Here is a 57,321-nt window from a genome sequence, read left to right on the forward strand (position 1 = left end):
AAAAGGTTCATCGCGGATTACCGGGATGACCGAGCTGTAAACGCAAGAGAGCAGTAAGGAAGAGTTATTGTGTTTGTGCGACCAAACCCACTAACCAACCCACTGCTCTCATGTCAAATCATAGACTCAGCCTCCCATTCTGGGAAGGCTTTCTCGTTTCCTCTCTGGATGTCGTCGGCAATCAGTTGCAAGTAAGGCTGGCAGCTGATCCTGCGTACGCGCTGATTTGTTCCCACTGCGGAGCCAGTGCATCGTGCATCCATGAAACCACATGGCGTACGGTGCGTGATTTGCCGATGGCGGGATTGCCTGTGTTTCTCACTATTGCAGTCAATAGATTGCGCTGCGCGACCTGCTGCCGCTGTTGCACCCAGCGAATCAGCTGGCTGGATCGCCATGCTCGGGTGTCACGCCGTTTGGCGGAGTTCGTCGCTCAATGGAGTGAGAAGCTGCCAATCGCCCATGTTTGCCAACTTACCGGCCTTCACTGGGGCACGGTTCATCAAATTCATCGCCAAGACCTGGAACGTAGGGTGGCGGCATTGCCGCCACCCCAGCCAACCAGGCTGGTCATGGATGAATTTGCCCTGTTTAAAGGCCATCGCTACGCCACGGTCGTACTAGATGCTGACACTCGACGCGTCATCTGGGTCTGTGAAGGGCGTAGTCGAGAGGCCATTCGACCGTTTTTTGCGTGGTTAGGTCCCGAGCGCTGCCGGCGTATCCGTGCCGTGGCCATGGATATGAACACCGCCTTCGATCTGGAAGTGAAATGCCATTGCCGCCAGGCCAAAGTCGTCTACGACCTGTTCCATGTCATCGCCAAATATGGTCGCGAGGTCATTGATCGAGTACGGGTCGATGAGGCAAATCGGCTGCGCGACGACAAAGCGGGCCGTCAGTACGTGAAGCGAGCGCGGTGGCTGCTGCTGCGCAATCCAGGCAACGTACCGCCAGATCAAGCTCCCAAGTTGGCCGAACTTCTCGAGGCAAACCAAGCTCTAATGACCGTCTACGTAATGAAGGCAAGCTTGAAAGAACTCTGGCAGCCTACCAATCCCTGGTGCTGGCGCGCCGCCTGGAGATCATGGCAGCACATGGCAAAAGCCAGTGCAATCGAACCTCTAAAGCGCTTTGCCAGACGTCTTGCTTTGTACTGGAAAGGCATTCTGGCCCGGATGCACTGGCCAATGCATACCGGACAGCTTGAAGGGATTAACAATCGGATCAAGGTAATGAAGCGGATGGCTTATGGGTATCGCGACTCCGAATTCTTCTTCTTGAAGATCAAAGCCGCGTTTCCCGGTAATCCGTGAAGAACCNGAAACACGTTACCACTGGTTCAAACAATCGGATCAAGGTAATGAAGCGGATGGCTTATGGGTATCGCGACTCCGAATTCTTCTTCTTGAAGATCAAAGCCGCGTTTCCCGGTAATCCGTGAAGAACCATAAAAAAGGCCCGTTGATCAACGGGCCTTTTTTACGCCTTAGCCTTTCGGCAGTCCGCCCAGCAGGGCGGCAATTTTCTGTTTCGGCTTGGCAGGAGCGGCCGGCGCCGCAGCTGCCGCTGCGCCATTGCTGCGAGTCGGCTCATACGGTTTCAGGAACCATGGATCGACTTTCTCGCGGCGCGGGGACAGCGCCGGTCCGTCGCCGCGGCCTTCACGGCGCTCACCGCTGCGCGGCGCCGAGCGGTCGGCCTGGGTGCGGTCGCGGCGGCGGTCGCCGTGGCGCTCGTCGCTGCGGAAGCCGCCCGGCACGAAGCCTTCAAGCGTAGCGCGCGGGACGGTTTGCTTGATCAGCTTTTCGATGTCCACCAGCAGGCGTTCATCCTTGTCCGAGAAGATCGAAATCGCATCGCCGGAAGCGCCGGCGCGGCCGGTACGGCCGATGCGGTGCACGTAGTCTTCAGCGTTATACGGCAGGTCGAAGTTGATCACGCACGGCAGGTCCGAGATGTCCAGGCCGCGTGCCGCCACGTCGGTGGCGACCAGCACATCGATCTCGCCTTTCTTGAACGCGTCCAGCGCCTGCATGCGTTCCTGCTGCGTCTTGTCGCCATGGATGGCGGAGGCCTTCATGCCTTCTGCTGCCAGGCCGCGCGCCAGGCGGGACGCGCCGATCTTGGTGTTGGAGAACACGATCACCTGTTTCAGCTCGCGCTGGCGCAGGATGTGGGCGACGGCATCGCGTTTGTGGTCTTCATTTACCTTGTACACCACCTGGGTCACGCGTTCGGCGGTCGCGTTGGAACGCGCCACTTCGATCGTGATCGGGTCGGTCAGGAAGGTCGACGCCAGCTTCTTGATCTCCGGCGAGAAGGTGGCCGAGAACATCAGGTTCTGGCGCTTCTTCGGCAGCAGGTTGATGATGCGCTGCAGGTCGGGCAGGAAGCCCATGTCCAGCATGCGGTCGGCTTCGTCCATGACCAGCATCTGCACCTGGCCCAGCGAAATATTCTTCTGCTCCACGTGGTCCAGCAGGCGGCCCGGGGTGGCAATCACGATTTCCACCCCGCTGCGCAGCTTTTCAGTCTGCGGCTTCATGTCCATGCCGCCGAAGACGACGGTGGAACGCAGCGGGGTGTGCTTGCAATAGGCGGCCACGTTTTCCGCCACCTGCACCGCCAGTTCGCGGGTCGGCGTCAGCACCAGGGCGCGTACCGGGTGGCGCGCCGGGCTCATCGACGCACTCGCATGGGCCAGCAGCAGCTGGATGATCGGCAGCGAAAAACTGGCCGTTTTGCCGGTACCGGTCTGGGCGGCCCCCATCACGTCGCGGCCCTGCAGCAGGATCGGGATCGCTTGCGCCTGGATCGGCGTGGGGTGCACATAACCCTGGTCGGTCAGTGCTCGCAGGATTTCCGGCGCCAGGCCGAAATCGGCGAACTTTACTTGCTCAGGGGTGTTCTCAATGTCAGACATACAATTCTTTAGTTAACAGCGGCCAACCCCGCATGATACCCGAGAACTGTGGTAAAGCGCATGGAATGGCGCTCCAGAACGGAAATTATTGCCGAGTTGGAAGCTATAATGTCACTAAATGAATGCTACCTACGCTCGCGGCTGGCAAATGGGCCGCTTTATTTTGCTCATCATCCTGGCATGCAGCCTGTTGACTGCTGTCGCCCAGGCTGCCTCGCCGTCGCTGCGCTTTCGCAAGCTCGGGCCACTCGGCAATGACGAGCCGTCAATGTTATCCCTGCTGCAAGACAAACGCGGCTTCATGTGGATCGGCACCCAGTCGAACGGGCTGTACCGCTACGACGGTTACCGTGTGACCAAGTATCGCAGCAAGGCGGGCGACCCGCGCAAGCTGCCGCATGACCGCGTAGCGGCGCTGTTTGAAGACAGCCAGGGCCGGCTGTGGGCCGGCACCCAGAGCGGCCTGGCGCGTTTCAACCCGGAAAGCAACGATTTCACCACCTTCGTGCCGGCCAATGTGCCCAACAACGGCCGCATCATCCGCGCCATCGTGTCCGATGGAAAAGACGGCATGTGGTTGGCGACCTGGGGCGGGCTGCAGCACTTTGAACCTGGCAGCGGCAAGTTCAGCATCCATATGCACGATCCGGCCCGCCCGGGCAGCCTGGGCGGCAACGACCTGAATGCGCTGGCGGTCGATGTCCAGGGCGGCGTCTGGGCCGCCACCTGGCCCGGCGGCCTGGACTACCTGCCAGCCGGCGCCAGTGAATTCGAACATCGCCGCGTGGACAAGGGCCAGGACCCGAACGCCCGCGCCAACATCGTGCGCGCCCTGCGCTTCGACCAGCATGGCGTGCTGTGGATCGGCACCGAAGGCGGGGTCTGGCGCTGGGACAGCAGCCAGCCATGGGACACGCGCGCAAGCGTGGCCGTGCCCGACAGCCGCGTCACCAGCTTCTATTTCGACCGCGACGATACCTTGTGGGCCACCACCCTGTCGGCCGGCTTGCTGCGCTGGGACGCGACGGCGCAACGCTTCGACCAGTACAGCCACAACAGCGACGACCCGTATTCGCTGCCGGGCGATAACCTGCGCGCCATGCTGCAAGACCGCGGCGGCATGCTGTGGATCGCCTCCTTCACCGATGGCATTGCCCTGGTCAACCTGAGCAGCAGCGGCTTCACGCGCCACCTGCCGTATCGCCTGGACGGGCGCCACGGCCGCGCCAACAACGCCTTGCTCAGCCTGGAGAGCGGGCCGAACGGCACGGTCTGGATTGGCGGCAACCTTGGCGCCGGCCTGTTCGATCCCGCCAAGGGCGAAGTGCTGCGGCGCTACCAGGCCGATGGCCGGCCCGGTTCGATGAACAGCAATATCGTGTACAGCCTGTACCAGCAGCCCGGCGGTCCGCTGTGGATCGGCACGGCCAACGGCCTGAACCGGCTCGATACGCTCGATGGCAAGTTCCAGCTGGTCCGCTTCGGCAATACCGCCAGCGATTTCATCAACTCCATCGCGCCCGGCAAGGACGGCGTGCTGTGGCTCGGCACCGGCAACAGCCTGGTGCGCTACGACACGCTGCACGACCGCTCCCTGCTGTTTTATCACGACCCGCAAAATCCGGACAGCCGCAGCGTGGGCGGCACCAGCGTGGTGCTGGAAGACAGCAAGGGCCGCGTGTGGATGGGCTCCGAATTCAATGGCGGCGGGCTCGACCTCCTGGACCCGGCCACCGGCAAGTTCCGCCACCTGCGCGCCGGCGGGCCGGAAGGCATGATCGACGATAACGTCACCTCGCTGCACGAAGACGCCGCCGGCCGGCTGTGGATCGGCACCTCGCGCGGCCTGGTGCAACTGGAAGAAACGGCAGGCGGCGGCTTGCGCCTGCGCTCACATGCCGCCGCCGTGCAGCACCTGAAGACGCTGTCCATCCAGTCCGACGCCAAGGGCAAGATCTGGGTCAGCACGCTGGCCGGCCTGTTCCGCCTGAATCCCGGCAACGGCTCGGCCCAGCTTTACACCGTCGCCGACGGCATGACCGACGGCTTCACCACCAACGCCTCGGCGCCCGGCCCGGATGGCAGGCTGTACTTCGGCGGCGTGCACGGCATGACCGGCATCGAGCCGGAGCAGGTGCGCAGCGACTCGGTGCCGCCGCAGGTGGCCATCACCGACATCAAGCTGTTCAGCCATTCGCTCAGCGAAGGCCGCTTCCGCGACCAGGCCCGGCTGGAAGGCCCGCTGACGGCGCCCACCGGCCTGGTGCTGTCCTCGCAAGCCACCGCCTTCACCATCGAGTTCGCAGCCCTGCACTTCACCGAACCGTCGCAGAACCGCTACGCCTACCAGCTGGAAGGTTTCGACCCTGACTGGCAGGAAACCGACGCCGAGCGCCGCGTCGCCACCTACACCAACCTCGATCCCGGCCGCTATGTATTCCGGGTCCGCGCCGCCAACCACCACGGCAGCTGGAGCGAGCAGCCCGCCACGCTGCACGTGACGATCACGCCGCCGTTCTGGCAAACCACCTGGTTCCGCCTGGCTGCGGCTGCCCTGATCGTGGGCGGGCTGTGGAGCCTGTACCACTGGCGCATCCGCCGCCTGACGCGCCTGCAAGCAGTGCTCGAGCAGCAGGTTGCCGCCCGCACCGTTGAACTGGAAGACTCCAACCGCAAGCTCGAGGCTCTGAGCCAGACCGACGGCCTGACCGGCGTCGGCAACCGGCGCGGCTTCGACCTGGCGCTGGAGGCGGAATGGCGGCGCGCCCAGCGCACCGGCCAGCCACTGGCGCTGTCGATGCTGGATGTGGACTACTTCAAGAAATACAATGACCGCTATGGCCACCTGGCCGGCGACGCCACGCTGCGCGCGGTGGCGCGCGTGATCACCGAACACGGCCGGCGCAGTTCCGACCTGGTGGCGCGCTACGGCGGCGAAGAATTTGCGCTGCTGTCGGTGGCCACGCCGGGCGCCGACGCGATCGGCGTGGCACAGACCATCTGCACCGAACTGGCGCGCCTGCAATTGCCGCACGACGCCTCCCCGCTCGGCCATGTCACCATCAGTATCGGCGTGGCGGTACTGGTGCCGACCGAAAACAGCCGCCCCGAGCAACTGGTACGGCTGGCGGACGAAGCGCTGTACCGCGCCAAGCAGCGCGGCCGCAACCAGGCCCTGCTGGCAATGGAAGAATAATGGACGTGGCCCCGCAAGACGACCCCAAGCCGCAAGCGCCGGCCGAGCCCGGCCCCGGCGAGTGCTGCCACAGCGGCTGCACCTGGTGCGTGCTCGACCTCTACTACGACGACCTCGAGCGCTACCGCAGCGCCCTCGCCGCCTGGGAAGCTCGCAGAAAGAAAGTCGGGGTCAGGTCCGGCAATCGGACAAAAAAAGCATGAACGTATAGGTTTTGGCGGATTGCCAGATCAGAGCCCGACTTGCATGTTCGTGTTCTAACAGAAGGCGGGGCCGGAGCCAGCTAGCATCGGTGGCATGGAACAGCAGAGCCAATCATGGCTGGACAAGCTCGGCCCGGGCCTGGTCGCGGGGGCCGCCGACGATGATCCCAGCGGCATCGCCACCTATTCCCAGGCTGGAGCCCAGTTCGGCTTCGGCATGCTGTGGCTTGGCTTGTTCACCTATCCGCTGATGGTCGGCATCCAGGAAACCAGCGCCCGCATCGGCCGTACCAGCGGGCGCGGGCTGGCGTCCAATATGCGCCGCTGCTTCCCGGCCTGGCTGTTGTACGGCATGGTCAGCCTGCTGTTGTTTGCCAACACCATCAATATCGCGGCCGACCTGGCTGCCATGGGCGATGCGCTGCACCTGGTGGCCGGCGGCAAGGCGCAGTGGCACGCGCTGGCCTTCGGCCTGCTGTCGGTGCTGCTGCAAGTCTTCATTCCCTACCAGCGCTACGCGCGCATGCTGAAGTGGCTGACGCTGGCGCTGCTGGCCTATGCCGCGACAGTGCTGGTGCTCGACGTGCCTTGGGGCGAGGTTGCCAAGCGCACCTTTTCGCCGCACATGGAATGGAACAAGGCGTACCTGACCACGATGGTGGCGGTATTCGGCACCACCATCAGCCCCTACCTGTTTTTCTGGCAGGCCGCGCAGGAAGTGGAGGAACTGCAGGCCGACCCGCAGGCCGAGCCGCTCAAGCGCGCGCCGCGCCAGGTGCGCCCGCAACTGCGCCGCATCAAGCTCGATACGGCCATCGGCATGGGCTTTTCCAACCTGGTGGCATGGTCGATCATGCTGACCACCGCGGTCACGCTGCATGCGCACGGCATCTTCCACGTCGGTTCGTCGGCGCAGGCCGCGGCGGCGCTGCGGCCGATTGCAGGCGAACTGGCGTTTGCGCTGTTCGGCCTGGGCATCATCGGCACCGGCTTGCTGGCGATCCCGGTGCTGGCAGGTTCGGCTGCCTACGCCATGGCCGGCGCCTTCAACTGGCGCAGCAGCCTGGAACTGCAACCGAAGGCCGCGCGCAAGTTCTACGCCATCATCGTCGCCGCCACGCTGGCCGGCGTCGGCATCGGCTTCCTGCCGATGGACCCGATGCGGGCGCTGTTCTGGAGCGCAGTCGTCAACGGCGTGGTCGCGGTGCCGGTGATGATGGTGACCATGCTGCTGTCGACGCGGCGCGGGGTGATGGGCGAGGTCGTCCTGTCGCGCCGCCTGCGCGTGCTGGGCTGGTCCTGTACCACAGTCATGGCCTTGGCAGTTTTGGCCATGTTCGCCAGCATGGTAAGCTAGCGCGCATGAACAAACGACACTTCCTGCTGGCCCTTGCCGCCGCCATCGCCCTGCCTGCCCTGCCTGCGCTGGCCGGCGAACCCCGCCCATTCCCGCCCAGCGCCAAGCGCGGCAAGATGGCCTTCGGTTATGCGCCCGACATCGCCATCGACGGCAAGCCGCGCCAGCTCTCGCCTGCCGCGCGCATCTTCAGCGAAGAAAACCTGACCCTGGTGCCGAGCGCACTGGCCGAGGCGACCCTGATCGTCAACTACACCGAAGACATGAACGGCAATATCGACCGGGTCTGGATCCTGACGCAGGAAGAAGCGCGCCTGCCGGCAGCCACCAAGCGCTGAGCAATGCTGCGGCGCCGCCTTGCCTTCGCCCTGCTGCTTGCAGCCTCGGCGCAGGCCGGCGCCGGCACCCTCGTCAAGGCCTATAACAGCTATCGCGGACCGCCTTACATCGACGGCAAAGGCGGGCTGGCGCCCGCGCTGGTACGCTACCTGAACCACAAGCTGGACGGCCGCTACACGCTGCAGCTGGTGTCGCTCCAGCGCCGCCAGCTTAACCAGTTGATGGAGGCGGCCGGCGGCTTCGATGGCGTGGCCCTGTTCCTGTCGCCAGCCTTCATCGGCGACGTGCCGCGCAAGCGCTTCCACTGGAGCCCGGCCTTCCTGGACGACAGCAATGCCATCGTGTCGCGCATCGACAATCCGGTGCGCTACGAAGGCCCCGCTTCGCTGGTCGGCCTGCGCTTTGCCGGCATTGCCGGCAACCGTTATCCCGGCATCGACGAATACGTCGGCAAGAGCCTGGCGCGCAGCAACGCGGCCGATGCCATGAGCAACCTGCGCAAGCTGGTAGCGGGCCAGGCGGATTTCACCGTGATGCCGCTCAGTTCATTCCGTTACCTGCGACGCCAGATGGACCGGGAAAAACTGCCCCTTGGCCAGTTGCATGTGGGCGACAAGCCCTTCAGCCAGTTTGGCCGCCACTTCGTCCTGGCGCGCGATGCCGGCGAGCTGGCAATAGAGCTGGACAGGATTGCGGCCGCCATGCCCTGCGACCGCGAGTGGCGCCGCATCGCGCTGCGCTATCACTTTACCGTCGCCGACGCCGCCGTTTGCCGCTGAAACGTCCCGCCGCGCGAAACGCCAACAGCACCACCAGGCTGATGCCGCACAAGGCCTGTATGGCAGGCTTGTGCGCGGAATCGTCGACTGCTTCGAATTTGCTGCCCAACAGGACATTATTGGCCAAGGCCGGATCGACATCCAGCATCATGCTGCCAAGGTTGGCCCGCAGGCTGCCGGCATTGCCGGGCGGGCTGAAGGGAAATTCCGGCGGCTCGGCCAAGCCGTCCTGGAACGTGGCGGCGCCGTCTTCGGCGGCGCTCAACTCGAACGGGTCGGGACCGGCATTGCCTGCACCAGGTGCATCGGAGCTGGACAGGAGTGCAGCGCAAGCCCCCTGGCTCATGGACAGCAGCAAGGCGCAAGCGCCCAGCCCCAGCTTCCCCATATATTTCCTCTAGTTAATTTTTCTTAACCAGACAGTAAGCAATAATCACGCCAAGAAATATAAGTTGCTGATTTTAAATGCAGCACTTTTTCAGCTGTAAGGAATTCCGACAGTTTTACGCCAGCACCCGCTCAGATGTAATAGAGCGCTGCCGCGGCGCCGATAATCAGGCCGAACTTGGTGATCTTGTAGACGGTCTTGTTCCAGGCCTTGAAAGCGCGGCGGTATTTGCCGGCGTAGAAGGAAACGCGGAACAGCTTCGACACCAGGCCGACCTGGTCGCCCTGTTCGTTGGGCGAGGCGGCGGCGGTCATCATGGTGCGGCCCAGGAAGCGGTTGACCGCCTGTGCCCAGCGATAACGCATTGGACGCTCCACGTCGCAGAACAGGATGATGCGGCCGCTCTCGGAACCGTTGATCGCCCAGTGGATATAGGTTTCATCGAAAATCACGCCCTGGCCATCGCGCCAGCTATGGCGCTCGCCATCGACGTCGATGAAGCAGCGGTCATCGTTCGGCGTGGCCAGGCCCAGGTGGTAGCGCAGCGACCCGGCGAACGGGTCGCGGTGCGGATTGAGCTTGCCGCCAGGCGGCAGTTCGGCAAACATGGCAGCCTTCACCGACGGGATCGAGGCCAGCAGGGCATAGGTCTGCGGGCACAGTTCCTGCGCCGATGGATGGCTGGCGTTGTACCACTTCAGGTAAAAGCGCTTCCAGCCATTCTTGAAGAAGGAATTGAAGCCGGCGTCGTCGTTCTTTTCCGAAGCCTTGATCTTCTGCAGGCGCAGCAGGTTTTCCGCTTCGGCGCGGATCACTTGCCAGTTGTCTTGCAGCGGCTTGAGTTCCTGGAAGGTGTCAACCGGCAGGTAAGGGGTCGACGGCACGCGCGAGAACCAGTGCATGAAGATATTGATCGGGGCCATGAACGACGAATGGTCGAACAGTTGGCGGCCGATCGGGAGCCGTACCTTGCCACGGAAGTGGATATGCAGGACGGACAGGATGTAAAAGCCGACAACAGCCCATTTCATTGCGAAACCTCGGAAAGATCCAAACCTGCGATTTTACCGCAGTCTGCAAAGTGAGTATTTGTGAATATCGCAACAATGTAAGCATGCTATCGTGGCGCGCATGACTTGTATTATTTGCTACGCCCCATTGAAGACCGGCCTCTCAGGCTGGCACCGGACCTGCCCCGGCTGCGCCTATGAAGGCGCAGCCCATTGCGTCGCACCTGCAAGCGGCGCTGAAGACATGCGCGAAGCGTCCCTGAATGCGCTGCGCCAGGACAACTGCCGCACCATCGTCGCCCTCACCCGCCAGTTTGCCGCGCCGCGCGCCAACACGCTGCTTGACGTGGGCAGCGCCCATGGCTGGTTCCTGGAAGCGGCATCCTGTGCTTTCGACGTGCTGGGCGTCGAGCCCGATGAAGTGCTGGCGCGGCAAGCGGCTGCGCGCGGGCTGCCGGTGCGCATCGGCTACTTCCCGCAGGCGCTGGCGGACGGGGAGCAATTCGACATCATCGTGCTGAACGAAGTGATCGAACATATCCCCGATATCCGTGCCGCGCTGCGCGACTGCCACCAGCGCCTGTCGCCGGACGGCACGCTGGTGTTGAACCTGCCAAGCAGCCGCGGGCTGTGCTACCGCTTGTCCAAGCTGTTCGCCCGCTTCGGCCTGCATGGTCCGTTCGACCGGCTGTGGCAGAAGGACATGCCGTCGCCGCATGCGCATTACTTTAATCCGTCCAACCTCACCAGGCTGGTGGAACGGGAAGGCTTCGCACTGCGCCACAGCACCGAGCTGGCCATCGTGAAAAAGGAAGGCATGTGGCGCTGGATGACCGTGTTCGGCCGACTCCACCCGTTCAAGGCCCCGCTGCGCTACCTGGCCATGCGCTGGGCGCTGTTGCCGCTGATGCGGCTGTTCCCCAGCGATATCATGGTCTGCATCTACCGCAAGCGTTAAGCGCTGGCCGTCATGCGCTGCGCCATAGCGCCAGCGCTTCCTGCGCCACCAGTTCCGGGCGCTCCTCAGGCCAGAATAGCTTGCTGCCTTCGAGGCGGCCTACGCCTTTGCTGTTGCCAAAGGCCTGCTCAAGATAGTCGGCGCCGCGCGGCAGGAAGATAGTGTCCGCCATGCCCCACAACACCCGCACCGGCGCGGTACTGGCTTGCAACGCCGGCTTGATGCCGTGCAGGGCATTGCGCTCGAGCGCCGCAATGTAGCCGTGCAGGCGCTGCGGATTGTCGACCAGGGGACGCAGGTAGGTTTCGAATACCTCGTCCGCCAGTGCGGCGGGACGGGCATAGCAGATGCCGCCCAGGCCCTCCGGCGCGCGCGCCTTGTCCTTGTCGGCCAACCAGGGTGCCAGCCATTCCTGCGCAAACCTGCCTTGCCTGGCCAGTTCGATCACGGGCAGCATGGCGGGCGGAGGGCAATCGATTTCGGTGTCGCAGTTGGCCAGCAGCAGGCTGCGCACGCGTTCCGGGTGCAGCACCAGGAACAGCTGCGCCACGGCGCCGCCGCTATCGCTGGCCACCACATCGACTTTATCGACGCCCAGTTTATCGAGCAGCTCGGCCAGCATGGCGACCTGGCCTTCCGGATCGAGCTTGGCTTGCGGCGCTGGTTCGCTGTGGCCAAGCCCGAGGAAGTCCGGCGCGATGCAGCGGCGATGCGGCGCCAGGCGCGCCACCGCGCCTCGCCATTGGAAGCTGTTCAACGGCAGGCCATGCAGGAACAGCGCTGCCTGCGGGCCGCGGCCACGTTCCACAACTGCAATGCGGCCAACGCTGGTGGCGACAAAACGCCGCGCCGCGTGCCAGCGCCGGGCATCGCGCGCAGCCCCGGCGCGCAGCGCTGCATCCCCCGCTGCCACGCCTTCGGCAGCACTGGCAAAGCCCCCCATGCCCGTCAAGGCGCTGAGTGCGGTAGCGGCAAAACCCAATTTCAAAAAGTCCCGGCGAATCATGCTCATTCCCTTCAAGACAGGTTTTCAATGGTATGCATGATCGGCCCGGGAGCGACGCGAAGCAATGACCTCGGAGGTCATGGAAGCGCAGCGCCAAACCTTGCTAATATCGCCACATGAACGCAATCCCCACCCCGACCGCCCATATCGGCGCCCTGCTGCGCGAATGGCGCTCCGCTCGCCGCCTGAGCCAGATGGACCTGGCACTGGATGCCGGCCTCTCCACGCGCCATCTGAGCTGCATCGAAACCGGCAAGGCCCAACCCGGCCGCGACGTCCTGGCGCGCATCGCCGACGCACTGGAAATGACACTGCGCGACCGCAACGCGCTGCTGGTGGCCGCCGGGTACGCGCCGCGCTACACGGAATCCGCGCTGGCCAATCCCGAACTGGCGCCAATGCGGCGCGCCATCGAAGCGATGCTGAAGCAGCAGGAGCCCTACCCCGCCTTCCTGATGAACCGGCACTGGGACATCGTGATGGCCAACGACGCCGCCATCCGCATGAACCGCTGGCTGCTGGATGGCCGCGACAGTCCGCACCGCAATATGCTGCGCCACGCATTCGACCCGCAGGACTTGCGCTCGGTCCTGGTGAACTGGGAGGAAATCGCCGGCACCCTGCTGGCCCACCTGCACAAGCTGGTTGCGACAGCACCCAACGACAGCAAGGCTCGCGCACTGCTGGACGAAGTGCTGGCCTACCCCGGCGTACCCGAGAAATGGCGCCAGCGCGACTTGCGCGCGGTGCCCGAGCCGCTGCTTGAAACGGTGTTCCAGCGCGACGGGCAGCGCCTGGCATTCTTTTCCACCATCACCACCTTCGGTACTCCGCGCGACGTTACGCTGGAAGAACTGCATATTGAATCGTGCTTCCCGGCAGATGAGGCCAGCGCCGTATTTTGCCGTTCACTTGAAAGGTCGATATGAACGACTACATCCTCCTCATGCATGACGATGCCATCGATCGAGCCGTCGCCGAAGACGGCGCCCGCTGGGAGCACTACCTGTCCGGTCTGCGCGCCTCGGGACAGTTCGATGGCGGCAGCGTCGTGCCGGCGCCTGCCCGCGTGAACGGCTACATCAGGGTCCGCGCAGAGAGCCTGGAAGCGGCGCAACGCTTCCTTGCCGGGAATCCAGATTACGATGCAGGCGGCACGGTCGAAGTGCGCGCGCTCCCGCGCTCGTAACGGGCAGGCGGCTTAGCCAGGCTTGCGCCTGCGCAGGCCCGCGATAGCCGCCAGGCCGATGCCGAACAGCGCGGGCGCTGCCGGTTCCGGGACTGCGGCCACCTTCAGGCCGCCCTCCCAACCCTCAAATTCCCGCCATGTTTCAGCGCCGGTCCCCGGATCGTTGCGGACGCGACTCCACTGGGTACCAAACCACGTCTCGGACAGCGGCTCGCGGTGCCACAAGGTCTCAGCCAAGGTGGCATCCATTGATGTCGCCCAATCCATTCCAGTGCCTTTGAAGAACAACTGGTAGCTGCTGCTGTAGAAGAGCGAAATCCGGTCCTTCCAGTTGTATTCATCCTTCTCGACGCTGAAGATGAAGTGGCCCGTGTAGCTGCCATCGGGTTCCACCTGAATATTGGCATACAGGACCTGGTCGGAAGGATCCGCAGTTCCAAAGCGGGCAAGGTAGCCGCTGTCGTAGGGCGTTTGGATGCCCGACTGGTCAAAGTCGAAAAAGCAGGTCGAGCCGTGTGCCGTGCCGACATAGCGGTGGCGGCAATCGCGCAGGGAAGTCAGGTTGGAGCGCAAGGTGCCGCCAAATGGCGTGAAGACCTGCGTGTCGTAACTGAGGACATCGTCTTTGACATTCCAGTGCTTGCCCGAATCGACGCTGAACGTGGTCGCAATGCCGGCATGCGCCAAGCCAGCCGAAGCCAGGAGGATGGCTGGCAAAACGAGGGACTTCATGCCTTCCTCCGGCGCAGGGCCGCAAGGCCAGCGAAGCCAATGCCAAACAGGGCCAGCACGCCAGGTTCCGGCACCGCCCTCACCGCCATTTGGCCGTTCCATCCTTCCGCCGTGATGGTCGCGTCGATGCCAGTCAGCGGATCAAAGCGGGTGTGTTCCAGGAAAGTGGTGTAGCGCAGGCTTTTCGTCTCACGTTGCCATAGCAAGTCCGCAAGGGCAGCGTTCAGCGTTGTGCCAAAATCCATGCCCGTGCCGTAAAAATTAAACTGGTAGTTGGTGTTAAAACCGGTAAACAAAGTGTCGTTGCCGTCTGGCTCCGAGACGTAAGAGCCGCTGAGGAACGTGAAATTGCCGTAGTACGAGCCGCTCTTCGATACTCTCAGTAGTGCCACCAGCGTTGGAGTACGGTTGAATCCAGCGAGTCCAAGGCGCTTCAGGTAAGCACTATCGTATGGCGAGCTGAACCCGGACAGGTCGCTATCGAAATAGCAGGTCGACATATGTACGGAAGTGTAAGTCTTGCGGCAGTTACGCAGGGGCTGCATATTCGAGCGGATGGTACAGCCAAAAGGCTCGAACACTTCCGCGTCATCGATATTGCCCTCGCCCTTTGAGGTCCAGTGGACTGCGGAAGTGACGTCAAAGCTGGCGACAACGCCCGCATGGGCCGGCGCGGCAAGCGCCAGCAGCAGGGCTGGTTAGTTGCACATAGCTTCGGCAAGGCCTTGTACGCCCGGCCGCAGCAGCAGGACGCTGCCCGGCCAGCCGTCGGTGACATTGCCGGGGTCGATCGACGTGACCAGCAGTGTGCGCAGGTCGGGGCCGCCGAAGCTGCACATTGACGGCTTGGCGAACGGCAGCGCGGTCTCGCGGTCCAGCACACCGGCCGGCGTGTAGCGCTGCAGCAGGCCGCCGTCGTTGGCGCAAGTCCAGTAGCAGCCGTCGGCATCGACGGCGGCGCCGTCGGGACGGCCTTTTTGCGCGCCCAGGTCGAGGAAGATGCGCTTGTTATGCGGCGTACCGCTGGCAATGTCGTAATCGAAGGCCCACACCATGCGCCGCTTCGGATGGGAATCAGACAGGTACATCACGTCCCCGCCTGGCGAGAAGGCGGTGCCGTTCTGGGTCAGCAAGCCGGATACGAAAGGCGCCGAAAGCCCTTCACCCGCGCTGTAACGATAAAGCCGGCCGACCGAACGCTCTGCCGACATATCCATGAACATGGTACCGGCCCAGAAGCGGCCCTGCCTGTCGCAGCGTCCATCATTGAAACGCATGCCCTCGCCCAGTTCCGGCCCGGGCGGCGCGGCCAGTCTTTGGGCAGATGCGCTGCCGTCTTCTTGCAGCGACAGGTGGAAAATGCCGGTCTCCATGCCGGCGATCAGGCCGCCGCGCGCGGCCGGCGAAACGCAGGCCGCCATTTCCGGAGCTTGCCAGAAGCGCGTGGCGCCGCTTGCGTAGTCAAGGCGCCAGATGCGGCGCGCCGGAATGTCGACCCAATACCATGCGCCCTCGCCCGCGTGCCAGGTGGGGCTTTCACCCACCGTGCAATGTACACCGCTTATTTTTTCCATCAGAGGTCAGTGATTTCCTTGTGGGCCGGAACCAGCGCCTTCATGACGCACCAGGCGAGCAGGTAGGCCAGCGCACAAAAGGTGAACATGATCATGTAGCCGGTCTGGATCTGGCCCAGTGCGCTGTAGTGGTCGAACATGCGGCCTGCAACCTTGGTGATCATTACACCGCCAAGGCCACCAGCCATGCCGCCGATGCCGACCACGGAGCCGACGCTATGTTTTGGGAACATGTCGGACACGGTGGTGAACAGGTTGGCCGACCAGGCCTGGTGCGCCGAGGCGCCGATGCCGATCAGGACTACCGGCACCCAGATGCCCAGGTAACCAAGCGGCTGCGCCAGCAGCACCGCCAACGGGAAGAAGGCGATGGTCAGCATGGCGCGCATGCGGCCCTGGTAGACGCTGGCGCCGCGGTTGATGAAGAAGGTCGGGAACCAGCCGCCGCCAATGGAGCCGAACATGGTCATCGAGTACAGCACCGCAAGCGGGAGCACCATTTCGGTAGCCGATACGCCGTATTGCGCCGACATGAACTTCGGCAGCCAGAAAAGGAAAAACCACCACACGCCGTCGGTCAGGAATTTTCCGACCGTGAAAGCCCAGGTCTGGCGGTAGGCCAGAAGCTTGAACCAGGATGCCTTGCGCGGTGCCGCGTCGGCGTCCGGCGCGGCCGGCGCATCGCCCGCATCGCTGTTGATGTAATCCAGCTCGGCGCGCGAGAGGCGCTTCTGCCTGGCCGGCGTTTCATAGAAATACAGCCAGAAGCCCATCCAGACAAAGCCGATCGCGCCGATGATGATGAAAGCTGATTGCCAGCCCCACAGCTCGGCAATCAGCGGCACCGTGATGGGCGCCAGGATCGCGCCGATATTTGCACCGGAGTTGAAGATGCCGGTGGCGAAGGAGCGTTCCTTCTTCGGAAAATATTCAGCGGTGGCCTTGATCGCCGCCGGAAAATTGCCCGCCTCGCCCAGCGCCAGTACGGCGCGGCCCACCATGAAGCCGGCCACCGACACCGGCACCGCGGCGATACCGATGGCAGCGAGAATATTCGAGAACGTGGTTCCGATCGACACCGAATATGCATGCAGGATCGCGCCCATCGACCACACCACGATCGCCAGTACGAAAGCGCGGCGCGTTCCCATCTTGTCGATCACGCGGCCGGCAAACAGCATCGAGATCGCGTACACGAACTGGAATACGGCAGCGATGTTGGCGTAGTCGCTATTCGACCAGCCGAATTCTTTCGACAAAGCGGGCGCCAGCAGCGACAGCACCTGGCGGTCAAGGTAGTTGATGGTGGTGGCAAAGAACAGCAGGCCACAGATGGTCCAGCGGTATTTGCCGATGGCGGCGGCCGGTTCGGCTGCCAGGCCGACGGCTTGCGGGTTGGGCTGATTCATAGTTTCTTATATTCGAAAGCGGCCGGCGTCTCCTCCGGCCGTACTACTTGATCAAACTGCCGTGCGCAGCTCCCCGTCCACGATGCGAACCAGGCGCAGTGGATTATCGTCCTGCAGGGCGGCCGGCAGCAAGGCTGCCGGCACATTCTGGTAGCTTACCGGACGCAGGAAGCGTTCGATCGCCGTGGCGCCAACCGACGTGGTGCGGGTGTCCGAGGTAGCCGGGAACGGGCCGCCGTGCACCATCGCGTGGCACACTTCGACGCCGGTCGGGAAGCCGTTGAACAGCACGCGGCCGGCCTTGCGTTCCAGCGTCGGCAGCAGCCTGGCAGCCAGCGGATGGTCGTCGGCAGTGCAGTGCACGGTGGCGGTCAACTGGCCTTCCAGGCTGGCGGCAAGACGCAGCACTTCGGCTTCGTCGCGGCAGGAGATCAGTACCGAGGCCGGGCCAAACACCTCGTCCTGCAGCGCATGGCTGGCGAGGAAGGTTTCTGCGTCGACCCGGAACAGCGCAGCCTGCGCGGCACACCCAGCGCCCTCTGCCTGGCCCAGTGCCAGCAATTTAACTCCGGCAACATCGGACAGGCGGCCGACGCCGGATTCATATGCAGTGTGAATGCCAGCGGTCAGCATGGTGCCGGCACCCTTCGGCTGCAGCGCAGCAGCGGCAGCCGAAGCGAAACGGTCGAAGTCGGAACCGGCTACCCCGATCACCAGGCCTGGATTGGTGCAGAACTGGCCGACGCCCATCGTCAGCGACTCCACGAAAGCGGCGCCCAGTGTTTCGGCATTCGCTGCCAGCACCGCAGGGAGCATAAAGACCGGGTTGATGCTGCTCATTTCGGCGTACACCGGAATCGGCTCATGGCGCGCAGCGGCAGTCCGCATCAGGGCAGTGCCGCCCTGGCGCGAACCGGTAAAGCCGACTGCCTTGATCGACGGGTTGGCGACCAGCGCCTGGCCGACCACGCGGCCATCGCCGTGGATCATCGAGAACACGCCTTCAGGCATGCCGCAATCCGCCGCCGCTTTCCGCACCGCGCGCGCCACCAGCTCCGATGTGCCGGGATGGGCGGCGTGCGCCTTCACCACCACCGGGCAGCCGGCAGCCAGCGCGGAAGCGGTGTCGCCACCAGCCACGGAAAACGCCAGCGGGAAGTTGGAAGCGCCGAACACGGCGACCGGGCCGATTGCAATCTTGCGCAGGCGCAGGTCGGGACGCGGCGGCGTGCGCTGCGGCAGCGCCGAGTCGAGCGTGGCGTGCTGCCAATGGCCGTCGCGCACCACTTTGGCAAACAGGCGCAATTGGTTGACGGTGCGGCCACGCTCGCCTTCCAGGCGGGCTTGCGGCAGGCCGGTTTCGGCCATGGCACGCTCGGTCAGCGTTGCGCCGAGGGCGTCGATATTGCCGGCGACCGCTTCCAGGAAGGCGGCCCGCACTTCCGGCGTGGTGGCGCGATAGGCATCGAAAGCCTGTTCGGCCAGCGCACAGGCGCGCTCCACGTCCGCCAGTTCGGCCTGGCCGAACGCCGGCTGCAGGTTTTGCCTGGTAGCCGGGTTGAAGGCCAACAAGGTGCCGGCTGCGCCGCGCACCAGTTGCTGGCCGATGATCATTTCACCGGTGACCTGCATTATTGGGCACCTTGCTTCTTGATCAGCGCCAGCAGCATTGCGTCTTCTTCCGCGGTCAGGTCGGTCAGCGGAGCCCGCACCGGGCCACCGGAATGGCCGACCAGGCGCGCACCTGCCTTCACGATCGACACCGAGTAGCCTGCCTTGCGATTGCGGATCTCCAGGTATGGCAGGAAGAATTCATCGAGCATGCGGTCGGTTTCGGCAGTGTTGCCGGCGGTGGTGGCGTGGTAGAAGTCCATCGCCAGCTTCGGCACGAAATTGAACACCGCCGAGGAATATACCGGCGTACCCAGGGCCTTATAGGCGCCGGCATAGACTTCCGCAGTCGGCAGGCCGCCGAGATACGAGAAACGGTCGCCCAGCTTGCGGTAGATCTGCACCATCAGCTCAATCTCGCCCACGCCATCCTTGAAACCGATCAGGTTCGGGCAGCGCGCTGCCAGGATCGCCAGCGAGTTGGCGCTCAGGCGGCAGTTGGCGCGGTTGTAGACGATCACGCCGATCCTGACCGACTCGCACACCTGGGCCACGTGTTCGATCAGGCCGTCCTGGCTTGCTTCGGTCAGGTAATGCGGCAACAGCAGCAGGCCATCGGCGCCCAGGCGCTCGGCTTCCTGCGCCAGCGCGATGGCCTGGCGTGTCGGGCCGCCGGTACCTGCCAGCAGCGGCACTTTGCCGCGGCAGCTTTCCACGGCGACCTTGATCACCTGCGAATATTCCGCAGCGGTCAGCGAGAAGAACTCACCGGTACCGCCGGCCGCAAACAGCGCGCTGGCGCCAAAGGGAGCCAGCCAGTCCAGGCGTTCGGCATATGTCCTGGCGTTGAAATTGCCTTCTGCGTCGAAGTCGGTGATCGGGAAGGACAGCAGGCCGGACGACATGACTTTCTTGAGTTCTTGCGGGGACATGGACATCGTTGACTCCTAAGTGTGGTTTTTGGACGAATCGAGCTTGAGCTAAGTTGTAAGTCATCGTACAACTTAGTTCAAATGGGCGCAAGCGAAAAAATGGGGACGTACCCCATTTTTTACGCCGCGTTTTCGAAACGTTGCTGGGCCTGTAACAGGCGTTCGCGGGAATTGGAGAGGTGGGTGCGCATGGCGGCGCGGGCGGCTTCGGGGTCCTGGCGCTGGATGGCGCGGAAGATGTCTTCGTGTTCGCGGTGGACGCGCTCCAGGTAGTCTGCCGGGCGATCCTGCGACAGGTTGGCGGTGTTGACGCGGGCGCGCGGAATAATCGCCTGGCCAAGCTGGCCCAGGATGTCGACGAAATAGCGGTTGCCGGTGGCCTTGGCAATCACCAGGTGGAAGCGGCGATCGGCTTCCACCGAAGCGCGCCCCTGCTCCATCGCCTGCCGCATATCGGCCAGCGCCTGCGCCAGTTCAGCCACCTGCTCGTCGCTGCGGCGGGTAGCTGCCAGGCCGGCAGTCTCCGTTTCCATACTGATGCGCAGTTCGAGGATGGCCAGCACGTCGCGCACCGTAACAATGCTCTCGGCGTCGATGCCAAGGCCGCCGGTATTGCGCGGTTTCTCCAGCACGAAGGTGCCGATGCCATGGCGGGTCTGCACCAGGCCAGCCGCCTGCAGGTGCGAAATCGCTTCGCGCACCACGGTGCGGCTGACGCCATGCTGCTCCATGATGGCCGATTCGGTCGGCAGCTTGTCGCCGGGCTTCAGCACGCCGCTTTTGATGCTGCCGCTGATTTGTTCGACCACGCCCTGGGCCAGGGTGTGTCGCTTGCGAGGGAGGATAGTCATGGCCTCATTATACATGCCAAAAAGATGTCAGACATCCTATCAGAGATATCCTGGCCCATTCTCGCGCCATGCTTTCTTGCGAAATTGGCCGGACCAAATTAAAATCGGGCGACCATCTCCCCCTATATAGAAGGCCCTGGCCGCATGAACAAAAAAATCGTTGCAACGGAGCCGAATCCAGCAGCCGAACAACGGCTGTACCGCGTGGTCGCAGCCAAGATCCAGGACTTGATCCGCGAAGAAAGCATCAAGCCTGGCACCCGCCTGCCGGCCGAACGCGACCTGGCCGCCAAACTGAGTGTCAGCCGCGCTTCGCTGCGCGAGGCGCTGATTGCGCTCGAACTGTCCGGCATCGTCGAGGTGCGCGGCGGCTCGGGAGTATATGTCAGCGAAAAGGCATCGGCCCCTTCCGATGTGACGGAAGGCGGCCCGGGTCCATTTGAAGTGCTGGCTGCGCGACGCCTGATTGAATCCGAGGTCGCGGCGATCGCGGCAAAGATGGCCACCGATTCGGCCATCGACGCGATCCTGCGCGCTGCAGCGGAAATGGAACAGCACCACTCCGACCGCGCCACCAACGAACAAGCCGACCGCAACTTCCACCTGGCGATTGCGCGCGCTACCGGCAATACGGCGCTGGTGGGAGTGGTAGAGACGCTGTGGAACCAGCGCGGCACCATGTGGCACAAGCTGAAAGAGCACTTCCAGACGGAAGAACTGCGCCAGAACACGCTGGATGACCATCGGAATATCGTAGCGGCGATCGCAGCGCACGATGCCGCCGGCGCGCGCCAGGCCATGCGCGCCCACCTGGAACGCGTTACCAAGACCTTCTCACGCGGCTGAATAATTTTGGCCTGACCACTTGCAAGCGCGGTCGGACCAAAATAAAATGAGGCGAACTTCCGGGGGAGCCTCATGCTGCGTCACATCCTTTTGTCCCTGGCCTGTGCGGCCATCTTGCCAGCCCACGCTGCCGATCGCATCATCCTGGTCGGCGATTCGACCGTCGCCAGCGGCGGGGGATACGGCGACTACCTGTGCCGGCGACAGCGCGCCGGCACTACCTGCCTCAATCTCGCCAAGAACGGCCGCAGTTCCGGCTCCTTCCGTGCCGAGGGCCGCTGGGACGAGGTACTGGCATTGCTGCGCGATGGAGCCGGCTTCCACAATACTTATGTGCTGATGCAGTTCGGCCACAACGACCAGCCGGGCAAGCCCGGCCGCTCGACGGACCTGGTCAAGGAATACCCTGCGAACCTGGCGCGCTATGTGGCCGACGTGAAGGCGGGTGGCGGCGTGCCGGTGCTGGTGACCTCTCTCACGCGCCGCAGCTTCCGCAATGGCTACGTGTGGAATGACCTGGCGCCCTGGGCATCGGCCGCACGCGAAGTGGCGCGGAGCGAAGGGGTAGCGGTGCTGGACTTGAATGCGCTATCCCTGGCTGCCGTGCAGGCCATGGGACCGGAAAAGGCCGACACGCTGGCCCAACCTAAAGGCGCAGGATTCGACTACACCCACCTTGGTCCAAAAGGCGGGCGCTTCTTCGGCGACATGGCCGCGCGCGAACTGGTGCGCCTGTTCCCTGCCCTCGGGCCCCTGACAGATCCTGCTGAGACCTCGCGCCAGGCTGCGCGCGAACACGCGCCTGCCGACGGTTGGGCCGGCGAGCAAGGCGGCACGCATGGCGGCGCCGCTGCTCCTGCCTCGGCCTTGCATACCGTCGCCACTCCGGCCGAACTTCGCACGGCCTTGGCCGCCGCTCACGATGCACGCATCATCCAGGTACGCGGCATGCTCGACATGGCCGACGGAGCCAAGCCTGGCTTGCTGCGGATTCCATCCAACACCACGCTGATCGGGCTTGGCGAAGATGCGGGCCTTGTGAATGCGAGCATTATTGTGGCCAACGTGAGCCAGGTCGTTATCCGCAACCTCGCGCTCAGCAATCCATGCGACCCCGATCCGAAATGGGATCCCCAGGACGGGCCGCACGGCAACTGGAATTCGCAGCACGACGGCATTACCGTCACCGGTTCGCATCACGTCTGGCTCGACCATAACAGCTTCACCGATGCGCCGCGCACCGACGGCCAGTCGCCCAAAGAGAACGGCATGCTGAAGCAGTGCCACGACGGCGCACTCGATATCACGGCGGCTTCTGACTTCGTCACCGTGTCGTACAACCACTTCGCATTGCACGAAAAGAACACACTGGTTGGAGCCAGCGACCGCGCCACCGGCGATGAAGGCCACCTGCGCGTGACCTTCTCGAACAACTTCTTCGACCACGTGACAGCGCGCACTCCACGCGTAAGGTTCGGGCAAGTCCACTTGTTCAACAACTTCCACAAGGGTTCGCGCAAGCATGCCGAGTACGCGCATGAATACAGCGTCGGCGTCGCCAAACAGGCGCGCGTGATCATCGATGCCAACGCCTACGACATCGAAGGCGCGCGTGGCTGCGGCGATGTGCTGCACAATCCGGGCATGTCCGAACCGGGCTCGGTCCTTGACCGCGGCTCGCAATTGAACGGCAAAACACTGGCCGATTGCGGCTTCCCTACAGACGTCGGATGGAGCGTCCCCTACGGCTATACCGCCCTCCCCGCTGGCGACGTGCAGCCCAACGTCATGGCTAATGCCGGTGCCGGCCACCTATCCAGACTCCGCCCCGCGGCCCGCTAAGGCGTGATCCGCAGATAATCGATGTCGGCGTAAGAACCCTTCGCGCCGGTGGCGAACAGTGCGATCTGGGCGCCGACCCAGCGGCCCATAGCGGCGGTGAACGGCGTGCCTGCGGGTGTGAAGTGGACGCCGTCCTGGCCATAGGAGAACGCGGTTTGGCCACCAGCGCCAACATCCATGCGCAAATGGACGGACGTCTTCAGCGGCAACGGGAACGATGCTTCCTGCTGTTCCTTGCATCTATCATTGGCTGCCTCGCAGCGTACGTAGGCAACACGCAGTTCGCCGTGCTCGCGGCGCAGGCCCAGCCAGGCGTAGCTTTGGCCGTACATGGCCAGGCCGACCATATCGCCGTCGGCAACAGCATGCAGGTCGACCTTCGTCACTGCGGTAAAGACTGGCGCAGGAGGTTTCTGCGTCAGCACTGCAGGCAATGATCGCAGCGGCGCGATAGCGGCTTCGCCATTCGCCGGCGCTGCCACGGGCTGAGCGTACAGGCGCAGGAAGCCGGCACGTGCAGTCAGCGAGTTCCAGCCGGGTGCCGGATTGGCCACCCATTGCCACTGCGGTGCGAGGCGCTTTGCGCCGAACTCGTCGCCGCTTGCCAGCGACGCCGGCGCCGGTCCCGCTATCGGCTTGGCGTATTCAAGCACAGGCTGTCCCACACCCGGCTTGACGGAAGGCTCGCCGATGAGCGGCCAACCATCATCCAGCCAGCGCATAGGCTGCAAATGCACCACGCGGCCGAACGCGCGCTTGTCCTGGAAGTGATAGAACCAGTCGCCGCCATCTTCCGCTCCCACCCAGGCGCCCTGGTGCGGACCGTTGGTGGAGGAACTGCCCTGCTCCATAACGATGCGCGCTTCATACGGTCCGTCGATATGCCGTGAACGGAACACCGACTGCCATCCCGACTCCACACCACCGGCCGGTGCGAACACGTAGTACCAGCCATTGCGCTTATAGAGCTTGGGGCCTTCCAGCGTCTTATAGCCCGGCAGCGTATTGCCATCGATGACCACGCGGCTGACCTGGTCCAGCATGCGGCTGCCGTCCGGCGCCATAGGGCGCAGGCTCAGGACGTTGTTGAAGCCCGCGCGCGACTTCGCCCACCCATGCAGCAGCCACGCTTTGCCGTCGTCGTCCCACAGCGGCGCTGGATCGATCAAGCCTTTACCGGCCATGATCAGCCGCGGCTTGCTCCATGGGCCAGCAAAGTCTTTGGCGGTGATGACGTAGATGCCGAAATCCGGATCGGGATAGAAGATCCAGAACTTGCCATCGCGAAAGCGCAGGCACGGCGCCCATACGCCCTTGCCATGCTGCGGCGTGCGAAACGCCTTTCCCGGCACCAGCCTTCGCAGGGCATGGCCGACCAGCCTCCAGTTCACCATATCGCCCGACTCCAGCAATGGCAGGCCAGGTACATTGGTGAAACTTGAAGAAGTCATGTAGTAGCGCTTGCCGACGCGGATTACATCCGGGTCCGAATAGTCGGCATGCAGGATCGGGTTGCGGTAACGGCCATCGGCCAAATCCGGCGACCACGGCGCGCGGCGCGTTTGCGGTACGCCGAGCGTGCGCTCAAGGAAACCTTGCATGGCATCGACAGTCGGGGCCAGCCAAGGGTCGAACAACCAGAAAGAGTGCGGCGTCCCGGGTAAATGCACATGCTCGGCCGGTATCTTGTATTGCCTGAGCCGCGCCGCCAACGCCTCGCGCCCAACGCTGAAGCGCGCCTGGGCGCTGGTGACAAACAGTACCGGCGCGCTGCCTGCACCTGCATGCGTCAGGGGCGATGCATCGCGCCAACGCGCTTCCTGTTCGGCATAGCGGCCGCCCAACCAGGCAGCGGCCGCGGACGGGTTCCTGGCCGGGTCGTCTTCATGCTTGCGCGCCTCCTCGGAGGTAAAGTCGGACAGGCCATCTATATTAATGGCCGCCTGCACGGCACTCGACGCATCACTGCCGCTCGTCATGCCGACCAATGCAGCAATCTGGCCGCCCGCCGATCCACCGGCGGCGGCGATGCGCTTATCGTCCAGGCCATATTGCGGCGCCGCCAGGCGCAGCCAGCGAACCGCCTGTTTGACATCGTCGATCGCAGCAGGATACTGTGCTTCGCCTGACAAACGATAATCGACCGTGGCGGCCGCGAAGCCTCGCGCCGCAAGGCGGGCAGCCAGTGGCGCCATATTTTCCCGTGTGCCGCTGCGCCATCCCCCGCCGTGGACCAGCACGACCAGCGGCGAAGGGCGTTCATCGCCGCCGCCATTCGGCCCGGGCAGGTAAAGGTCGAGCTGCAACGCATGCTCTGCGCGTTGGGCATATGTAAGGTTGCGCAGCACGCGAACCGGTGCAGGTGCCTCTGCAGCAGCAACCGCAATGTAAGGATACTGGCCGGCCAGCTTGGCAAACGTTGTTCCGGCGTTATATGGCGCCTCCCCAGATGCCGCCATGCTGTTCGCCCCGGCGGCCAGCCAGGCGACGCCCAGCACGGCTTGCAGCCTCCTCATGCAATCTCCTCAACCGCAAACCGTACGGTGCGCCGCAAACTCTGCCCTGGCGCCAGGACGGTAAGGCCATTCGCGGCCGCACCGCCCGGCAGGTTATGCGCGTTGACCGGATGGTCGACCGGCTCGAAACAGAAGAAGTCCTTGCCCGCTGGGACGTACAGGATGTAATAAGCCATGTCTGCGCTGATGCGCAGCCGCAAACGTCGCGTCGGCCAGTCGATCTGTGCGCGGCCATCCCAGCCGGTGAAGGCGTTATCGACGCCTGCACGCGGCAGTGGGCGCGCCGCATCGCCGCCGAAATCCCATGCCGACGGCACAGTGCTGCGTGCCGCGGGCAGCTTGTCGGCGTCGGACAGCCACACGCCATCTGCGGCAGCCCGCAACCGCGCGCCTTCCGGGTCGGGCAGCCATGGATGCAGCCCGAGGCCAAACGGCAGCGGATGCTGGCCGTCGTTGGTCACCTTGAGCGTCACCCGCAACGCGTTGTCCGACAGCGTATAGGCCATGTGCGCGGTGAATGCGAATGGCGAACCGTCGCGGCGGTGGAGCGAGAGCACGACGCTGCTGTCGTCCCTGGCCTCGACGTTCCACGGCATGCGCCAGCCATCGCCATGGATCGGGCAAGGTTCGCCTGCGCGTGTTGGCGCGGGCGTGATACGGCGGCCTTCAAATTCAAAACCTTCAGGGGCGATCCGGTTGGACCAGGGGACGAGCGGGAAACAGGCCAACTGGCCCGGCAGCGGCTGCGCGACGCCGTCTGGAGCCGGGCGCAGCACCGCAGCCGGCGCAATGCCGCCGAGCCAGTCAAGCCGCGCCAGGCCGCCGCCGGCAGCCGGCAGCACTACCGCCTGCAAGCAGCCGCTGCGCAGTTCGATCATTTGAACATCGGGCCATCGAGCAGGAATTTACCGCCCTGGTAGATGGTGGTGATGTCGTCCTTCTGCGGGAAGTCGGAAGTATCCGGGAACAGGTGCGCGAACTTCGCCGACGAATCCTTCGGGCGATAGCCCAGGTGCGCCGCATAGCGGTTATCCCACCACACCGAATCGTTGTCCGACATGCCGAACACAATGGTGTGGCCCACACGCGGTGCGAACAGCGAGCAGCGCAGCAGCTCCGTCAAATCGTCATACGAAAGGTAGGTCGACATCATGCGCTTGTTGGCCGGCTGGGGGAAGCTGGAGCCGATGCGGATGCAGACAGTCTCGATGCCGAAGCGGTCGTAGTAGTAGCGCGACATCTGCTCGCCAAATACCTTTGAAATGCCGTACATGCTGTCCGGCCGCGTCGGCATGTTCGCATCCAGCATATCGGTGGTCTTGTAGTAGCCGATCGCATGGTTCGAGCTGGCGAACATCAGGCGCTTCACGCCGTGCTTATAGGCCGCCTCGTACAGGTTCGCCACGCCAAGGATATTGGCCTGCATGATCGCCTCGAACGGTGCTTCGGTCGAAATGCCGCCGAAGTGCAGCACGGCATCCACGCCCTCCATCAGCTTCATCACCGCGGCCTTGTCGGACAGGTCGCACTGCACCAGCTCCTCGCCGGGGCGCGCCTCGCCCATGTCGGCGATATCGCTCAGGCGCACCACTTCCGCCCACGGCTTGATGCGGTCGCGCAGCACTTTCCCCAGGCCGCCCGCAGCGCCGGTCATCAGGATCCGCTTGAATGGTTTTCCAGTTTGCGTCATGTCTTTTACTCCGTCATCAGGTTACCGGCGCTGGATTGAACAGCGCCAGCGAATTATGGATCTTCCAGTGTTCGGCCCAGGTTTCCTTGCCGCTCGCCACTTCCAGCATCAGGTGGAACAACTCCCAGCCGACATCCTCGATGCTGGCTTCGCCGCTGGCAATGCGTCCCGCGTTCACGTCCATCAGGTCGTGCCAGCGCTGCGCCAGGTCGTTGCGTGTGGCGACCTTGATCACCGGTACCGCCGCGAGGCCGTATGGCGTACCGCGGCCGGTGGTAAAAACGTGGATGTTCATGCCGGCCGCCATCTGCAGCGTGCCGCAAATGAAATCGCTGGCTGGCGTCGCCGCGTAGATCAGGCCTTTCTGCGTCAGCTTGTCGCCCGGGGACAGCACGCCGTTGATGGCCCCCGAACCGGACTTCACTATCGAACCCATGGCTTTTTCCACAATGTTCGACAGGCCGCCTTTCTTGTTGCCCGGCGTGGTGTTGGCGCTGCGGTCAACGCCGCCGCGCTTCAGGTAATCGTCGTACCACTGCATTTCGCGGATCATCGCCGCCGCCACTTCGGGCGTCTCGGCGCGCGAAGTAAGCTGGTCGATGCCGTCGCGCACTTCGGTCACTTCCGAGAACATCACGCTGGCGCCGGCGCGCACCAGCAGGTCGGTGGCATAGCCCACTGCCGGATTGGCAGTCACGCCGGAGAAAGCATCGCTGCCGCCGCACTGCACGCCGACCACCAGTTCGGACGCAGGCACGGTTTCGCGCTGGCGTGCATTCAACGCTTTCAGGTGATGCTCCGCAGTGCGCATGATCGAGTCGATCATGGAATTGAAGCCGACATGCGCTCCGTCCTGCAGGCAGACCACGTCCGGCTCGCCGGCCGCCGCGTTAAGGTTGGCCGACGCGATCGGGATGCTCCCGGTCGGGAACAGTCGCGTGGGCGGCAGCTTCTCGCAGCCGAGACTGACCACCATCACCTGGTTGCCGAAGTTCGGGTTCCTGCTGATATTGCGCAGCGTGCGAATCGGCACATCGGCGCCCGGCGCATCGATCGCCACGCCACAGCCGTAGATATGCTCCAGCCCCACCACATCATCCACATTGGGATAGCGCGGCAGCAGTTCTTCCTTGATGCGCTTGACCGCGTGGTCGACCACGCCCGACACGCACTGCACGGTGGTAGTCACGGCCAGGATATTGCGCGTGCCGACCGAACCATCGGCATTCCGGTAACCCTGGAAGGTGTAGCCCTCCAGCGGCGGCAGCGGCGCCGGCTTGCGGGTGCCGATCGGCAGGCCATCCAGCGAACGGGCGCCCGGCATGCGCAACACCTTCTCAGACACCCAGGAACCGCGGGGAATCGCCTGGTCTGCGTAACCGATGGTCACGTTATAGCGCGTCACGGCAGCGCCTTCAGCCAGGTCGGCCAGCGCGACTTTATGCCCTTGAGGCACGCCTTCGACCAGCGTCAGGCCGTCCGGGAATACCGAGCCAGCCGGCAAGCCGCCGTCATTGACCACGATGGCGACATTGTCAGCCTCGTGCATCTTGATGTAGCGTGCAATTTTCATAGAAATCCTTTGGGTACTTGCATTGTTCCTTGCCTTCGTTTTCAGTATGCCACACAAAAATCTCGATTGGCTAGTCCACCTTGCATATTTGGTCTGACCAAATTAGAATGGCCTGACCAGATGACGCACTTTCACCACACTTAAAACGTCGCATCGGAGACCTATGAAGCCGACATCGTCCCTGCTGGCAGCCGCCCTGGCATGCCTGTTCGTCCTCAACCCGGCCCACGCGGATGGCCCCTACCGCAATCCCGACAACAAAAACCAGAACGATGCCGGCGAAGGCAGCTACCCTGTGCCCTACAAGATGCCGACCGCCGCCGACATCACCGGCACGCTGCAAAAAGTGCGCGGCTATATGGACAGCGTGACCCCGACCCGCGTCATCAACAAAAAAACCGGCGCGCCGGTCAGCGACCTGAAAACCCCGGTGGCCGACGCGATCTTCGAACCGAGCAAGGGCGACTTCGGCATCCAGGTGTACGAAATGGGCGTGGTGCACTCCGGCTTGCTGCGCGCAGCCGAAGCGACCGGCGACCGCAATTTCCTCGCCATGACCGAGCGCCACTTCAACTTTTTCAAAGCGACCAAGCCTTACTTCACCGAGCAGGAGAAGCAGTTCAAGCTGGAGCGCGCCAACAGCTTCTCGCGCTTCCTCGACCCGCGCTCGCTCGATGATTCGGGTTCGATGTGCGCCGCCCTGATGCGCGCCCGCGCCGCCAAGGTCGGCCCCGACCTGTCGGACATGATCGCCACCTGCAGCGATTGGGTCGCCAACAAGCAGTTCCGCCTGAAAGACGGCACCCTGGCCCGCAAACGTCCTCAGGCTGAGTCATTGTGGGGCGATGACCTGTACATGGGCGTGCCGGCACTGGCTGAAATGGGGCGCATGACCGGCAAACGTTCCTACTACGACGACGCAGTGAACAATGTGCTGAACATGGCCGGCTACCTGTTCAACCCGCAGACCAACTTGTATACCCACGGCTGGCACGCCGGCATGAAGGATGCACCGAACTTCTACTGGTCGCGCGCCAACGGCTGGGCGGTGCTGGCCATGTCCGACCTGCTGGACGTGCTGCCGCAAGACCATCCCGGCTATCCGAAAGTACTGGCGCAATTGCGCCTGTCGCTGAAAGGCATTGCAGAGCGCCAGTCCGGCGGCGGCTTGTGGCACCAGATGATCGACCGCAACGACTCCTATCTGGAAACCTCGGCTTCGGCCATCTTCACCTACGTGATTGCGCATGCCGTCAACCAGGGATGGATTTCGCCGGCGCCGTACGGTTCCATCGCCCAAGCCGGCTGGGCCGGACTGCAGACCAGGGTCACCGACAAAGGCGAAGTGGAAGGCACTTGCGTCGGCACCACGCTGGCCGGCGACCAGGTGTACTACTACAACCGCCCGACCAGCAAACACGCGCTGCATGGCTACGGCCCTGTACTGCTGGCAGGCGCCGAAATGATCAAGCTGGTCACCAATCCCAAGCTCGATATCCAGTACCGCGTGCGCACCTACCATTACCTGCCGAAAGGCGGCGAGACCGACTACCGCGAACACCACTAAGGAGCAGCCATGAAGACCACCCGCATCCTTGCCGCACTGGCCGCCGCCCTGCCCGCGCTTGCCGCCAGCGCAGCGGAGCGCCTGACCATCACGCTGCAGCACGACCTCGACATCGCGCGTCCCTCGGAGACTGTAGGCGTGCCATGGTCGGAAGTGAACAAGGCCTTGCCGCACGCACTGGTGCAAAAGATCGCCGTGCGCGATGGCTCCGGCCGCGTGGTGCCGCACCAGGTCACCAACGTTGCGCCACAGGCGAAAGATCCGCAGAACGTCGGCATCGCCTACGGCGAGCTGATTTTCCAGCACAGCTTCAAGGCAGGCGAAAAGTCCGCCACCTACACCGTAGAAAAGATCGACGGCGTCGCACCCGTATTCGCCGCGCAAACCTTCGCCCGTTACGTGCCCGAGCGCCTGGACGACTTCGGCTGGGAGAACGACAAGATCGGCCACCGCACCTACGGCCCCGCCCTGGCCGCCCCGGCGCCGCCCGGCGTCGCAAAGGAGGTGCTGGTGACCTCCGGCCTGGACCTGTGGTTCAAGCGCGTGCCCTACCCTATCGTCGACCGCTGGTACAACAAAGGCCACGACCACTACCACCATGACGAAGGCGAAGGCATGGACATGTACAACGTCGGCCGCTCGCGCGGCGCCGGCGGTACCGGCATATGGGACGGCGGCAAGCTGTATGTCTCGACCAACTACGCAAGCTGGAAAGTACTGGCCAATGGCCCGGTGCGTTCAGTGTTCGAACTGGCGTACGCCGCGTGGGACGCTGCCGGTACGCCCGTCACGGAAACCAAGCGCTTCACCGTCGACGCAGGCCAGCAGCTCGACATGATCGAATCCACATTCTCCTATGCAGGCGAGAAGCCGCTGACCATTGCGGCAGGACTGAACAAGACGCCAAGCGACAAAGGCCAAAGCCCGCAAATCGCCACCAGGCGCGAAGGCAGGATATTGCTGCAATGGGTCGAGCAGTCCAGCAACGGCGCCTTCGGTACCGCCCTCATCGTGCCCACCGCGCAAGGCTTTGCAGAGGACAGCTTGAACGAATTGATCCTCGCCCCGGCAACGGCAGGCAAGCCATTCCGCTACTACGCCGGCGGCGCCTGGAGCCGCGCCGGCGAAATCACCACCCGCGAGCAATGGGAAGCCTACATCGCCAACGCCGCCGCCCGCGCCGCCAATCCCGTGCGCACTGTCCTTGCGGTTTCCAAATGAAAATGTCCGCTCCGGGGTCAGGAACAAAAGTGGACATGTTGCGCTCACGCCGCGCCGTGCTTCGCGCAGCCGTCGCTGGCGGCACGCTGCTTGCGTCGCATCCCGCGCTCGCACGCATCGCTGCCGCCGCGGCGGCAGCGGTCAATGGCGGTCCCTGGCTGCGTGCAAGGGAAATCGCAGCACGCTTTGCCACACCGCTCACCTTCCGCAAGCAGGATTTCCTGGTGACGAAATATGGCGCCAAGCCCTGCAAACTGCTCTCCGTACAAGGCCAGATAGCCTCGCTCGAACCGGGCACGCTGCAAACGCCGGCGCAAGGCAGCCATGACTGCTACCCAGCCATCAGCGCTGCCATCGCAGCTGCACACCAAACCGGCGGCGGCCGCGTCGTCATCCCTGAAGGCGTGTGGTACATCAAGGGCCCGCTCGTGCTGCGCTCCAACGTCCACGTGCACCTGGCAAAAGGCGCCCGCCTGATGTTCAGCGCCAATCCGGACGATTACGCGAAATACGGCGACATCGACTGCGGCCGGAACGGCAAGCTGGTTCGCAGCCGCTGGCAAGGCAACGACTGCCTGAACTTCTCCCCGCTGGTCTACGCCCACGGCCAGAAGAATATCGCCCTCACCGGCGAAGACTGGACTTCCGTGCTCGACGGCCAGGGCGGCATCCCATTCGAAAATAACCCGCAGGAATGCTGGTGGGACTGGAAAGGCCGCGGCAAGCCCGCGCGTGAACGCACTGAAATCGCCCCCAACCCGGACAACGCCCCGCTCGCCCAGCGCGCGCCGCACCTCACACCGGAAGACCGCGCCCTGATCGCAGGCCCGGGCAACCGCTGGCAAACCGACTCGCGCTACCTGCCCGCGCTTTCCGAAGCCGGCATTCCGGGCAGGGAACGCATTTTCGGCCACGGCCACTTCCTGCGCCCCTGCATGGTCGAACTGATCGAGTGCGAAAACGTCCTGCTCCAGGGCTACCAAATCGCCGGTGCGCCATTCTGGGTGCACCACCCGGTCGCCAGCCGCAACGTCCACTTCAAGGACGTGAACATGCAAAGCCTCGGCCCGAACAGCGATGGCTTCGATCCTGAAGCCTGCGATGGCGTGCTGGTGGAAGGCTGCACCTTCAACAACGGCGACGACTGCATTGCCATCAAGGCCGGCAAGAACCAGGACACCCACTACGGCCCCACCCGCAATATCCTGATCCGCAATTGCGTGATGAACAGCGGCCATGGCGGCGTCACGCTGGGCAGCGAAATGGCCGGCGGCATTGAGCACATCTACGCCGAGCAGATCGAATTCAGGAACCTGCATTGGGCCAGCGATGCACTCAACACCGCCATTCGCCTGAAAACAAACATGAACCGCGGCGGTTTCCTGCGCCACCTCTACGTGCGCAATTGCACGCTGCCGAACGGCGTGCAGACCAGCCCGGGCATCTACAAGCCGCTGCCCGGCACCAGCAAGCCATCCGGACAGGTCGCCTCCGGCGCCGGCGCCGTAATCACCATCGACTGCGATTACGCGCCAGCGGACGACGCCGTGCGCAATCGCCCGCCGCAAGTATCGGACATCGAAATCTCAGGCCTCAAAGTCGGCAACGTCAACTCAGCCCAGGGCAAGGTCTCCTGTTACCAGGCCATGGTGCTGCTCGGCCCCGTCGCCGGCAGCTACAACGGCGCCGCAGGCTTAGCGATCCCCCCCATCACGCGCGTGAAAATCCGCGACTGCGACTTCGGAACGCCACGCAATGCCGGGCAACCGTTGTTTCTGCACAACGTACGCGGACTTGTGCTCGATAACGTCACCATAGGCGAAAAGCGCTACAGCGGGGAATTTTCCGCCGACGCCTGATCTGGACAGGCCAATTTTGCAAATAAATATATTTGGACTGACCACATTGCAAAAACATTAGCATAGAATACCAAAACCGGCCTGACCAATTACAAGAGCCGGCAGCAACGATAAACAGGAGATGGCATGAAGTTTACGGATCAAACCGAGGCCTTGCGCAAGTTCGCGCTGCGTCTCGTCGGCACTTACTCAGTCACCGCGCTCGCCATGGGCCTCGCCCACGCACAGTCCACCGCACCGGCCGCGCCGGCAGCAGAACCAGAAATGAAGGTAGTCGTCACCGGCCTGCGGGCCGCGCTGGAATCGGCGCTGAACAAAAAGCGCGAGGACAACGGCATCGTCGACGTCATCAAGGCCGAAGACATGGGCAAATTCCCCGACACCAACCTGGCCGAATCGCTGCAGCGCGTGCCGGGCGTGGTGATCGACCGCGATGCCGGCGAAGGGCGCAGCATCACCGTGCGCGGCCTGGGCCAGGACTTCACCCGCGTGCGCATCAACGGCCTGGAAGCGCTGGCCACCACCGGCGGCACCGACAGCTCCGGCGGCACCAACCGCTCGCGCGGCTTCGACTTCAACGTGTTCGCCTCCGAGTTGTTCTCGTCGCTGACTGTGCGCAAGAGCTCCTCCGCCGACGTGGATGAAGGCTCATTGGGCGCCACCGTCGACCTGCAGACCATGCGCCCCTTCGACCTGAAAGGCTTCAACGCTACGATCACCGCCAAAGGCAAGTACAACGACCTGTCGAAGAAGACCGACCCGCGCGTAGCTTTCCTGCTGTCCGACACCTTCGCCGACCGCAAAGTGGGCGTGCTGCTGTCCGGTGCCTTCTCCAAGCGCCAGCTGCTGGAAGAAGGCTTCTCCACCGTGCGCTGGGACAACGGCCCGTCGAGCGGCGGCTGGTGCGCACCGCAAGGCGTGAGCGCCAACCCGTCCAATTCCACTGCTGCGACTTGCGGGCCTGCTGCACAAGCCGTGCCACGCCTGCCTGCATCGCAAGCCGCGACCGATGCCTACAACCTGGCCAGCAACGCCAATAGCTTCCATCCGCGCCTGCCGCGCTATGGCCGCCTGACCCACGACCAGGACCGCATAGGCCTGACCGGTGCCGTGCAATGGCGCCCTATGCAAGGCTCGCTGGTCACCTTCGACATGCTGTATGCGAAGCTCGATGCGACGCGCCAGGAAGACTTCCTGGAAGCGATTTCGTTCAGCCGCTCCGCCAGCCAGGGCGGCAAGCCGCAAACCTCGGTAGTGGAAGCACAGTACGCACCGAACGGCAACCTGTTGTACGGCAAATTCAACGGCGTCGACATGCGCGCCGAGTCGCGCTTCGACAAGTTGTCCACCACGTTCACGCAGCCGACGCTGACCCTCGACCAGCGCTTGACCGATACCCTGCAACTGCAAGCACGCGTCGGCCGCGCCACGTCGAAGTTCCGCAATCCGGTGCAGACCACTACTACGCTCGATGCGCTGAACGTAAACGGCTACGCCATCGACTTCCGCCAGGATGATCGCCACCCGATCATTTCGCTGCCGTACGACCCGGCAGCCGGCGGCAGCATGGGAATTATCGGCGTGCCGCAGGTTGCCAGCGGCACCCAGCCGACCACCGTCGCCAACACCACCACCAGCGAGATCCGCATCCGCCCGCAGGGCGCCAACAATCGCAACGACACGGCGACCGTAGACTTGGCCTGGGAAGCTTCGGACGCGCTGACCATCAAGGGCGGCCTGAATCGCAAGAAGTACGACTTTGATTCCTATGAGTCGCGCCGCGTGAACCAGAACGACACCATCTTCGCGCCGCCCTCCGGTTCGGGCAACCTGGCCACCACGCTAAGCGGCTTTGGCAAAGGCCAGAACCTGCCGGCCGGCACCTATACCACCTGGTTGATCCCGGACCTGAACGCCATCGCCAAGGCGTATGACATCTACTGCAACTGCATCAAGAGCGGTCCGGCCGGAGGGCCGGGCGACTTCACCCTGTCCTCCGTCACCAACGGCAATGCCCGCGGCAACAACCGCTCCGTCAACGAGGAAGACAAAGGCTTCTACCTGATGGGCGAATTCAAGACGGAGCTCGGCACCATTCCCCTGCGCGGCAACTTCGGCGCCCGCTACGTCAAGACCGAGCTTTCTGCTACCGGCTACCAGGCTGCCGGCGGCGGCACTGCCGTTACCGTCAACAATGAATACTCGGACACCCTGCCATCGCTGAACATCGCCGCCACGCTGACACCGGACCTGATCGCACGCTTCGCCGCGGCCAAGGTGATGACCCGTCCGCAGCTGAACAACCTGTCGCCGGGCGGCACCATCGCTACCACCGGTACGCCGAGCATCACCACTGGCAATCCGCTGCTGAAGCCTTTCCGCGCCAAGACCTTCGACACCAGCCTCGAATACTACTTCGGCAAGAACGCCTTTGTCGGCCTGGGACTGTTCCAGAAGAACATCAGCACCTACATCCAGTCCCTGCGCACCAATATCGCGTTCAAGGACACCGGGCTGCCGATGTCGCTGCTGCCGGCCAATTTCACCGGCGAAGAAGTGTTCCAGGTGACGGCACCAATCAACACCGATGGCGGCAAGTTGAAGGGCTTCGAACTGAATTACCAGCAGCCGTTCACCTTCCTGCCAGCGTGGGGCAAGGACTTCGGCACGCTGCTGAACTACACCCATGTGAAGTCGAAGATCGAGTACGTGGTCTCGCCAACCAGCGACACCCGCATTACCGACGACTTGCTGAACCTGTCGCCGCGCTCGTGGAACGCCACGCTGTACTACGACAACGGCAAGCTCAGTGCCCGCATCTCGGCTTCTTCCCGCTCCTCGTTCGTAACCCGCGTGCCGGGCCAGAACAACAACGACGTCGAAGGCAAGAACAAGTCGCTGAACGTGGACCTCTCGCTGTCGTATAAAGTCAACGACAAGCTGGAATTCACGCTGGAAGGCGTGAACCTGACCAACGAAGAAAACGACCAGTTCGTGAGCCGCGCGCGCAACAGCGTGGTGGTGAACAACGTGACCGGCCGCGAATTCCTGGCCGGCTTGCGCTACAAGTTTTAAGGTGTTTCAAAGGCGTCTCTCCGCCTCTGCTTCCGGCCCCGCCTAGCGCGGGGCTTTTTTTTTCTGCGAGAATGTCCACATTCGTTCCTGACCCCAAGGTGGACGTTTTGGCTAGCGAAATGCAACTAAGTGAGGTTCCCGGCGAGAGCCCGCATTTCGTGCGCTCGGTTGCGGAAATGGGCGACACGCGCGATGTCATTGCCAGCCGGGATATCTATGCCAGCAACGGCACCAAGCTGCTGGCCAAGGGCGCCCGTATCGACAGCAAGCAGTTCGAAAAGCTTACCCGCTATAAGCTGTCCGCCCCGCTCGACCAGGTACTGTCTTCCGACAAGGCGGTGGATGGCGCCATGCTGGCGATCGAATTCGACCGCATCCTGGAACACGACGCCACCTACCGCCAGCTGCTCTCGCGTGCCGGCGATCCGCGCCAGTTAAAGCACTGCACTGCCAACCTGCGCCTGCACTCGACCGTCGAGTTGCGCCTGACCGTCATGGCGGACAAGCACGCCGAAATGTTCGAACACACCCTGCGCACTTCCATCATCTCCTTCGCCTGCGCCCAGCGCATGGGCGTTGCGGCGGCCGGCCTGCCCGCAGTGCTGCTGGCTTCCTTGTGCCACGACTTCGGCGAGATGCACACCGATCCGCGCATCCTCGACCAGTCGCACCAGGTCACGGCGCAAGAACGGCGCTTCGTGCACGTGCATCCTGTCACGGGATACGTGCTGCTGAAGGACTTGCCGGGCTTTCCCTCCGCCGCCAGCAAAGCCGTGCTGCAGCATCATGAACGGCTGGACGGCAGCGGTTACCCGCATGCCCTGCACGGCGCGCAGGTCGACCGGCTGGCACGCATCGTCGCTGCCGCCGATGTCACCGAAACAGTGTTGCGCCGCCTCGATATGCAGCGCCTTGAAATGCTGTACCGGATCAACAAGCCGCGTTTCGATGGCGATGTACTGGCCATCCTGCGCGACCTGTTGCAACCGCAGGCCGGCCAGCCCGCCGAAGCCGGCCCCGCCACCGATCCGTCTCGGCGCCTGAACCATTTATCGGATTTGCTGCAGGCCTGGTTCGACCTCAGGGCAATGCTGGAACAGCGCCCCGCCACCGATTCTCCGGGCTCGCCGATAGCCTTCCTGTTCGAGCGCATGGCGTCGATCCGCTCACTGGTGCTGCAAGCCGGCTTCAATCCGGACGATATGACCAGCATGCTGGCCATGATGCAGGACGACCCGGAGGTGCTGGCTGAAGTGCGCGCCATGCTCGATGAAATGGATTGGCTTCTGGCCGACCTGGCCAACGAGATCGACCGCCGTTCGCCGGAGCTTGACGGCCTGTCGCAGGGTGCCCTGAAAGACCTGATGCAGCGCCTGCGCCCTGAAGTTCATTAACAAAACGGTTGCAAATGCTTACACCGATTACATGGCACGATGTTTTTTGCGCGCACCGCCAGCCATATACTGCAGCCACGCGACTTGCGGAAACCAACAAATGAAAGGGTACGCCATGAAAACCACCAAGCTGTTCGCTGCCGTCCTGGTATCGGCCTTCGTCTTGCCAGCCTTCGCCCAATCCACTCCTAACCTCGACAAGCGCGAAGATCGCCAGCAAGGCCGCATCGCGCAAGGCATCGAGTCGGGCCAGTTGACCGCCAAGGAAGCGCAGCACCTGGAAGCACGCGAAGCCAAGCTGGCCAGCGACGAAGCAATGGCCAAGGCCGACGGCAAAGTGACCCGCAAGGAGCGCAACAAGCTGCAGCGCGAAGCTGACCGCAACAGCGCCGCCATCCACCACCAGAAGCACGACAAGCAGACCCGCTGATTCCAATGCCAGCGCGCTATGACGCCATCGTAATCGGCAGCGGCCCCGGTGGCGCCAGCGTCGCACAGTCGCTGGCGCGGCATGGCCAGCGCGTACTGGTACTGGAGCAAGGCAGCGGCGCCCCTTTGCGCGGCACGCTGGCCCAGATGGCGGGCATCGGCGCCATTCCCGGCAAGGGCGCTTTCCTCCATCGCGATGCATCGCTGCTGGTGCGCGGGCTGGCTACCGGCGGCAGCTCTACCCTGAATTTCGCCACCGCCGCCGCGCCCCCGCTCGAACGCTTCGCGGCGCTGGGCATCGACCTGGCACCCTCCCTCGCGGAATGCCGTGCCGAGCTCCCGATCGGCCAGTTGCCGGACGAACTGCTCGGCCCCATGGCCCGGCGCATCATGCAAGCCGCGCTGTCGTCCGGCCTGCCCTGGCAAAAGCTCGACAAGATGATCCGCCCCGCCGTCTGCCGCACCGGCTGCTGGCGCTGCGTCTATGGCTGTCCGTTTGGCGCCAAGTGGACTGCGCGCGACCTGCTGGATGACGCACGCCTGCACGGCGCCCATATCCTGGACAATGCGCAGGCCATGCGCGTCGTGCGCGAGCAGGGCCGCGCAACCGGCGTGGAATACCTGCGCGATGGCGCGGCACATACGGTCCAGGCCAAAGTTGTGATATTGGCCGGCGGCGGCATCGGCAGCCCGCGCCTGCTGCACGCTTCCGGGCTGGCGCCGCGCAGCCTGCCGTTCATCAGCGACCCGGTGGTGGCGGTGATGGGCGCGCTCGACGATATCGAAGGCGGTGCAGAGGTGCCGATGGCTGCCGGCATGGCGCTGCCGGAAGAAGGCCTGTCCTTCGCCGACCTGACGCTGCCCAGGCCGATGTACCAGGCCTTCGCGCTGCAGGTAGGCCGCATTGACCGCCTGTTCGCGCACCGCCGCACGCTCAGCATCATGGTCAAGATCCGCGACCAGGCCGGCGGCGGCATCGGCCCGCACTGGGTCGACAAGACGCTGCAGACGGAGGACCGCGAGCGCCTGCGCCGCGGCACCGCTATGGCGCGGCGCATCCTGTCCCAGGCCGGCGCCCGCCATCTATTCCAGAGCTGGCATTTCGCCGCTCACCCGGGCGGCGCGCTGGCCGTGGGCGGAGGCGGCCCGGCGTCCGTGGACAGCGAATTGCGCACAGCAACGCCCGGGCTCTACATCTGCGACGCCTCCGTCCTGCCCGTCCCCTGGGGCCTGCCGCCCACCCTCACGCTGCTTGCACTCGGCAAGCGCCTGGGGCACCGACTACAGGAATTGATGTAGTCAAAATACTTTGAATTTATCGCTTTTTCTGCTGCGTTTACGCCACACAGCAACAGTACACGTAGTCAAACTACTCCATACTTTGTCGACCAAACAAAGAAAGGAAGGACTATGGAGACGCAACGCAAGGCCCTGACTACGGCCATCCTGGCCGCATTCGCCATCCACGCGCAGGCCGCGCCAGACACCTCGGTCGGCAACAAGCAAGGCTTCAACACGGACGTGATCTACCAGATCGTGACCGACCGCCTGGCGGACGGCAACAGCGCCAACAATCCCACCGGCAGCGCCTTCAGCTCCGGCTGCACGCAGAAAAAACTGTTCTGCGGCGGCGACTGGAAAGGCATCCAGAACAAGATCGAAGATGGCTACCTGAGCGGCATGGGCATTACCGCCATCTGGATTTCGCAGCCGGTCGAAAACATCACCGCCGTGCTGAACTACTCGGGCACCAACAGCACCGCCTATCACGGCTATTGGGCGCGCGACTTCAAACGCGCCAATCCAGCCTTCGGCACCATGACTGATTTCACCAATATGATCAACGCGGCCCACGCCCGCAACATCAAGGTGATCATCGACTTCGCGCCCAACCATACCTCGCCCGCTTCGGCTAGCGACACCACCTTCGGCGAAAACGGCAAGCTGTATGACAATGGCGCCCTGATGGCGGGCTACGGTTCGGACCCGAATGGCTACTTCCACCATAATGGCGGCACCGATTTCTCCACGCTGGAAAGCGGCATTTACCGCAACCTGTTCGACCTGGCGGACCTGAACCACAATCACGCCACCGTTGACGGCTACATGAAGGCCGCCATCAAGGTCTGGCTGGACCTGGGCATTGACGGCATCCGCATGGACGCAGTCAAGCACATGCCTTTCGGCTGGCAAAAGAGCCTGATGTCCTATATCCACGGCTACAAGCCGGTGTTCACTTTCGGCGAGTGGTACCTGAGCGAGAATGAAGTCGATCCGGCCAACCACTACTTCTCCAACCGCAGCGGTATGAGCCTGCTGGACTTCCAGTTTGCGCAGAAAGTGCGCCAGGTCTTCAAGGATGGCTCGGCGAACATGACTTCGCTGAACCAGATGGTGAGCGATACCGCCGGACAGTACGCCCACGTGGCCGACCAGGTGACCTTCATCGACAACCACGACATGCCGCGCTTCCAGGTGGCCGGCGCCAGCGGCCGCAAGCTGGAACAGGCACTGGCCTTTACCCTTACCTCGCGCGGCGTGCCGGCCATCTACTATGGCACCGAGCAATACATGCAAGGCACCGGCGATCCCGACAACCGCGCGATGATGACGTCCTTCGCCACCACCACGGCGGCCTATAAACTGGTGGGCCGCCTGGCGCCGCTGCGCAAGTCCAATCCCGCCATCGCCTACGGCAGTACGCAGCAGCGCTGGGTCAATAACGATGTGCTGATCTATGAACGCAGCTTCGGCAACAACGTGGCCGTGGTGGCGATCAACCGCAACTTGTCCAGCGCAACGCCGATCAGCGGCTTCATCGCCGGCCTGCCCCCAGGCAGCTATACCGACGTGCTGAATGGCCTGGGCTTCAATGGCAACAGCATCACAGTCGGGGCCAACGGCGCGGTCGGCAACTTCACGCTGGCGGCCGGCGCTGTCGCGCTCTGGCAGTACACCGCTACAGTGGCTTCACCAAAACTTGGCCACGTGGGGCCAAATATGTCGATGCCCGGCAAGACCATTACCATCGACGGCCGCGGCTTCGGCGCTTCCAAAGGCACAGTGAAATTCGGCAGCACGGTGGTCAGCGGCGCCAATATCCTCTCGTGGGAAGATACCCAGGTCAAGGTACTGGTGCCAAGCGTGGCGGCAGGCATGAGCGGCGTGAGCATCGTTACTGCAGGCGCTGTGACGAGCGATAGCTGGGACAACTTCGAAATCCTCAGCGGCCCGCAGGTAACGGTACGTTTCGTCGTCGGCAACGCTACCACGGTGTCGGGCGAAAACGTCTACCTGGCCGGGGATAAGTTCGAACTTGCCAACTGGAGCGCAGCAGCGCCGCTTGGCCCGCTGTTCAACCAGGTGGTCTACAGCTATCCGAACTGGTACACCGATGTCAGCGTGCCGGCCGGCACCACGCTCAGCTACAAGTTCCTGAAGAAGAGCGCCAATCCCACCGTGTGGGAAGGCGGCGGCAACCACACTTTCACCACCCCGGCCAGCGGCACGGCGACAGTGAACGTGAACTGGCAGCCTTGACTCAGGGCTTCAGCTTCAAGATCGTACGCTGAGTGGCGACGTATAGCGCTCCCTTCCTGTCCACGGCAAGGGCGCGCAGTTTTCCGGTGTCTTCCCGCAAGCCGTTCCCTTCGGTGGTGACTTCACCGTTCACCGATATCCTGCGCAACACTCCATCGTCAATGAGGTAGATATTGCTGCCGGCGTCGGTCGCCGCATGGGTGATGTTTCGGAAGCGTGCCAGCAGGCTTACGCCGTCGCTGCTGCCTTTGCGTTCGCGGCTGCCGGCGGCCAGCAATTGGTAGCCGTCGCCTCCTACCCTGCTCACATAATGACCGTGCAGCATGAAGACATCGTCGTTCGGCGCAACCAGCACGTCGCCGCAACCGTCCGCGCCCTGCAGTTCCGTCTTGCGCGCCACACCGCGCGGGCGAATGCGCCACAGCACGTTATCGGCGCAATACCAGGCTTGGCCGCCAGCATCCGCGGCGACCCTGTGCTGGCCCAAACCGGGCAGCATGAAGGGTTCGGCATCCTGCGCGACATATGCCCAGATGCGCTTCAGGGCAGGAACCAGGCCGGTCTGCTCCGGCGTCATGCCCGGCGGACCGCTGACCAGGGAGATCATGCCTTCCGTACTGACGCCGGCCAGCCCGCCGTTGGCGGTCACGAAAACGCCGGTGCTTGATCGCGCCACCATCGACCCGTGCAAATCCACCTGCGCCGCCGTGTGCGATTCGCGCAGCTTGCGAAAGCCGCCCGCCTCCAGCAGGGTGCGTACCACGCCCTCCTTGTCGATGCGGCGCAACTGGTCGCCGTCCAGCACATACAAGCCGCCATCGCGGCCCACTGCAAGCTGGGTGATGTCGCCGAAGCGGGCCTGCATCGCCGGACCATCGCGGTTCAGCGATGCGGCGTATTGCAGGGTGAGCGGCTGCAGCTTGCCGCTGGCATCCCAGCTCGTTGCCGCCTGGCGCTCTGCCAGCAGCAGGTACAGGCTGCCCTCGCCGTCGCGCGCAACGCCAGACAGTTCTCCCGTGACGTCGCCCATACCCAGCAGCGGCACGATCATGCCGCTACGCTCAATCCGATAGACAGTTCCGGTGGCAGGCCCGGTCGCCAGCAGGCGGCCCTGCGAGTCGGCAGCCAGCTGTCCCGCGGGCATTGCGCGCCCTTTCGCAAGAGCCGGCATGCTGGGCGCCTGGTAGCGCCGCAGGCATTTGCCGCGCAGGCATTCCTCGCCCTGGGCTGTCACAGTGTTCGATTGCACATCGAGCGCTTGCCATTTTCCGTCGGCAGCCACGCGCAGCGCATTGCTCGCGTCAGACAATACGACGCCGTCGCGTGCATCGAGCGCTATGCCCTGCGGTTGAAATGGCAAGTCCTGGGCCACCGTACTGACGACACCGTCGGCCGAGATGCGCCGCAGCGCACGATTGCCTGCATCGGCCACCAGGAGGCTGCCCGCCCGATCGAGTGCCAGGCCAGCAGGCTGGTTAAAGCGGGCCGCGATGCCCTTGCCGTCATTGCGTCCGGCGGTTCCTGCCTGGCCCGCAACGGTGCGCACCTCGCCCGCCGGTGAAATCGCCTTTACCGCATGGTTGCCCGCATCGGCTACATAGACCGTGCCATCCGCGCTCACGGCCAGACCGGCCGGCGCGATGAAGCGTCCGGCCAAAATTACCAGCTTGCCCTCCGGCTTTAAGGCCCTGACTGTCGCACCGTCGGTGAAATAGACGGTGTCGTCCAGCCCCACCGCAATACCGCGCGGCGCGTCGATCCGCTCGCTGCGCAAGGCCATCGGCGCGCCCGCAATGACCTCCCATTTGGCGGCAAAGGCGGCCTGGGAGAGCAGCAGCGCAGCTGCGGCCGCAATCAAACTCCTTTTATTCATCCAGCGCACGGGAAGTGGGAAGGCGCCACAGGTAAACCGTCACGCCGCAGGCAACCAGGAACAGCATGACCTTCAGCGAGAAAAAGGGCACCCTGTATATCGAATAGAACATCGACGGCCACATCATCGCCATCGCCAGCACCTTGCCGCGCAACGGGATGCCGCGCCCGTCCTCATAGTCGCGCAGGTAGCGGCCAAAGCGGCCGTGGTTGCGCAGCCAATGATGCAGCTTGTCCGAACTGCGGGCGAAGCAGGCCGACGCCAGCAGGAGGAAGGGCGTGGTGGGCAGCAGCGGCAGGAACACGCCCAGGACCGCGAGGACCATGAACAGGCAGCCGAAAGTGACCAGGACGATTTTCATCGCCCCATTATAGCGGCGGGCAGGCCCTGGTATGCGCGTTGTGCACTTCGCGGCAATCTGCCGGGTCGGCGGAATCGAAACTGGCCTTCGGATAGGCGCAGAACAGGGGGAAGGATTCGCGCTGGCACAATTGCGTCCACATATGCTCCAGGCGCATGGTCGCGCGATACAGCTTTTCCTCCCACAGCAAGGCCACCATTTCACCGAATGCCCGCACCGTCGGGTGCTTTTCGCGCGCCTTGTCCAGCAATTCTTCAATCATCTCGTTGAAACGCGATTCAGCCGGCCAGCCATCGAACATGAAGCGCGCCAGGCAGTCGCGGGCATCGCGCACGATGAACTGTCCGCTCGATGCCGCCGCTGCGACATTGATGCCGCTGCGTTCCAGCCGCTCTGCCAGCGCAGCCCGGTGTTCCGGCGTGGCGATGATGACGACGGCGTCGTTCTTGCGGAAACCTTCCGCAACAAAGACTTCCAGCATGTCGAGGAAAACGTCTTCATTCTCGTACATCTGCACCACGTGGTCGCAGTGCGAAGTATGCTGCCAGAATTCCTCTATCGCTTCCTGCTGCTGCGTTGACTGCATTTCTGTTGGCTCCAGGAGTAAAGCAACCAAGAGTAGCAGATCAGGATTACCAAAAGATGCGCACTTTGTCACGCGCTGCGCCCGTGCAGGTGCACCGCGAGCCATAAGGCGCCATCGGAAACCTGCAGGACGGCATGGGGCGTGCGCGCCGGCAGGAACAGGTAATCGCCGGCCTTCAGCGCTACCTTGCTGCCGGCCACGTCCAGCATGGCCTCCCCCGTCAGCAGCACCACCCATTCGTCCTGTTCCTGCACGTATTCCTGCGATGCGATCTTCGCCGTGCTGACAATGCGCTCGATAACCAGCCCCCGGTGCGACAGCAGCGTATCGAAGCGCTCACCCGTTGCGGGCGGCAGTGCATCCTCGTACAGATTTCCCATTCTCTTTTCCCTGGTCGGTGCGTGCCGTCATGGCAGGCGTAGCATACACCTCGCCCTGGGCATCAATCAGCATGGCTTCTTTCAAATCGAGTCGTTGCGCCATATCGCACCAGCCCTGCGGGCCAACCACGAACAGCGGCTTGGAATTGCCATCCGAGCGCAAACCTGCGTCGGCGCCGCCGGAGGCAATGATGGTGACGGAAGCGACCAGGTCCACCGTCTGTCCGGTGCGGGCATCGATGATGTGGGCGTGGCGCTTGCCCTCCTTCATGAAGTAGCGCTCGTAGTCGCCGCTGGTGCCGATTGCCTCATTGTCGTGCAGGGCCACGCGCGCCACCGTCTCCGGCCCGCGCGGATTGCGGATGCCGACCATCCACGGCCGCTCGCCCGGCTGGCCAAGCGCGATCGCGTTGCCGCCGACGTTGACCAATGCCGCCTTGACATGTGCCTGGCGCAGGATCTGCGCCGCCCGGTCCAATGCATAGCCTTTAGCGTAGCCGCCCAGGTCCAGCATGACGGTGCGGTTACTGCTAGTAATGCGGTTCCCTTCGAAATGCAAGTCCGCCATGCGCGGATTGGCCTTGACCAGCCTCTCGATTTCCGCCGACGGCGGACCGCCCGCTGTAATATCGTTCTTCTGGAAACCCCACAGCCGGATCAGGCGGCCGATGGCGGGGTTGAACGTATCGCCGGAGCGCGCCGACAATTCGGCGGCGGAGCGCAACAGCCCCACCATCTCATCGTCTGCGTCAAAGGCCTCGCCGCGAGCGATAGCATCGTTCAGCGCCGTCAGCTGGCTTGGCTGCCAGGCATGGTACTTGTGGTGCAGGCGGTCGAATTCGCGCAGCACGGCAGCGCCCTGCTCGCGCGCCTCAGCTTCGGATGGCCCGTAAATACTTACCTCCACCTGCGTGCCGAACACATGGCCCTGCACGCGGTGCACTTCATCCCTGGCCGTGCAAGCTGCCAGCAAAGGCAGCAGCACGGTGCAAGCCAACAGCCGTCGGCGCTGCATTATCAGCTCTTGGCCATGAAGTCGATGGCGGCCTTCACCTCATCATCTTTCAAGCCGGGATTGCCGCCTTTTGCAGGCATCATCTTGAAGCCGTTCAGGCCATGGGTGTACAGTACTTCCTTGCCCTGCTTGACGCGCGGGGCCCACGCGGCTTTATCGCCGGCTTTAGGTGCGCCCAGCACGCCAGCGGCGTGGCAGGAGGCGCAGTTGGCGGAATAGATCTTCTCGCCGCTGATGCCGGCGCCCTTGGCAGGTGCGGCGGCCATAACCGCAGGCGCCAGGACGGCGGCAGCGATAGCGACGGTCAGCTTGGTAAATGCTTTCATGCTTGTCTTCCTCTTGGTTGGTGGGTGAAAAAAAATACTCAGCGCATGGAATCGTCATGCGCATCATGCCCCGGCCTGGTGCCCGGTTTGAGCACACCCGGCTTGATCTGGCTGTAATCGAGTACGCGGCCGCCTTCTCGCGCAGCGAAGGCCTGCGCATCCTCTTTACCGGCGAAGGTGCCGATGGTTGGCCCCATAGCGCCCTGGGCGCGGCTCTCGATCACGTAGAACGCGCTGCGGGCCTCGATCCAATGCCCGCGCGGCTTGCTCCAATCGGCTTTGCCCATGTCCTGCACATAGCTGGCGCCGATGCCGCGCTGGCCATCGTCGCCAAACAGGACCTCAAACAATTCCGACAGGCTGCAGAAGTAGTCGATGCGGCCGTCCCTGAACACGATCTGCGCCTTCGGGCCGGGATAATCCTTGAGGCTCATGCCATCGAGCGCGCAAACCGCATCGTCCACCGGCTCGCCAGCAGCCAGCGAACGCGCGGCATCGCCGCAGCCGGCAAGCAACAGCAGCAGCGCTGCAAGGGCAGCGGCATTTCGCTTGCACTTCATTTGAATCTCCAGCTGGCGATGGCAAAGGGAACGGCGATCCAGGCCAGCATTACGCCAGCCAGCAGCGCCGGGCTGGTCAAATGCTCCGGCATCACGGTCGCCAGGCCGTACAGGCCCTGCACCTGCTCGGAGCTGAAGATATTCAGCAGGCGGAACACGTCGGCTGGATTGAGCATCAGCAAGGCGCCGAAGACGCTGCTGTCCAGGGCACCCTGCGACAGCACCAGGACGCCCATCAGCACCATGTCGAACACCAGCACGAACAGGAACCACAGGCCGATCGCCAGACCGCTGGCGCGAATGCGGTTGTGCGCCAGCACCGACAGGCAAAGCGACATGCTGAGGAAGGCCAGTCCCAACAGGATGGCGCTGCCGGCAAAGCCGAAGAAATGCACGGCATCGCGCGCGTCGAGCTGGTTGGCGAGGGCCAGCAAGGCCGCGCCGAAGCCCAGTGCCGTCGATGCAGCCAGCGCAGCCGCCAGACCGGCAAACTTCCCCAGCAGCAGTTCAAAGCGGGTGATTGGCAGCGACAGCAGGAGTTCCAGCGAACCGCGTTCGCGCTCGCCGACAATCGCGTCGTAGCCCAGCAGCAGCGCAATCAGCGGCACCAGGTAGGTGACAAGGCTGGACAGGCTGACGATGGTGACGTCGATACCCCGATAGCCCACACTTCCCTGCTGCGCCATGCCGAACCATGCAATCGCCAGCGCAAACACGGCGAACACCAGCGCCACCGCCAGCACCCAGCGGTTGCGCAGGCGGTCGCGGAATTCGCGCGCAGCGATGGTGGCAGCGGCCGACCAGTCAAGCCGCGCGTGCATGACGGCCTCCCATGCCGAAGAACAGGTCTTCCAGCGACGGCTCATGGATCGCCACGTCATCGATGGCGTCGCTGAGCGTCGAGATCAGCTGCAGCATCTGGATTTTCTGGCGCGGCGGGCAAGGAACGCGGATGCAATCGCGCTCCACGCGCACCTGGTGGCCGCGCAGCGCGGCGATTACGCGGCCGGTAGCGCCTGGACGCGCCACCAGCCGGATTTCGGCAGGCATGGCTGCGCCGGCGCGCAGTTGCGCCAGCGTTCCTTGCGCCGCAATGCGGCCTCCGCTCAGGATCACCAGTTCGTCGACCCGCTCCTGGATCTCGGCCAGGATGTGCGAAGTGATGACGATGGTGGCGCCCTCTTCTCGCAGCTGGTGCAGGATGCGGTAGAAATCGTGGATGCCGTCCGGATCGAGGCCATTGGTCGGTTCATCAAGGAAGACCAGTTGCGGTGCGCCAAGCAGCAATTGTGCAAAGCCCAGGCGCTGTCGCATGCCCTTGGAGTAGCCGCCAACACGGCGATCGGCCGCCGCCGACAGGCCCACCCGCTCCAGCACATTGCAGCAGGCGCCGCGCGCGACTTTCTTCAAATCCGCGAACAGGTGCAGCAGTTCCAGACCGGTCAGGTTGTCGTAGGCGACAAAGCTCTCCGGCAGATAGCCGATACGGCGCCGCACATCGCGGAAGGCGCCATCATTGGTGCGTACGCCGCAGATGCGTACTTCGCCCGAAGTCGGCTCCAGTAAGCCAAGCATCATCTTGAACAGTGTGCTTTTGCCGGCGCCGTTATGCCCGATCAGGCCCACCATGCGGCCCCGCCCGACGGACAGGTCGACGCCATCGACCGCCTGCAGCGCCCCATAACGCTTGCCCACGGCGCGCAAGTCAATCAGCTTGTCGTCCATGCCATTTTCTCCAATCAGTGTTCCAGGGCTGCATACGGGCGTGCTTGTCGATCACGCTCGGCGCGCGCAGCAAAGGAAATTGCCGCGACACCAAGCGCAGCGTTTGTACGGCCGGACTGCTAAGCAGGAGCTTGAGCAGCGGGTATTGCCAGTGCAGGCGATCGACCACGTCGTTGGCCTGGTACAGCACATCGCCGTTGCCGTCGTTGTCCTGGTCCCAGCCGCTGTAATTGCTCCAGTAATTGCCCTTGCTGCGCCCCCATTCGACGTCTTTCGAGGCTACGAAGTTGACCTGTTCGGCATTGTGGATAAAGTCGTTTCCATCCACAGCATTGTTGCTGGAACCGGCCGTCAGGTGCACGCCGGTGCGATTGCCGATTACCAGGTTTCCGCGCAGGGAATTGAATTCGGCGTCGTAAATAAAGAAGCCGCGTCCATTGCCGGCCACGATATTGTTTTCTATGACCGAGTCCTGGATGGTGCGCAGCATGATGCCGTGGTCTTCGTTTCCCCAGGCGACGTTGTTGCGCACCGTGAGGCTGCGTACCTCCATCAGCGCCAGGCCGCCGCGGCTCTGGTACACGGTGTTGCCTTCCCACGTGCTGTTGTGGGTGTTCATATAGTGCGTTCCGTAGCGCACGTGATGCACGGTGTTGCCGCGGAAGGTGGCACGGCGCGAGTAGTCGACGTAGATGCCGTCGCGCACGTAGCTCACCGTATTGTCGATCACCTGCGTGTCGTCGGTGTTGTAGACCTGGATGCCGTTGCCGCGCATTTGCGACATCAGGTCACGGCGGCCGGTAATCAGGTTGCCCTGCAGGATGGCGTCACGCGACTGCTCGAGCCAGACGCCGAACAGGTTGGTGACCAGGTCGCAGTTGGCGATCACGATCCGGTCGGAGCCTGGCATGACGTAGATGCCGGCATTTTGCGATCCGAGGTCGGTGCCGCTGTCGCGCACGATCAAGCCGCGGATCGATACGTCAGCCGACCTGACGCGGATCACGTCCCCCTTGTAGCCGGCGGCGATGGTCGGCTTGCCGATACCCTCAAGGCGTAGCGGCTTGTCGATCAGGATGCGTTCTGCGTAGGTACCGGCCATGACCTGGATAGTGTCGCCGGGATGTGCCTGGCCGACGGCAGCGGCGATCGATTCGCCGGCGCGCACCTGCAGCACGGCCGCGTATGCACCTGCCGGGGCGCAGGCCAGCATCGCGGGCGCAGCCAGGGCGGCCGCGCAAACCCTGAGGACACTCATGGTTTTACCCTGCCTTCCTTTTCAGCTCACTGCGGACCGCATCCAGCGAAATAAAGTAGCCGCGTTCATCGATAGGCGTCAGCGGCTGGCCGTTCTTCTCGCGCGTCTTGCGCTCCTTGGCCAGCGGCGGGCAGGCATGGTCGTCGTAGTACATCACCATGCAGTCCAGGCAAAGCAGGCACTCCTTCTGGTCGATGCGCCCCTGCGCATCGATAGCATGCGAGCCGCACCCCTTGGCACATGCGGTGCAGGTCACGCACTCCTGCTTGCGCTTCAGGCCAAACAGGCGGAAGAAGCTCGGCACGGCCAGGCCGGCGCCCAGCGGGCAAATGTACTTGCAATATGGCCGCTCGCTCAGGATTGAAATGCCGAGAATGACCGCCACGAAGGCCGTGAACGGCCAGCCCCGATTCAGTACGCCCACCAGGAAGGTGGTCTTGAACGGTTCAATCTCCGCCAGGTGCTCTGCCAGTTCCATCGAATAGAACGACACCCCGACCAGCACCGCGAACACGCCGTACTTCACCCATTTCAGCTTGTCGTGCACGCGCTTGGGCAGCAAGCCCTGGAAGCGGCCCAGTCCAATCAGGGTGCCGAGCTTGTAGGCCAGGTGTTGCAGCGAACCGAATGGACACAGCCAGCCGCAGAACAGGCCGCGGCCCCACAGCACCACGCTGACCACCATGAACCACCAGAAGATGAAGATGAACGGGTCGGACAGGAACAGCTCCCACTTCCACTGGTAGATCAGGGAATGGAACCAGGTCATCACCTGGGTGATTGAAGGCTGCGCCTTCAGGTACAGTCCAAAGAAGCCGACCGCGATGAGCCACAGCATGGTGCGCGGAATGCTGATCAGCGGCTTGCTCTTGCGCTTCGAGGCGCGCACCAGGCGCTCGCGCTGCGAGTACAAGCCGGCCGTTGCCAGCAGCGCCAGCACGAACAAGGTGATTTCGCCTTTGCGCGCCAGCCAGGCCGATTTCCAGGCCGGCACCGGACGCTCGACTTTCGGGCGGCCGCCTTCCAGGTAGCGCGCCGGAGTCCAGTATTCTTCGTCAAAGTGGACAAACACCTTGGCGTGGGTCTGCATGTCCAGCTTATTGGCCAGCAGGCTCAGTTGCCACGGCCACGCAGGGTTGAAATTTGCGGAACGGACGATGAAGATCGCCGATTCCTTGTATTCCGGCGCATCGGCCGGCTCCAGGTGATACAGGTTCAGGTAATCGGTATCGCGGAAGGTAAAGCGGTCCGCATCCTGGCGCACCTGGATGCGGTCGTAAATACCGCCGCGCACAAAGCCGGAACCCTTGAACGATTCCAGGCCGGTGCCGATGATGAAGATTGCGTGCTCGTCTTCCTTCAGGTCCTGCATCAGGCGCTGGTAATTGCGTTCGCCGAGCAGGCTGATGCCGATGGTCGGCACATTCAGGTAGCCGAAGTGCAGGTCCATATATGGCTTGCCGCCGGATGGCAGGCCCACATCCGCGCTTTCCACGCGCATATGCTGGACCGCGCCCTCCTTGACGAGCGCGGTCCAGTCCAGACGTTCGCGCAGCTGCGTGAAATGTACGCGCGGTTTGACCATCCCCTTGAAGATGCCCACCTGCTTGCCTATCTCATACGCGCTTTGCGCAATGGTCTGGTTCTCGGCTATGGCAGTAACGGTGGCCCCGCTGATCGCATCAAGATCACCACCATCACGTCCAAGCCCGAGTTCCAGCTTGGCGTCGCCGGGCTTGCCCAGGTACTGCCTGACGAACTTCGTCAGCACAGTTTCCGGAATGCCCGCCAACAAAATCGGTTCGGAGTGCTTCAGGATGCGCACCCCGGTAATCAAACCTTTGGCATCCATGCCGATCAGCGTGACAACCGGCTTACCGGAGTAAGCCGGAATGTCCACCACATCGGTGGACAGGAACACGTAGCCCACCACCTTCTGCCTGCCCTGCTCCAGCGCGTAGCCTTCAACGTAGGCCGGCGCGCCTTTGCGCTTGGAAAACGCCGTCGCGGCAGGCAGCACGTCGCTGCACGGCGCTTCGGCACACAAATCGGGGCCACCCAGCAACCCCGCGGACAGCACGGTGTCGTACATCGAAGTGGCCGAGGCGACGGGCGCTGCGCACACCAACGCAAGCAGCGCCGCCCAAAGCAGGGAAATCAGTCGATACAGCATGGATAAACCGCCCTTTCGGGCTTAAGCCTCCACCAGGAAGCGGCTGCGCATTTCCAGGTGCAGCGCGTGGCAGAAGTGCGTGCAATACATCCAGAACGCACCGGCATGGTCAGCCTTGAAGGTGACCGACTTGGTCTCCTGCGGGTTGACGATGAAGTTGATGTTGTAGGTCGGCAGTGCGCAACCGTGAGTCAGGTCTTCCACCTTGTCGTAGTTGGTCAGCGTGAGCGTTACCTCGTCACCCTTCTTCACCTTGATGACCGGCATGCTGAAGGCCGGCGCCTGCGACATCAGGCGCACATGCACCTTGTTGCCGTTGCGCGTGATGCCCGCGTTGTCCGCCGTCACCTTGTTCGGGAAGTCGTCCATGTTGTAGATCTGGCGCGTCTTCACGATATCGCGGCGCACGATGATTGCGTCGTGCGGCTCCGGATAAGCGGTGTGGTCGGAAATGATCATCATCTTGTCGCCGGTGATGTCGATCAGCTGCTCCGTTTCACTGTGCAGCGGGCCGACCGGCAGGAAGCGGTCCTTCGAGAACTTGTTACCCGAGTTGAAGTACTTGCCGTCCGCTTCCTTGGTCTCACCCATCGAAGCGTAGCCGTGGCCCGGCTGGTAGTGCACGTCCACACGGTCAACCACCGGCTTGACGGTCTTGTCGCCCTTGAACTGCGCGATGGCGGCAGCCACGTTCCACTTGACGATCTGGCTGTCCAGGAACAGGGTGGTAAAGGCATTGCCCTTGCCGTCGAAGGCGGTATGCAACGGGCCCAGGCCGATTTCCGGTTCCGCCACTACGGCATCGCGCTCGGTTTTCAGTTCGCCGTCGAACCACTTGGCCACCAGAGCCACTTCGATCACGGTCGCAGTCGGCGACAGCTTGCCGGAGCACACCATGTACTTGCCGTCCGGCGACGCGTTCACGCCGTGCGGGTTCTTGCCGACCGGGACGTAGCACGTGACGGCGGTCTTGGGATCGGCGTTGGCGGCTTTGCGGCCGTCAACCACCGGCACTTTCGAGGAGCCGATGGTGGTGAATTTTCCGGCCTTGACCAGCGCTTCCACCCGGGCCACATCGAAGAACACGCAGGCATCGCGCTCGGCAGCCATCATGCCCGCCTGGTCCGCCGCATTTTCCGTGTTGTACTGGTTGGAGCAGGCGAAGCGGCCATCATAGGATGTCGCCGTCAAATCCATATTGCCATCGACGCGCACTTGCCAACGCACGTCCATGGTTTCCGCATCCACGCAGGTGAACAGCGAGCCCCATTTGGAGGGATCGTCCAGGTCGCGGCCGTCGTTCGGGAATGGAATCGCGAATTCGGCACCGCAAAACACGCGGGTGGTGTGGTTGACCGACTTGTCGACCGGGTCGCACTTGTCAGGGAAGATACCGTGGAAGCCTTGTACGTTAGGCAGTTCGGTGATCTTGTCGCACTCCATGGTGTCCATGCGGATGCGGGCCAGGCGCGAGTGGATCTTGTCGTTCACCCACAGGAAACGGCCATCATAGGTGCCGTCCTTGTAGCTGCCATGCACGTGGTGGGTATCACCGGTGGTGTATTTCAGGCTGCCATCCGGCTTGGTGCCCATGATAGCCTTGGATTCGTTGGTGATACCCCAACCAACCATAGGATCGATATTGAAAACAGGGATACGGCGCAGTGTTCGCCCGGAAGGAACGCCCATAATGCGCGCCTCGCCGGAGTGGCCGCCGCTGGAGAACAGGTAATAGTCATCCAGCTGGCCCGGCTCCACATGCGCCTTGCCAGCACCGTGCGACTTGCCCGCTGCTGCTGCCGATGCCGAAGCAGAACCGGGCGCCCCCGCACCGTTCTCCTTGCAGCCTGCCAGCACGCCTGCGCCGGCCAAGCCTAACGCAGCACTCTTACCCAGGAATCGACGACGGCTGTTCGTTTGCGCGTCGTTTACCTCATTGTCGCTACCCATGTTTCAATACTCCTACTCTGTGTTATTCCAGTGCAGGACTGTACGGAGTTTGCCGGCTAATTAAATTGATTCAAGTCAAGCACTTTCAATTTGAGAGGATCTGCCCATGAAATCTCTGCTGTTCTATCTCGTCGGCCTGCTGGCCTCGGGCGCCGCGGTGGCGGCGCAACTGCCCTCCCTTCAAGTGAGCGACGCCTCGGCGCAGGCGCAAGCAGGCCTGCCTGTCACTGTCGGCCACGTGTTCGCGAAAGGCGATGTAAAGCCAGGCGAAACAATCACCGCATCAGTGAGGGGCGTCGCCATACCTTTGCAGGCCGACGTCAAGGCGACACACGCCGATGGCTCGATGCGCCATGCCGTGCTAACTGCCGTGCTGCCGCAACTCGGCAGCGGCGAAACTGCCGAGGTAGCGCTGGCGACAATGCCCATGCCTGTGCCGTCAGGTGGCACCGGCCCTGGATCCCTGCTGGCCAGTGGTTTCAATGCCGTGGTGCGGCTCAACGTCGGCGGCGTCATTTACACTGCGGACGCCGCGCAGCTACTGGCCAGCAAGCCATATAAGACCTGGCTTGCCGGGCCATTGGTCGACGAATGGCAGGTAAGCGCTCCCGTGCTGGCGAATGGCGTCGCGCACCCGCACCTTGCCGTGCGCTTCGCAATCCGCAGCTATCGCGTGCCAGGCAGCGGCCGCCCCGGCCCGACGCGGGTGGACGTGACCGTCGAGAACAACTGGGCTTATGAACCGGATCCCAGGAATGTGACCTACGATGCCGAAGTCGTGGTGAACAACCAGGTGGTGTATAACAAAGCCGCGTTGAGCCACTTCCATCACGCGCGCTGGCGCAAGGTGTTCTGGTCCGGCGCCGAACCGAAAGTACACGTCAAACACGATATCGCCTATCTGCTTGGCACGCGCGCCCTGCCCAATTACGATCGGACTGTGGTTCCCTCGCAAACCGGCCTTGCCAGGATGAAGACCGATTGGGAAGCAGCCGACAGTGGCCCGATGGCCATGCCGCTGGTGAACAAATACATGCCTTCGACTGGCGGCCGCCCGGATATCGGGCTGCAGCACGCCTGGGCCGCAACCTACCTGCTCAGCATGGATGCCCGCGCCAGGCAGGTGACAGTCGGGCTGGGCGACCTGGCGGGAAGCTGGCCGGTCCACTATCGCGACAAAAACACGGACCAGGTGGTGTCGATCATTGAGTACCCTTACGTGCGCGACCAGCGCATCGGCTCCGACAGCTACAATCCGCTCACCCAAAAGCACGAAGACATGCCGCGTTGTACTTCGACCGTGGCCGGCGCATGCAGCACGCCTTATACGCCCGATTCAGCCCACCAGCCCTCTTTCGCCTACCTGCCCTACCTCCTCACCGGGGATACCTATTATCTGGATGAATTGCAGTTCTGGGCGAACTGGAACCTGGTCACCATGAATCCGCATTACCGCGCGCTTTCCAAAGGCCTGGTGAAGGGCAACCAGGTCCGTGGCCAGGCCTGGTCGCTGCGCACGTTGGGACATGCCGCCTACATCACGCCGGACGCCCATCCAATGAAGGCCTATTTCAACCAGGTCCTGAAAGACAACCTGGATTTTTACAACACCACCTTCGCCGGCAGTGCCACAAACCAGCTGGGCTTCATCGACAATACAGCCACCAGCTACGCCGTGGCCTACAGCGGTCCAACCGGGCCGAGTACCGGCGTCGCCCCTTGGATGGACGACTTCTTCACATCGACGGTCGGCCATCTGGACGAAATGGGATTTACCGCAGCGCAGCCGATCCTGGCCTGGAAAGCGCGCTTCCCGGTCGGCCGCATGATGGCCAGTGGCTACTGCTGGATTGACGGTGCGGTCTACGCCCTCATGGTACGGCCGAGCGCCACCTCCGCGTATTTCACCAGTTTCGCCGAAGCCTACCAGGCGACCATGCGCAATAACGACGGCTCACCAATGGTGAACAGCACCGGTGCACGCTACCTGGAGCAGCCTTGCGGCAGCCAGGCCCAGGCCAACTGGCGCACCCAGGTCGACAAGGATGCCAACGTCTGGCGCTCGCCATGGCTGGCCGGCGAGATGACCGGTTACGCCACCTCGCCGGAAGGCTATCCCTCGAACATGCAGCCGGCGCTGGCCATGGCCGCCGCTACCGGCATCCCCAACGCCCGTGAGGCATGGACGCGCTTCATCAACCGTAGCGTCAAGCCGAACTACAGCGAGCGGCCGCAGTTCGCCATCGTGCCGCGCTGAATAAGGGTTTGCCCGGCGGGCGGCTAACCTCAGGCTGCCGCCTGCTTCGGCGCATACAGCGCCACCTGTGCTGCCATTGCCCGCGCGTAGGCTGGACGGTCCATGCAGCGCGCCTGGTAAGCGCTGACCGCCGGGAATTGCTCCAGCAGGCCGCTCGAGTCCAGCAGGCGCAATACCGTCGACATCATGATGTCGGCAACGCTGAACGTGCCAGCCAGATAGTCGCTACCTGACAGCCATGCTTCCAGGTCGCCGAGGCGGCGCTTCGCCATCGCTTCCAGCCCGGGCCGGCGAGCTTCGACCCATGCTTCTCCCGCATGGAACACGTCCAGCTCCGCAAAGGCACCGAAATACGGCTCGACCGAATTCAGTGCCGCGTACAACCACATCTCGGCCAACTGCCGCTCGCGCGCGCCGGTCGGCATCAGCCCCAGTTGGTCGCCCAGGTGGCGCAGTATGGCGCCGGACTCGAAGATCGGCTGATCGCCATCCAGCAGCAAAGGCACCTGGCCAAAAGGCTGCTGCTGGCGATAGGTGGACGACATCTGGTCTTCAGGCCCAATTGTCTGCACGGAATACGGCTGGCCTGCCTCTTCCAGCGCCCAGCGTGCGCGCAGGTCGCGCACGTAACCAACAGCGAAATCTGGAACGGAACGCAAAGTAACCAGGGTGTACATGTCTGTCTCCTTAGGGTTGGGATGTGAACATGTGGCAGATTACGGAGATACTTAATATGTTCAAGAACATATTTTCAATCGGACGCATAATGCCGATCAAGGAGGAAGCCCCCCATGCCTTACACCGCAGAGCACAAGGAGCGCACCCGCGCCAGGATCGTCGAATCA

General features: G+C 63.3%; 49 protein-coding genes and 1 pseudogene (1 of these 50 only partly in view). 22 read left to right on the forward strand and 28 right to left on the reverse strand.

What is annotated here, in order from left to right; genetic code table 11:
• The first annotated feature begins 110 nt into the window (after nt 1–110).
• Both ASE26_RS23740 and ASE26_RS32205 read left to right on the forward strand, forming a co-directional pair.
• Nucleotides 111–1,316, forward strand: a complete 1,206-nt coding sequence (locus ASE26_RS23740; RefSeq protein WP_082507257.1) for an ISL3 family transposase — start codon at nt 111–113, stop codon at nt 1,314–1,316.
• Nucleotides 1,317–1,323: 7 nt separating this feature from the next.
• Nucleotides 1,324–1,444, forward strand: a pseudogene (locus tag ASE26_RS32205) (transposase); the annotation flags it as partial.
• 45 nt (nt 1,445–1,489) lie between these two features.
• Here the strand turns inward: ASE26_RS32205 and ASE26_RS23745 are convergent.
• Nucleotides 1,490–2,926, reverse strand: coding sequence for a DEAD/DEAH box helicase (locus ASE26_RS23745; RefSeq protein ID WP_055929783.1), 1,437 nt, complete (start codon nt 2,924–2,926; stop codon nt 1,490–1,492).
• Nucleotides 2,927–3,044: 118 nt separating this feature from the next.
• Between ASE26_RS23745 and ASE26_RS23750 the strand changes: the two genes are divergently transcribed.
• The 5 genes from ASE26_RS23750 (at nt 3,045) to ASE26_RS23770 (ending at nt 8,800) form a co-directional block, all read left to right on the forward strand.
• Nucleotides 3,045–6,122 carry a diguanylate cyclase gene (locus ASE26_RS23750; protein ID WP_057247052.1) on the forward strand — a complete coding sequence of 1,026 codons (3,078 nt, stop codon included), beginning with the start codon at nt 3,045–3,047 and terminating at the stop codon, nt 6,120–6,122.
• Nucleotides 6,122–6,325, forward strand: coding sequence for an oxidoreductase-like domain-containing protein (locus ASE26_RS23755; RefSeq protein WP_055929777.1), 204 nt, complete (start codon nt 6,122–6,124; stop codon nt 6,323–6,325). Before ASE26_RS23750 ends, ASE26_RS23755 begins: the two co-directional genes overlap by 1 nt.
• A 94-nt stretch (nt 6,326–6,419) precedes the next feature.
• Entirely contained in the window at nt 6,420–7,682 is a 1,263-nt protein-coding gene (locus ASE26_RS23760) for an NRAMP family divalent metal transporter (RefSeq protein ID WP_057247053.1), read from the forward strand.
• 5 nt (nt 7,683–7,687) lie between these two features.
• Complete coding sequence (locus ASE26_RS23765; RefSeq protein ID WP_055929770.1) at nt 7,688–8,020, forward strand: hypothetical protein; 333 nt, start codon at nt 7,688–7,690, stop codon at nt 8,018–8,020.
• Between the two features lie 3 nt (nt 8,021–8,023).
• Nucleotides 8,024–8,800: an ABC transporter substrate-binding protein gene (locus ASE26_RS23770; protein ID WP_055929768.1), complete on the forward strand. Its 777-nt coding sequence runs from the start codon at nt 8,024–8,026 to the stop codon at nt 8,798–8,800.
• On the opposite strand, the gene ASE26_RS23775 is transcribed toward ASE26_RS23770, so the two are convergent.
• Both ASE26_RS23775 and lpxO read right to left on the reverse strand, forming a co-directional pair.
• Complete coding sequence (locus ASE26_RS23775; RefSeq protein ID WP_055929764.1) at nt 8,769–9,188, reverse strand: hypothetical protein; 420 nt, start codon at nt 9,186–9,188, stop codon at nt 8,769–8,771. The genes ASE26_RS23770 and ASE26_RS23775 overlap by 32 nt on opposite strands.
• Before the next feature lie 131 nt (nt 9,189–9,319).
• Complete coding sequence (lpxO, locus tag ASE26_RS23780; protein WP_055929761.1) at nt 9,320–10,219, reverse strand: lipid A hydroxylase LpxO; 900 nt, start codon at nt 10,217–10,219, stop codon at nt 9,320–9,322.
• A 100-nt stretch (nt 10,220–10,319) separates the two neighbouring features.
• Here lpxO and ASE26_RS23785 point away from each other — a divergent pair, with 100 nt between their 5' ends.
• The gene (locus ASE26_RS23785; RefSeq protein ID WP_055929758.1) at nt 10,320–11,156 is read left to right on the forward strand and encodes a class I SAM-dependent methyltransferase; all 837 of its coding nucleotides are present in this window, start codon (nt 10,320–10,322) and stop codon (nt 11,154–11,156) included.
• A 10-nt stretch (nt 11,157–11,166) separates the two neighbouring features.
• Here ASE26_RS23785 and ASE26_RS23790 read toward each other — a convergent pair whose 3' ends face one another.
• Nucleotides 11,167–12,168, reverse strand: a complete 1,002-nt coding sequence (locus ASE26_RS23790) for an alpha/beta fold hydrolase (RefSeq protein ID WP_200953790.1) — start codon at nt 12,166–12,168, stop codon at nt 11,167–11,169.
• Between the two features lie 110 nt (nt 12,169–12,278).
• On the opposite strand from ASE26_RS23790, the gene ASE26_RS23795 reads away from it, so the two are divergent.
• Both ASE26_RS23795 and ASE26_RS23800 read left to right on the forward strand, forming a co-directional pair.
• A complete protein-coding gene (locus tag ASE26_RS23795) occupies nt 12,279–13,091 on the forward strand; it encodes a helix-turn-helix domain-containing protein (RefSeq protein ID WP_057247054.1) in 813 nt (270 codons plus the stop codon).
• Nucleotides 13,088–13,351, forward strand: coding sequence for a hypothetical protein (locus ASE26_RS23800; protein ID WP_055929752.1), 264 nt, complete (start codon nt 13,088–13,090; stop codon nt 13,349–13,351). Before ASE26_RS23795 ends, ASE26_RS23800 begins: the two co-directional genes overlap by 4 nt.
• 12 nt (nt 13,352–13,363) lie before the next feature.
• Here ASE26_RS23800 and ASE26_RS23805 read toward each other — a convergent pair whose 3' ends face one another.
• The 7 genes from ASE26_RS23805 to ASE26_RS23835 all read right to left on the reverse strand — a co-directional run bounded on the left by ASE26_RS23805 (nt 13,364) and on the right by ASE26_RS23835 (nt 20,460).
• Nucleotides 13,364–14,083, reverse strand: a complete 720-nt coding sequence (locus tag ASE26_RS23805; RefSeq protein WP_057247055.1) for a PEP-CTERM sorting domain-containing protein — start codon at nt 14,081–14,083, stop codon at nt 13,364–13,366.
• A complete protein-coding gene (locus tag ASE26_RS23810; protein WP_057247056.1) occupies nt 14,080–14,628 on the reverse strand; it encodes a PEP-CTERM sorting domain-containing protein in 549 nt (182 codons plus the stop codon). Before ASE26_RS23810 ends, ASE26_RS23805 begins: the two co-directional genes overlap by 4 nt.
• 153 nt (nt 14,629–14,781) lie before the next feature.
• Complete coding sequence (locus ASE26_RS23815) at nt 14,782–15,657, reverse strand: SMP-30/gluconolactonase/LRE family protein (RefSeq protein ID WP_055929745.1); 876 nt, start codon at nt 15,655–15,657, stop codon at nt 14,782–14,784.
• Nucleotides 15,657–17,066 (reverse strand): MFS transporter, encoded by a 1,410-nt coding sequence (locus ASE26_RS23820; protein ID WP_057247057.1) that lies wholly within the window; start codon nt 17,064–17,066, stop codon nt 15,657–15,659. The genes ASE26_RS23815 and ASE26_RS23820 overlap by 1 nt, the downstream gene beginning before the upstream one ends.
• 51 nt (nt 17,067–17,117) lie before the next feature.
• Nucleotides 17,118–18,698 (reverse strand): aldehyde dehydrogenase (NADP(+)), encoded by a 1,581-nt coding sequence (locus tag ASE26_RS23825; protein ID WP_055929738.1) that lies wholly within the window; start codon nt 18,696–18,698, stop codon nt 17,118–17,120.
• A complete protein-coding gene (gene kdgD / locus ASE26_RS23830; protein ID WP_057247163.1) occupies nt 18,698–19,609 on the reverse strand; it encodes a 5-dehydro-4-deoxyglucarate dehydratase in 912 nt (303 codons plus the stop codon). The genes ASE26_RS23825 and kdgD overlap by 1 nt, the downstream gene beginning before the upstream one ends.
• Before the next feature lie 119 nt (nt 19,610–19,728).
• Nucleotides 19,729–20,460: a FadR/GntR family transcriptional regulator gene (locus ASE26_RS23835; protein WP_082507333.1), complete on the reverse strand. Its 732-nt coding sequence runs from the start codon at nt 20,458–20,460 to the stop codon at nt 19,729–19,731.
• A gap of 144 nt (nt 20,461–20,604) precedes the next feature.
• Between ASE26_RS23835 and ASE26_RS23840 the strand changes: the two genes are divergently transcribed.
• The gene (locus ASE26_RS23840) at nt 20,605–21,306 is read left to right on the forward strand and encodes a FadR/GntR family transcriptional regulator (protein WP_057247058.1); all 702 of its coding nucleotides are present in this window, start codon (nt 20,605–20,607) and stop codon (nt 21,304–21,306) included.
• Nucleotides 21,307–21,378: 72 nt separating this feature from the next.
• On the forward strand, nt 21,379–23,148 hold the full coding sequence (locus ASE26_RS31105) for a GDSL-type esterase/lipase family protein (protein ID WP_057247059.1): 1,770 nt from the start codon (nt 21,379–21,381) through the stop codon (nt 23,146–23,148).
• Here the strand turns inward: ASE26_RS31105 and ASE26_RS30255 are convergent.
• Genes ASE26_RS30255 through garD form a run of 4 tightly spaced genes read right to left on the reverse strand, consistent with a single transcriptional unit; the run spans nt 23,145 to nt 28,927 of the window.
• Nucleotides 23,145–25,664: a family 43 glycosylhydrolase gene (locus ASE26_RS30255; protein ID WP_082591462.1), complete on the reverse strand. Its 2,520-nt coding sequence runs from the start codon at nt 25,662–25,664 to the stop codon at nt 23,145–23,147. The genes ASE26_RS31105 and ASE26_RS30255 overlap by 4 nt on opposite strands.
• A complete protein-coding gene (locus ASE26_RS23855) occupies nt 25,661–26,542 on the reverse strand; it encodes an aldose 1-epimerase (RefSeq protein ID WP_055929726.1) in 882 nt (293 codons plus the stop codon). The genes ASE26_RS30255 and ASE26_RS23855 overlap by 4 nt, the downstream gene beginning before the upstream one ends.
• A complete protein-coding gene (locus tag ASE26_RS23860; RefSeq protein ID WP_057247060.1) occupies nt 26,539–27,354 on the reverse strand; it encodes an NAD(P)-dependent oxidoreductase in 816 nt (271 codons plus the stop codon). The genes ASE26_RS23855 and ASE26_RS23860 overlap by 4 nt, the downstream gene beginning before the upstream one ends.
• Nucleotides 27,355–27,370: 16 nt before the next feature.
• Complete coding sequence (gene garD, locus ASE26_RS23865) at nt 27,371–28,927, reverse strand: galactarate dehydratase (protein ID WP_057247061.1); 1,557 nt, start codon at nt 28,925–28,927, stop codon at nt 27,371–27,373.
• A 163-nt stretch (nt 28,928–29,090) separates the two neighbouring features.
• Here garD and ASE26_RS23870 point away from each other — a divergent pair, with 163 nt between their 5' ends.
• From ASE26_RS23870 to ASE26_RS23905, 8 genes are all read left to right on the forward strand, one after another.
• The gene (locus tag ASE26_RS23870) at nt 29,091–30,494 is read left to right on the forward strand and encodes a glycoside hydrolase family 105 protein (protein ID WP_055929717.1); all 1,404 of its coding nucleotides are present in this window, start codon (nt 29,091–29,093) and stop codon (nt 30,492–30,494) included.
• 9 nt (nt 30,495–30,503) lie between these two features.
• Entirely contained in the window at nt 30,504–31,715 is a 1,212-nt protein-coding gene (locus tag ASE26_RS23875; RefSeq protein WP_055929714.1) for a DUF4861 family protein, read from the forward strand.
• A gap of 35 nt (nt 31,716–31,750) precedes the next feature.
• A complete protein-coding gene (locus ASE26_RS23880) occupies nt 31,751–33,574 on the forward strand; it encodes a glycoside hydrolase family 28 protein (RefSeq protein ID WP_057247062.1) in 1,824 nt (607 codons plus the stop codon).
• Nucleotides 33,575–33,700: 126 nt separating this feature from the next.
• A complete protein-coding gene (locus ASE26_RS23885) occupies nt 33,701–36,649 on the forward strand; it encodes a TonB-dependent receptor (RefSeq protein WP_055929709.1) in 2,949 nt (982 codons plus the stop codon).
• A 119-nt stretch (nt 36,650–36,768) separates the two neighbouring features.
• Complete coding sequence (locus ASE26_RS23890; protein ID WP_162259199.1) at nt 36,769–38,043, forward strand: HD-GYP domain-containing protein; 1,275 nt, start codon at nt 36,769–36,771, stop codon at nt 38,041–38,043.
• 115 nt (nt 38,044–38,158) lie between these two features.
• Nucleotides 38,159–38,473 carry a hypothetical protein gene (locus tag ASE26_RS23895; RefSeq protein ID WP_082591476.1) on the forward strand — a complete coding sequence of 105 codons (315 nt, stop codon included), beginning with the start codon at nt 38,159–38,161 and terminating at the stop codon, nt 38,471–38,473.
• A 5-nt stretch (nt 38,474–38,478) separates the two neighbouring features.
• Nucleotides 38,479–39,771 (forward strand): FAD-dependent oxidoreductase, encoded by a 1,293-nt coding sequence (locus ASE26_RS23900; protein WP_057247065.1) that lies wholly within the window; start codon nt 38,479–38,481, stop codon nt 39,769–39,771.
• A 111-nt stretch (nt 39,772–39,882) separates the two neighbouring features.
• Entirely contained in the window at nt 39,883–42,012 is a 2,130-nt protein-coding gene (locus ASE26_RS23905) for an alpha-amylase family glycosyl hydrolase (protein ID WP_057247066.1), read from the forward strand.
• Nucleotide 42,013: 1 nt separating this feature from the next.
• On the opposite strand, the gene ASE26_RS23910 is transcribed toward ASE26_RS23905, so the two are convergent.
• The 12 genes from ASE26_RS23910 to nosZ all read right to left on the reverse strand — a co-directional run bounded on the left by ASE26_RS23910 (nt 42,014) and on the right by nosZ (nt 54,219).
• The gene (locus ASE26_RS23910) at nt 42,014–43,885 is read right to left on the reverse strand and encodes a hypothetical protein (protein WP_082591464.1); all 1,872 of its coding nucleotides are present in this window, start codon (nt 43,883–43,885) and stop codon (nt 42,014–42,016) included.
• Entirely contained in the window at nt 43,878–44,246 is a 369-nt protein-coding gene (locus ASE26_RS23915; RefSeq protein WP_055929694.1) for a YbaN family protein, read from the reverse strand. The genes ASE26_RS23910 and ASE26_RS23915 overlap by 8 nt, the downstream gene beginning before the upstream one ends.
• 7 nt (nt 44,247–44,253) lie before the next feature.
• Nucleotides 44,254–44,832: an MEDS domain-containing protein gene (locus ASE26_RS23920; RefSeq protein WP_055929691.1), complete on the reverse strand. Its 579-nt coding sequence runs from the start codon at nt 44,830–44,832 to the stop codon at nt 44,254–44,256.
• A 68-nt stretch (nt 44,833–44,900) separates the two neighbouring features.
• The gene (locus ASE26_RS23925; protein WP_055929689.1) at nt 44,901–45,212 is read right to left on the reverse strand and encodes a cupin domain-containing protein; all 312 of its coding nucleotides are present in this window, start codon (nt 45,210–45,212) and stop codon (nt 44,901–44,903) included.
• Entirely contained in the window at nt 45,169–46,227 is a 1,059-nt protein-coding gene (locus ASE26_RS23930) for an FAD:protein FMN transferase (RefSeq protein ID WP_055929686.1), read from the reverse strand. Before ASE26_RS23930 ends, ASE26_RS23925 begins: the two co-directional genes overlap by 44 nt.
• A gap of 2 nt (nt 46,228–46,229) precedes the next feature.
• Nucleotides 46,230–46,553, reverse strand: a complete 324-nt coding sequence (locus tag ASE26_RS23935) for a cytochrome c5 family protein (RefSeq protein WP_055929683.1) — start codon at nt 46,551–46,553, stop codon at nt 46,230–46,232.
• Between the two features lie 38 nt (nt 46,554–46,591).
• On the reverse strand, nt 46,592–47,113 hold the full coding sequence (locus tag ASE26_RS23940) for a nitrous oxide reductase accessory protein NosL (protein ID WP_057247068.1): 522 nt from the start codon (nt 47,111–47,113) through the stop codon (nt 46,592–46,594).
• The gene (locus ASE26_RS23945) at nt 47,110–47,934 is read right to left on the reverse strand and encodes an ABC transporter permease (protein ID WP_057247069.1); all 825 of its coding nucleotides are present in this window, start codon (nt 47,932–47,934) and stop codon (nt 47,110–47,112) included. Before ASE26_RS23945 ends, ASE26_RS23940 begins: the two co-directional genes overlap by 4 nt.
• A complete protein-coding gene (locus ASE26_RS23950) occupies nt 47,918–48,838 on the reverse strand; it encodes an ABC transporter ATP-binding protein (protein WP_055929674.1) in 921 nt (306 codons plus the stop codon). The genes ASE26_RS23945 and ASE26_RS23950 overlap by 17 nt, the downstream gene beginning before the upstream one ends.
• Complete coding sequence (locus tag ASE26_RS23955; RefSeq protein WP_082507265.1) at nt 48,819–50,096, reverse strand: nitrous oxide reductase family maturation protein NosD; 1,278 nt, start codon at nt 50,094–50,096, stop codon at nt 48,819–48,821. Before ASE26_RS23955 ends, ASE26_RS23950 begins: the two co-directional genes overlap by 20 nt.
• A gap of 4 nt (nt 50,097–50,100) precedes the next feature.
• Complete coding sequence (locus tag ASE26_RS23960) at nt 50,101–52,257, reverse strand: 4Fe-4S binding protein (RefSeq protein ID WP_373922434.1); 2,157 nt, start codon at nt 52,255–52,257, stop codon at nt 50,101–50,103.
• 33 nt (nt 52,258–52,290) lie between these two features.
• On the reverse strand, nt 52,291–54,219 hold the full coding sequence (gene nosZ, locus ASE26_RS23965) for a TAT-dependent nitrous-oxide reductase (RefSeq protein ID WP_057247071.1): 1,929 nt from the start codon (nt 54,217–54,219) through the stop codon (nt 52,291–52,293).
• 106 nt (nt 54,220–54,325) lie between these two features.
• Here nosZ and ASE26_RS23970 point away from each other — a divergent pair, with 106 nt between their 5' ends.
• Nucleotides 54,326–56,476: a hypothetical protein gene (locus ASE26_RS23970; RefSeq protein WP_057247072.1), complete on the forward strand. Its 2,151-nt coding sequence runs from the start codon at nt 54,326–54,328 to the stop codon at nt 56,474–56,476.
• Nucleotides 56,477–56,505: 29 nt separating this feature from the next.
• On the opposite strand, the gene ASE26_RS23975 is transcribed toward ASE26_RS23970, so the two are convergent.
• Nucleotides 56,506–57,153, reverse strand: coding sequence for a glutathione S-transferase family protein (locus ASE26_RS23975; RefSeq protein WP_057247073.1), 648 nt, complete (start codon nt 57,151–57,153; stop codon nt 56,506–56,508).
• A gap of 114 nt (nt 57,154–57,267) precedes the next feature.
• On the opposite strand from ASE26_RS23975, the gene ASE26_RS23980 reads away from it, so the two are divergent.
• On the forward strand, nt 57,268–57,321 hold the beginning of the coding sequence (locus tag ASE26_RS23980; protein WP_055929655.1) for a TetR/AcrR family transcriptional regulator. Its footprint extends 528 nt past the window's final position; 54 of the gene's 582 nt are visible here — the first part of the coding sequence; it begins with the start codon at nt 57,268–57,270; the stop codon falls past the right edge of the window.

Source organism: Duganella sp. Root198D2, from assembly GCF_001428585.1.
In the GTDB taxonomy this organism is placed as follows: Bacteria; Pseudomonadota; Gammaproteobacteria; order Burkholderiales; family Burkholderiaceae_D; genus Rugamonas.

Excerpts from the sequence above, each read along its gene's own strand:
- ASE26_RS23740 (WP_082507257.1), top strand. The coding sequence starts at position 111 with ATGTCAAATCATAGACTCAGCCTCCCATTCTGGGAAGGCTTTCTCGTT.
- ASE26_RS23745 (WP_055929783.1), bottom strand. The coding sequence starts at position 2,926 with ATGTCTGACATTGAGAACACCCCTGAGCAAGTAAAGTTCGCCGATTTC.
- ASE26_RS23750 (WP_057247052.1), top strand. The coding sequence starts at position 3,045 with ATGAATGCTACCTACGCTCGCGGCTGGCAAATGGGCCGCTTTATTTTG.
- ASE26_RS23755 (WP_055929777.1), top strand. The coding sequence starts at position 6,122 with ATGGACGTGGCCCCGCAAGACGACCCCAAGCCGCAAGCGCCGGCCGAG.
- ASE26_RS23760 (WP_057247053.1), top strand. The coding sequence starts at position 6,420 with ATGGAACAGCAGAGCCAATCATGGCTGGACAAGCTCGGCCCGGGCCTG.
- ASE26_RS23765 (WP_055929770.1), top strand. The coding sequence starts at position 7,688 with ATGAACAAACGACACTTCCTGCTGGCCCTTGCCGCCGCCATCGCCCTG.
- ASE26_RS23770 (WP_055929768.1), top strand. The coding sequence starts at position 8,024 with ATGCTGCGGCGCCGCCTTGCCTTCGCCCTGCTGCTTGCAGCCTCGGCG.
- ASE26_RS23775 (WP_055929764.1), bottom strand. The coding sequence starts at position 9,188 with ATGGGGAAGCTGGGGCTGGGCGCTTGCGCCTTGCTGCTGTCCATGAGC.
- lpxO (WP_055929761.1), bottom strand. The coding sequence starts at position 10,219 with ATGAAATGGGCTGTTGTCGGCTTTTACATCCTGTCCGTCCTGCATATC.
- ASE26_RS23785 (WP_055929758.1), top strand. The coding sequence starts at position 10,320 with ATGACTTGTATTATTTGCTACGCCCCATTGAAGACCGGCCTCTCAGGC.
- ASE26_RS23790 (WP_200953790.1), bottom strand. The coding sequence starts at position 12,168 with ATGAGCATGATTCGCCGGGACTTTTTGAAATTGGGTTTTGCCGCTACC.
- ASE26_RS23795 (WP_057247054.1), top strand. The coding sequence starts at position 12,279 with ATGAACGCAATCCCCACCCCGACCGCCCATATCGGCGCCCTGCTGCGC.
- ASE26_RS23800 (WP_055929752.1), top strand. The coding sequence starts at position 13,088 with ATGAACGACTACATCCTCCTCATGCATGACGATGCCATCGATCGAGCC.
- ASE26_RS23805 (WP_057247055.1), bottom strand. The coding sequence starts at position 14,083 with ATGAAGTCCCTCGTTTTGCCAGCCATCCTCCTGGCTTCGGCTGGCTTG.
- ASE26_RS23810 (WP_057247056.1), bottom strand. The coding sequence starts at position 14,628 with ATGCAGCCCCTGCGTAACTGCCGCAAGACTTACACTTCCGTACATATG.
- ASE26_RS23815 (WP_055929745.1), bottom strand. The coding sequence starts at position 15,657 with ATGGAAAAAATAAGCGGTGTACATTGCACGGTGGGTGAAAGCCCCACC.
- ASE26_RS23820 (WP_057247057.1), bottom strand. The coding sequence starts at position 17,066 with ATGAATCAGCCCAACCCGCAAGCCGTCGGCCTGGCAGCCGAACCGGCC.
- ASE26_RS23825 (WP_055929738.1), bottom strand. The coding sequence starts at position 18,698 with ATGCAGGTCACCGGTGAAATGATCATCGGCCAGCAACTGGTGCGCGGC.
- kdgD (WP_057247163.1), bottom strand. The coding sequence starts at position 19,609 with ATGTCCCCGCAAGAACTCAAGAAAGTCATGTCGTCCGGCCTGCTGTCC.
- ASE26_RS23835 (WP_082507333.1), bottom strand. The coding sequence starts at position 20,460 with ATGACTATCCTCCCTCGCAAGCGACACACCCTGGCCCAGGGCGTGGTC.
- ASE26_RS23840 (WP_057247058.1), top strand. The coding sequence starts at position 20,605 with ATGAACAAAAAAATCGTTGCAACGGAGCCGAATCCAGCAGCCGAACAA.
- ASE26_RS31105 (WP_057247059.1), top strand. The coding sequence starts at position 21,379 with ATGCTGCGTCACATCCTTTTGTCCCTGGCCTGTGCGGCCATCTTGCCA.
- ASE26_RS30255 (WP_082591462.1), bottom strand. The coding sequence starts at position 25,664 with ATGAGGAGGCTGCAAGCCGTGCTGGGCGTCGCCTGGCTGGCCGCCGGG.
- ASE26_RS23855 (WP_055929726.1), bottom strand. The coding sequence starts at position 26,542 with ATGATCGAACTGCGCAGCGGCTGCTTGCAGGCGGTAGTGCTGCCGGCT.
- ASE26_RS23860 (WP_057247060.1), bottom strand. The coding sequence starts at position 27,354 with ATGACGCAAACTGGAAAACCATTCAAGCGGATCCTGATGACCGGCGCT.
- garD (WP_057247061.1), bottom strand. The coding sequence starts at position 28,927 with ATGAAAATTGCACGCTACATCAAGATGCACGAGGCTGACAATGTCGCC.
- ASE26_RS23870 (WP_055929717.1), top strand. The coding sequence starts at position 29,091 with ATGAAGCCGACATCGTCCCTGCTGGCAGCCGCCCTGGCATGCCTGTTC.
- ASE26_RS23875 (WP_055929714.1), top strand. The coding sequence starts at position 30,504 with ATGAAGACCACCCGCATCCTTGCCGCACTGGCCGCCGCCCTGCCCGCG.
- ASE26_RS23880 (WP_057247062.1), top strand. The coding sequence starts at position 31,751 with ATGTTGCGCTCACGCCGCGCCGTGCTTCGCGCAGCCGTCGCTGGCGGC.
- ASE26_RS23885 (WP_055929709.1), top strand. The coding sequence starts at position 33,701 with ATGAAGTTTACGGATCAAACCGAGGCCTTGCGCAAGTTCGCGCTGCGT.
- ASE26_RS23890 (WP_162259199.1), top strand. The coding sequence starts at position 36,769 with ATGCAACTAAGTGAGGTTCCCGGCGAGAGCCCGCATTTCGTGCGCTCG.
- ASE26_RS23895 (WP_082591476.1), top strand. The coding sequence starts at position 38,159 with ATGAAAACCACCAAGCTGTTCGCTGCCGTCCTGGTATCGGCCTTCGTC.
- ASE26_RS23900 (WP_057247065.1), top strand. The coding sequence starts at position 38,479 with ATGCCAGCGCGCTATGACGCCATCGTAATCGGCAGCGGCCCCGGTGGC.
- ASE26_RS23905 (WP_057247066.1), top strand. The coding sequence starts at position 39,883 with ATGGAGACGCAACGCAAGGCCCTGACTACGGCCATCCTGGCCGCATTC.
- ASE26_RS23910 (WP_082591464.1), bottom strand. The coding sequence starts at position 43,885 with ATGAATAAAAGGAGTTTGATTGCGGCCGCAGCTGCGCTGCTGCTCTCC.
- ASE26_RS23915 (WP_055929694.1), bottom strand. The coding sequence starts at position 44,246 with ATGAAAATCGTCCTGGTCACTTTCGGCTGCCTGTTCATGGTCCTCGCG.
- ASE26_RS23920 (WP_055929691.1), bottom strand. The coding sequence starts at position 44,832 with ATGCAGTCAACGCAGCAGCAGGAAGCGATAGAGGAATTCTGGCAGCAT.
- ASE26_RS23925 (WP_055929689.1), bottom strand. The coding sequence starts at position 45,212 with ATGGGAAATCTGTACGAGGATGCACTGCCGCCCGCAACGGGTGAGCGC.
- ASE26_RS23930 (WP_055929686.1), bottom strand. The coding sequence starts at position 46,227 with ATGCAGCGCCGACGGCTGTTGGCTTGCACCGTGCTGCTGCCTTTGCTG.
- ASE26_RS23935 (WP_055929683.1), bottom strand. The coding sequence starts at position 46,553 with ATGAAAGCATTTACCAAGCTGACCGTCGCTATCGCTGCCGCCGTCCTG.
- ASE26_RS23940 (WP_057247068.1), bottom strand. The coding sequence starts at position 47,113 with ATGAAGTGCAAGCGAAATGCCGCTGCCCTTGCAGCGCTGCTGCTGTTG.
- ASE26_RS23945 (WP_057247069.1), bottom strand. The coding sequence starts at position 47,934 with ATGCACGCGCGGCTTGACTGGTCGGCCGCTGCCACCATCGCTGCGCGC.
- ASE26_RS23950 (WP_055929674.1), bottom strand. The coding sequence starts at position 48,838 with ATGGACGACAAGCTGATTGACTTGCGCGCCGTGGGCAAGCGTTATGGG.
- ASE26_RS23955 (WP_082507265.1), bottom strand. The coding sequence starts at position 50,096 with ATGAGTGTCCTCAGGGTTTGCGCGGCCGCCCTGGCTGCGCCCGCGATG.
- nosZ (WP_057247071.1), bottom strand. The coding sequence starts at position 54,219 with ATGGGTAGCGACAATGAGGTAAACGACGCGCAAACGAACAGCCGTCGT.
- ASE26_RS23970 (WP_057247072.1), top strand. The coding sequence starts at position 54,326 with ATGAAATCTCTGCTGTTCTATCTCGTCGGCCTGCTGGCCTCGGGCGCC.
- ASE26_RS23975 (WP_057247073.1), bottom strand. The coding sequence starts at position 57,153 with ATGTACACCCTGGTTACTTTGCGTTCCGTTCCAGATTTCGCTGTTGGT.